A 47,627-nucleotide genomic window follows, 5' to 3' on the forward strand; every position below is an offset into this window, starting at 1 on the left:
CCGCGCGGCGCGCGGCGACCGACCGGTCCGAGCGCGGGGAGGCCGCCGGCGGGGTCGCCGAGGAGGGCAAGCGGGTCGACGTACCCGTGGCGGTCGCCGTCTCGGCGCGCGCCGAGACGCACGACGCCCGCGGCGGAGGCCGTGCCGAGGAGCGCGAGGCGGCGGACCCGGTCCCCCGCGCGCACGGCGGTCGTCCCGAGGCCGACGTGCGTCGCGATCCAGGGCCCGCGCCGGCAGCGGACCGTGACCGCTCGGTCCCCTCGTGGGACGACGCCGGCGAAGGCGACGTGACCCGCGCAGGCGGCGCGCACGGTCCCGCCGCGACGGGCGCGGAGGTCGACGCCCCGGCGCTGGCCGGCGGCGAACGGGACGGCGGGGTCGAAGCGGAAGGGCGCGAGGACGGGGCCCTCGACCGGCAGCCGCCAGTCGGCGGCCGGAGACGGCGACGGCGCGAGGAGGGCCAGGAGCGCGAACGTGGGGACGACGGTGCGGGTCACGACCACCACGAGGGCGCGCGGCACCGGGTTCTCCCCCCGCGGGCCGGGGGCGGCGCCGTCCCCGGCGGTCGCCCCGGTCAGTCCTTGCCGAGGTGGCGCTCGTAGAGCGCGTTGGCGCTCGTGCCGGTGAGGCGCGCGACGACGGCGGCCGCCGGGCGCGCCTTCGCACCGGCCTCGACGAGCTCCGCGACGGCGGCGGCGGCGGCCTCGACGTCGCCCTCGGCCTCGGGAGCGCCGCCGACGACGACGACGACCTCGCCGCGGACGGCCTCGTCCGCGTACCGCGCCGCGAGGTCCGCCGCGGTTCCGCGCACGACCTCCTCGTGGATCTTCGTCAGCTCGCGGCAGACCGCGACCGGCCGGCCGGGGTCGAGCTCGGCGAGGACCGCGAGCGAGGCGCCGACGCGCTTGGGCGACTCGAAGGCGACGAGCGTCTCGGGGAGGGAGAGGAGCCGCTCGAGCTCGCCGCGCTTGCGCGGGAGGAAGCCCGCGAAGCGCCACGTGTCCGACGGGAGGGCGCTCGCGACGAGCGCCGCGATCGCGGCGCTCGGCCCGGGGAGCACCTCGACGCCGAGGCCCGCCGCGACGCAGGACTCGACGAGCACGTACCCGGGGTCGGAGACGAGCGGCATCCCGGCGTCGCTCACCAGCGCCACGACGGCGCCCTCGCGCATCCGGTCGACGAGCGCGGCGGCGCGCTCGCGCTCGTTGTGCTCGTGGTAGCTCACGAGGTCGGCCGAGACGCCGTAGCGGTCGAGGAGCACCCTCGTGCGGCGGGTGTCCTCGCAGGCGACGACGTCCGCGTCGCGCAGGACCGAGAGGACGCGGAGGGTCACGTCCTCGAGGTTCCCGATCGGGGTCGGGCACACGACGAGGCGGCCGGCGGGCATCTGAGCGACCATATCCGACGCATGGCCGATCCCCCGGGCGACCGCCCGTCCTATCCCGTCTACCGCAGCCGCCCCCGCTTCCTCGACCGGCTCGACCGCGACGCCTCCGGCACGCGGCGACCTCGGGGCGACCTCGGCGGCGGCCCCCGCCGCCCGCGTCTGCGCCGCCGGGGCGGGCGCATCCCGAAGCTCCGCGTCGCGGCGTGGCTCGTCGCCGCGCTGCTCGGCTGGGTGCTTCTCTCGGGCGTCCTCTTCCTCGCGAGCGCGACCGTCAACGGCGGCGGGATCGACGCGGGCGCCAACCGGCTGCTCGGCGGGGGCGGCCTTCCGCCGTTCGCCGCGACGAACGTCCTCGTCCTCGGCTCGGACCGGCGCAGCGAGGAGACGCTCGAGCCGGGCGGCTCGACGTCCGGGCCCTCGCGCGCCGACTCGATCGTCCTCATGCGGTTCGGGGGAGGGAAGGCGTCGCGGCTCTCGATCCCGCGCGACACGATCGTCGACATCCCGGGCGTCGGGCGGTCGAAGATCAACGCGGCGTTCGCCGCCGGCGGCTCGGAGCTCATGATCGAGACGGTCGAGGCCTACCTCGGGATCGACGTCCACCACGTCGTCGAGGTGAGCTTCGAGAACTTCCCCGGGCTCATCGACGCGATGGGCGGCGTCGTCTACCGCGGCGGCTGCGTCGTGAGCCGGATCAACGGCGGCTTCAAGAACGGCGGCTACACGCTGCGGCTGCCGGGCGGCAAGCAGACGATCGACGGCCGCCAGGCCCTCGCCCTCGCGCGGACGCGGAAGAACGAGTGCAACCCGGACGAGAGCGACCTCACGCGCGCCTCGCGCCAGCAGAAGATCCTCGCGGCGATGAAGTCGCGCGTCCTCTCGCCGGCCGGCTTCGTCCGGCTGCCCTGGATCGCGTGGAAGGCGCCGAGCGCCCTCGTGACCGACATGAGCGGACCGACGCTCATGGGGTTCGCGTCGGCGATCGTGACGGCGGGATCGCCGCCGACGCGCGTCCTCAAGCCGTCGGGCGGCGAGACGCTGCCGGACGGCGGCGCGGGACTCGTCGTGAGCGAGGAGGCGCGTGCGCGCGCCGTCGAGCGCTTCCTCGCGGGCTGAGCGCGGAGGCCGGGCCGCAGACGCGTGACGGCGGCCCTCAGGCCGCCTTCTTCGCGTCCTTCTTCGCCGGCTTCTTGTCGCCGGAGCCGGACGTCGAGGAGCCCGACTCGGACTTCGACTTCTCCTCCCGCTTGGACTCCATCTTCGCGGAGTGCTCGTCGGCGCCCTTGTCGGCGCTCTTCTCGAGCTCGCGGTTGCGGCGGCGGGTCCCGTAGTCGGTGTTGTGGAAGCCCTTGCCCTTGAAGTGGATGGCCGGAGCGTGCAGGACGCGCTCGACCGGGACGCCGGTCTCCGGGTCCTCGGTCAGCGGGTCGTCGCTGAACTTCTGCAGGATCTCGAACGTCGATCCATCCGGCCTGCGGTACTCGTAGATCGGCATCTCGACGGAGATTATGGCAGGTCGCTCTGGCACTCTCCACCCGAGAGTGCCAAACAGAGGTCGACGGGCCGTCCTCTCGTGGGCGTCGCGCCGGGGTTGTAGAGTCGTTCAGAGATGAACCGACCTTCAGAGGCGGCCGACGCGCCGAGCCTGACGAGGGGCGAGCGTCGACGCGCCCGCACGCGGCGAGCGATCCTCGACGCGGCCGAGGCCGCGTTCAGCGAGCGCGGCTATCGCGAGACGCGCATGGAGGACGTCGCCGAGGCCGCCGACGTCGCGGTCGGCTCGATCTACGGGCACTTCGGCAACAAGGACGGGCTCTACCTCGCGCTCGTCGACCGCGCCCTCGACCTCTTCGCCGCCTATCTCGAGGCCGCCTACGCGACCTCGGACAGCCCGCTCGAGCAGGTGGTCGCCTGCGGCGACGCCTACCTCCGGTTCCACCTCGAGCACCCGGGCGCGTTCCGCTTCCTCGCCTTCGACGGCGTCGAGACCCGCATGCCGATCGTCGACCCCGAGCTCCACGAGGACGTCAACCGCCGCATCACGGCGGTCCTCGACGGGTTCCGCGCGACGATCGCCCGCGGCGTCGAGGTCGGCGAGATCGCGCCGCACGTCGACGCCTACCTCATGGGCCGCTTCCTCTGGGGCGCCTGGAACGGCGTCGTCGCGCTCGGCCTGCGCACCGACACGCTGCGGCTCTCCGAGGACGAGATCGAGGACACGCTCCAGCTCGGGCGCCGCATGGTGCGCGACGGCCTCTGCGCCGTCGACCACCGCGACGGCTCCGGCGACCCGCTCGCGCGGATGCTCACGATCGAGAGTCCCGCCGACGCAGAGGCGGCCTGAGCGAGCGGCACCGCGAGCCGCGGGGGCCCGTCGCTACGCTGCGCCGATGCCCGCCGAGGACGTCGTGACCATGGACAAGATCGTCGCGCTCTGCAAGCGCCGCGGCTTCATCTTCCCCTCGTCGGAGATCTACGGCGGCGTCGGCTCGACCTACGACTACGGCCACTACGGCGTCCTCCTCAAGACGAACGTGAAGAACGAGTGGTGGCGCTCGATGCTCCAGGAGCGCGAGGACATCGTCGCGCTCGACTCGGCGATCCTCCAGCACCCGAGGGTGTGGGAGGCGAGCGGGCATCTCGCCGGCTTCAGCGACCCGCTCATCGACTGCAAGGTCTGCAAGCAGCGCTTCCGCGCCGACCACGTCGACCGCGAGGAGATGTGCCCGGCGAAGGCGAGCCTGCCGAAGACGGAGGACCGCCGCCACGAGTTCACCGAGGAGCGCGACTTCAACCTCATGTTCGAGACGACGGTCGGCCCGGTGAAGGACTCCGGCTCCGTCGCCTACCTGCGCCCCGAGACCGCGCAGGGCATCTTCATCAACTTCAAGAACGTCCTGCAGTTCGCCCGCAAGAAGCCGCCGTTCGGCATCGCGCAGGTCGGCAAGTCGTTCCGCAACGAGATCACCCCGCGCAACTTCATCTTCCGCACGCGCGAGTTCGAGCAGATGGAGATGGAGTTCTTCGTGCCGCCGGCAGAGGCGCCGCGCTGGTACGACGAGTGGAAGCGCCTGCGCCACGACTGGTACACGGGGCTCGGCATCCGGCCCGACCACCTGCGCATGCGCGAGCACGACCCCGACGAGCTCTCCCACTACTCCTCGGGGACGGCGGACGTCGAGTACCTCTTCCCCATCGGCTGGTCCGAGCTCGAAGGCATCGCGAACCGCGGGGACTTCGACCTCGGCGCGCACGCGGAGCACTCGGGCGAGAAGCTCGAGTACTTCGACCCGCAGACGAAGGACCGCTACGTCCCCCACGTCATCGAGCCGGCGGCCGGCGCCGACCGCGCGACCCTCGCCTTCATGGTCGACGCCTACGACGAGGAGGAGGTCGAGGGCGAGAGCCGGACGGTCCTCAAGCTCCACCCCCGCCTCTCCCCGGTGAAGGTCGCCGTCTGCCCGCTCGTGAAGAAGGACGGCCAGCCGGAGCTCGCCCGCGAGATCTTCACGGCCCTGCGCGGCCGCATGCAGACCGAGTACGACGAGGGCGGCTCGATCGGCAAGCGCTACCGCCGGCAGGACGAGATCGGCACGCCCTGGTGCGTCACCGTCGACCACCAGTCGCTCGAGGACCGCACCGTCACCGTGCGCGACCGCGACTCGCTCGAGCAGGATCGCGTCGCGATCGACGAGCTGCCGCAGGTCCTCGCCGCGCGCCTCGCCGCCGACTGGACGACCCCGAAGCTCGCGGGCTGACGCGGGTGCCGCCGTTCTCGCTCGCCGTCGCGGCGAGCGCGTTCACGAGGCCGCCCCGGCACCGCTACGCCCCGCACCGCGACGGCGTCGCGGACCTCCACGTGCCGGAGAGCGGAGGTCCGCACCCCGTCGCGGTCGTCCTCCACGGCGGCTACTGGCGCACGACCTACGGCCGCCTCACCACCCGGCCGCTCGCCGCGGATCTCGCGCGGCGCGGCTGGGCGGCCTGGAACATCGAGTACGGGCGGATCGGGCGTCGTGGGCGCGGCGGCTGGCCGCAGACCTTCACCGACGTCGCGGACGCGGTCGACCACCTCGCGGCGCTCGACGACCCGCGTCTCGACCTCGACCGGGTGGTCGCCGTCGGCCACTCGGCGGGCGGCCAGCTCGCGCTGTGGGCGGGCGGGCGGGAGTCGCTCCCCGACGACGCGCCGGGTGCCGACCCGGTCGTCCGCATCGGCCACGTCCTCGCTCTCGCTCCGGTCACGGACATGGTCCGTGCCGGGACGACGGCGAAGCTCCTCCTCGGCGGGTCGGCCGAGGACGCGCCCGATCGGTTCGCGCAGGTCGACCCGATCCGCCGCGTCCCGCTCGGCGTCCCCGTGACGATCGTGCACCCGCGGGGCGACGAGACGATCCCGGTGCGCCGCAGCGAGGCCTACGCGCAGCGGGCGGCCGAGGCGGGCGCCGACGTCGAGCTGCTCATGCCCGACGAGGGCGGCCACGTCGACGTCATCGTCCCACGCCACTCGGCGTGGGAGGCGGCGGCGCAGCGTCTCGAGGCTCTTCCCGTCCGGTGAGTGTCGATCCGGCGTCGTCGAGCGTCGGCAGATCGACACTCACGCCTGGGGAGGGGGCCGCCTCCTCCATGGCGATGTGCGGGAGCAGGCGGTCGAGCGGGCCCGGCAGCCACCAGGCCCAGCGGCCCATCAGCTCCATCGCGGCCGGGACGACGATGAGTCGCACGAGCGTCGCGTCGACGGCGATCGCGACGGCGTTGCCGAGCCCCAGCTGCTTGATCGACGGCACGCCGGCCGAGACGAACACCGCGAAGACGGCGACCATGATGAGCGCCGCGCTCGTGATCGTCCTGGCGCTCGCCGCGATGCCCTCGGCGACGCCGCGCCGGATGTCGCCGGTCGCCTGGACCCGCTCGCGGATCCGGCTGAGCAGGAAGACCTCGTAGTCCATCGAGAGGCCGAAGACGACCGCGAGGACGAGCGGCGGCATGATCGGGTCGAGGTAGCCCGGGCTCTGGAAGCCGAGGAACCCGTCGAACCAGCCCCACTGGAAGACCGCGACGAGGACCCCGTAGGCCGCGCCGACGCTGAGGAGGTTCGCGAGGACCGCCTTCACCGGCAGGAGCACCGAGCGCAGGAGCACGAGCAGGACGAGGTAGCTCAGCCCGAGGACGAAGAGGACGATCTTCCACATCGACCCCGAGAGGAGGTCGCGGAAGTCGACCTGCGCCGCCGTCGTGCCCCCGACCGCGACGTCCGCGGCGTCGGCCGGCGCGAGCGCGGGCAGCTGCGCGCGCAGCCGCTCGACGAGATCCTTCGCCGCCGGCGACTCGCCGTCGGTGCGCGGCGTCGCGACGACGAGCGCGCTGCGGCCGTCGGCCGAGGTCCGGGCCGGGGCGACCTCGGCGACGAGCGGATCGGAGGCGAGCGCCGCTCGGAGATCCCGGACGAGCGCCGCGTTGGGGCCGGTGTCCGCACGACCGCCGGGGAACTGCGCGAGCACCTTCACCGGGGCCCCCGCTCCCGGGCCGGCGAGGCCGGCCGCGATCTCGAAGCCGACCCGCGTCTCGTGGCCGTCGGGGAACTGGCGCAGCGCGCCGTTCTGCGTCTCGAGCGAGAGCGCCGGGATCGCGAGCACGAGGAGGAGCCCGGTCGTCCCGGCGAGCGCGACGACGGGGCGGCGCGTCACGGCGGCGGTCCAGCGCTCCCAGAAGGACGGCGGGACCGGCGCCCCGGGCCGGGTCGACCCGCGTCGCCGTGGCGCCCAGGAGCGCCGCACGAGGTGGAGGAGGGAGAAGACGCGGCCGCGGGCGTGCGCCCGGCGGCCGAGGACGCCGATGAGCGCCGGGAGCAGCGTCGCGGCGGCGAGCATCGACATCGCGACGACGAGGATCGCGCCGAGCGCCATCGACCGCAGCGCGTTCGCCTCGATCATGAAGAGCCCGGCGAGCGAGACGATGACCGTCACGCCGCTGAAGAGGACGGCGACGCCGGAGGTCGCCAGCGCGACCGCGCGCGCCTCGTCGGGATGGCGGCCCCGCTCGACCTCCTCGCGGTAGCGGGCGAGGACGAAGAGCGAGTAGTCGACCGCGACGCCGATGCCGATCATCGACGCCATGTTCGTCACGAAGACGCTCATCTCCATCGCGAGGGAGAGCGCGTAGATGAGCGCGCCCGTGATGAGCACCGAGACGACCCCGAGCGCGAACGGCAGCGAGGCCGCCGCGAGCGAGCCGAAGACGAGCAGGAGGATGAGGAGCACGACCGGGAAGCCGGTCACCTCGGCCTTCTCGAGGCTCTCCTTCGAGAGGTCCTGCAGACCGGCCCACAGGGCGCCCTGGCCGACGAGGTGGACGCCGACCGGCCCGTCGGCGCCCTCGGCGAGCCCCAGCTCCTCCCGCAGGTCGCTCGCGACGTCGGCGGCCTCGAGGTCGTCGACGTCGGCGGCGAGCGGCACGACGAGCGGCCGGTCGGGGGCCGCGGCGATCCGCGCCAGCGCGGTGTCGCGCGCCGTCGCCGGCAGCTCGACGTCGGCGGTCGCCTCCGCGGCCTCGGCGGCGCGGGCGAGCACGTCACGGACGGCCTGCGCCGTCGCGTCCGGCCCCGGCACGAGGACGACGCCGAGCGCGGTGCGGCCCGCGTCGGGGAAGTCGCGCTCGATCGCCCGCTCGACCTGCTGCGAGTCCGACCCCGGGACGCCGAAGCCGCCACCCGTGAGGTGGTCGCCCTGCTTCGCCGCGAACGGCAGCGCGGCGAGGAGCACGAGGGCCCAGACGGCGATGACGAGACGGCGACGTCGGCGGATGCCGGCGTCGAGACGCAGCATGAAGCCCTGCATGGCGGTCCTCCAGGTGTGGGCGGGTACTTGGCTGGCCAGCCAGCCAGGCACGCGGAAGCTTCTCTCCCCGCCCCGCGACGCAGTGTGATTCGCCGCACACTGCGCGCCGCACTACGGTCACTCCATGGCCACCGCCGACCTCACGATCCTCGCCCTCGGCCGCTCCGACCCCAGCGCGAGCGCATACATCGCCGCGATCCAGCGCCACCTCGCCGGCCAGGACCGCGTCGCCTCCGTCATGCACGCGATGGGGACGTCGCTCGAGGGCGACACCGCCGACATCCTCGCCGTCGTCGGGGAGCTGCACGCGATCCCGTTCGAGATGGGGATCCCCCGCGTCTACACCGTCCTCAAGCTCGACGAGCGCCGGGACCGCGAGCAGACGCTCGCCGACAAGGTCGCCTCGGTGGAGCGCCGGCTCGCCGAGGAGGCGTGACGGCCGTCAGCTCTCGAGGGCGCCGGGGTCGCTCGGCACGTCGACCGCGAGCTCGCGGAGGGCGTCGAGCGGGACGATGTCGAGCGCCCTCTCGTGCGTCGAGGCGAGGACGACGTAGGCGGCGGCGCCGTCCTCGTAGGCGCGGCGCCAGTTGACGGCGGTGACGCACCAGCGGTCGCCCGGCACGAGGCCGGGGAAGCGGAACTCGGGGCGCGGCGTCGAGAGGTCGTTGCCGATCGCGCGCTGGTGGGCGAGGAACTCCTCGGTGACGACCGCGCAGATCGTGTGGCTGCCGACGTCCTCCGGGCCGGTGCGACAGCTGCCGTCCCGGTGGAAGCCGGTGAGCGGATCCGTGCCGCACGGCTCGAGCACGCCGCCGAGGACGTTGCGGGCGGGCGGGACGACGGGGCCCTCAGTCATCGGCCATCGGAGAGGAGGGACCGGATCGCGACGACGCCGGCGGAGAGGCTCGCGCCGAAGTCGCGCTCCGGCTCGCTGAGCATCCGCAGGGCGAGGCCGTCGCCGACGGCGAAGATGATGTCCGCGATCGCCTCGGGGGGCGCGTGGAGCGTGACGACGGCCTCCTCGCTCTTGCGATCGAGCACCTCGGTGACGTGCGCGCGCGTCCGGCGGAGGACCTCGCGGAACTCGGAGGCGATCTCCTCGTTGTGCCGCGAGATCGTGAACAGCTCGAAGATGACCGTGACGAAGTCGGGGTCCTCCTCGAACATCGAGGTGAGCGAGTCGCGGAGCAGGCCGACGAACGCGTCGGCGCTGTCGGCGCCCTCGAGCTGCGTCCGCAGGAGCGCCATGCGCAGCTCGCAGTCGCGGCGCACGACCTCGGCGAGCAGCCGCTCCTTCGTCCCGAAGTAGTAGTGCAGGAGCCCCCGGGAGACGCCCGCCTCGGAGGCGACGTGGTCGAACGTCGAGCCGGCGACGCCTCGGCGCGCCACGCTCGCGCGCATGGCGTCGACGATGCGGGTCGCCTTCTCGCCGTCGATCGGCCTCGGGGTCGCGGATACGGCCATCGCGCGTCCATCGTAGTCACCGGCCGCGATGGGACGGCGCCGAGACGACGGAGGGCGCCGATCGGCGCCCTCCGGAACGGTCTCGTCGTCGCGGGCGGCTACGCGGCCGAGGAGGACGGGGCGGGGGACGACGGCGCGGTCGACGAGGAGTAGTCGAACTCCTCCTCGGCGCCGAAGAGCGCGTCGAGGACCTTGTTGCGGAGGTCCTCGGAGACGGCGAGCGCGAGCCCGGCCGCGAGCACGAGGACGAAGAGCTTGCGCCCGAGCCCTCCGCCGCTCTTCTTGCGCTTCGCCGCGGCCTTCGACTTCTTCGCCTTGCCCTTCTGGACGGCGGGCGGCTCCTTGAGCGCCCCGCCGACGTCGCGCAGCGCCGTCGCGGCGTCCTGCAGCGACTGGTGGAACTGCTTGTCGTTGGTGATCGTCTTGGCGACCTTGCCCTTCTTCGCCTTGCTCACGCGCTCGTAGGCGTCGCGAGCCGACTCGAAGGCGACGCGCACGTTGTCGCGCAGCTCGTCGTCGGTCTGCACCCGCTGCACGTACGGGTTGTCCTTCACGGCCTCGACAGCATCCGCGACGCTCGACGGAGCGTCCTTCGCGGTCTTCGCCGCCTTCGTCGCCGCCAGTCCGCCGGCGGCCTTCTTCTTGACGCCCATGACTCCTCGACAGGTCCTCGTTTGCAGAGCTTGCGCGAGCATACCCCGCGCCCAGTCGCCTCACACGAGGAGTGTCAGCGCGACGGTGACGCGGCGACCCCCGACGCGCGCGGCGGCTTCGACGCGCGCCGCTTCGCGAGCGCGATCTCGAGCACCTCGTCGAGAGAGTCGACGAACCGGAGCTCGAGCTGCGCGCGCAGGTGCTCCGGGATCTCCTCCGCGTCGACGGCGTTGCGCGACGGCGCGATGACGGTCTTCACGCCGTGGCGCTGCGCGGCGAGCGCCTTCTCCTTGAGACCGCCGATCGGCAGCACCTGACCCGTGAGCGTGATCTCGCCGGTCATCGCGACGTCGTCGCGCACCGGTCGCCCCGTGAGCAGGGACGCCAGCGCGGTCGCCATCGTGATGCCCGCGCTCGGGCCGTCCTTCGGGATCGCTCCCGCCGGCACGTGGAGGTGGATGTCGTGATGCGCGAACCAGTCCTCGTCCGCCTCCGGCGCGAGCTCGGCGACCCGTCCCCGGACGTGGCTGAGCGCGGCCTGGGCGCTCTCCTGCATGACCTCGCCGAGCTGGCCGGTGATCGTGAGCTTCGGCCGCCCCGGCGTCGCCGTCGGCATCGCCGTCGCCTCGACGAAGAGGACGTCGCCGCCGACCGCCGTCCAGGCGAGCCCCGTCGCGACGCCGGGGACGCGGGTCCGCCGCTTCGCCTCGCGGAAGTAGCGCTGACGCCCGAGGAGCTCGCGCGCCTTCTTCTCGCCGACGCTCACCTTCTTCACGCGCCCGTTCGAGGACTCCGTCTCCGCGACGCCGCGGGCGACCTTGCGGCAGATCGAGCCGATCTCGCGCTCGAGGTTGCGGACGCCCGCCTCGCGGGTGTAGTCGCTGATGACCGCCTTGAGCGCGGCGTCGCTGATCGAGATCCACGACTTCTTGAGGCCGTGGCGCTCGATCTGCCGGGGGACGAGGTAGCGCCGCGCGATCTGGAGCTTCTCGTCTTCGGTGTAGCCGGCGAGCTGGATGACCTCCATGCGGTCGAGGAGCGGCGGCGGGATCGTCTCGAGCGTGTTCGCCGTCGTGATGAACATCACCGACGAGAGGTCGAACGGCACGTCGAGGTAGTGGTCGCGGAAGGTCGAGTTCTGCTCGGGATCGAGGACCTCGAGCATCGCGCTCGCCGGGTCGCCGCGGAAGTCGGACCCCATCTTGTCGATCTCGTCGATCATGAACAGGGGGTTGTTCGACTCGGCGTCGCGGAGCGCGCGGATGATCGTCCCCGGCATCGCACCGATGTAGGTACGACGATGGCCGCGGATCTCCGACTCGTCGCGGACGCCGCCGGCGCTGATGCGCTCGAACTTCCGGCCGAGGGCGCGGGCGATCGAGCGCCCGAGCGAGGTCTTGCCGACGCCCGGAGGGCCGACGAGGCAGAGGATCGAGCCCTTCGCCTCGGGATTGAGGCGGCGGACCGCGAGGAACTCGAGGATCCGCTCCTTCACCCGCTCGATGTCGTAGTGGTCCTCGTCGAGGACCCCGCGGGCATGCGCGAGGTCGAGGTCGTCCTCCGTCGCCTTGTCCCACGGCAGGGCGACGATCCACTCGAGGTAGGTGCGGATGACGCCGTGCTCGGCGGCCTGCGGCGGGAGGGACTCGAGGCGCTTCAGCTCCCGGTCGGCCTGCCGGCGGACCTCCTCGGGCAGCTCGATCGCGTCGAGCTGCTCCCGCAGCTCACCCGCCTCCGCGGCCGACTCGTCGAACTCCCCGAGCTCCTTGCGGATCGCCTCGAGCTGCTGCCGCAGGACGAACTCGCGCTGCCCCTTGTCGATCTCCGACTGGACCTGCGACTGGATCTGCGACCCGATCGAGATGACCTCGAGCTCGCGCGCGAGGATCTCGACGAGCATCCGCAGCCGCTTGCCGACGTGGATCTCCTCGAGGAGCTGCTGCTTCTCCTCCGGCTTGATCCGCAGGGAGCCCGCGATGAGGTGGGTGAGGGCGCCGGGATCGTCGGTGTTCGCGACCGCGATCTGCAGCTCCTCCGGGAGGTAGGGGACCTGCTCGACGATCATGTTGAACGTCTCCTGCACGTTGCGCATGAGCGCCGTGATCTCGGGCGTGTCCTCGACGACGTCCGGCAGCTCGCTGATCCGCGCGACGAGGTAGGGCGTCTCGCGCTGCCACTCCTCGATGCGGACGCGCTGCTGACCCTGGACGAGGATGCGCAGCGTCCCGTCGGGCACCTTGAGCATGCGGGCGATCGAGCCGACGACGCCGACGTCGTAGAGGACGTCGGGTCCCGGGACCTCGTTCTCCGCGTCCTTGCTCGTCACCATCACGAGCATCCGGTTGCCGGCGAGGACGTCGTTGACGAGCTGGACCGACCGCTCCTGGCCGATCGCGAGCGGCGTGAGGGTGTCGGGGAGCGGGACGGTCTCGCGGAGCGGGAGGACCGGCAGGGAGTCCGGCACGTCGCGGACCCCCACGTCCACCATCTGACTGTCCGCGCTGCCCTCGATCTCGATCACCGCAGCTCCTTCCGCTCGCGCACCGTCTCCTGCTCCGGCTCCGCGTCGATCCGCACCGTGCGCCGAGCTGGGCGCACGAGCGGCAGCTCGACGCGGAGGATCCCGTCCCGGTAGGTCGCCCGGGCCTCCTCGGCGACGACGTCGGCGCCGAGCGGGATCACCCGCCGGAACGGCCCGAAGTCGATCTCGAGCTGCTGGTAGACCCGGCCCTCGGCGTCGACGGGGCGGCGATGCCCGGTGAGCACGAGCTCGCGGCCCTGGATCTCGAGGCCGATCTCGTCGATGTCGATGCCGGCGAGCTCGGCCTGCACGACGGCGCGCGGCGGCTCGTCGCCGCTCTCGCCCTGGGGCGTCTCGTAGAAGACGTCCACGGCCGGCGAGAAGCCGCCCCGGCGGCGAGACGCGAGTCCCGCCGGGACGCCGCCGAGGACGTCGCCGAAGAGCTCGTCCATCTCGCGTCGCATCCGCTCGAAGTTCGCGAAGAGGTCCCGCTCTGGTCGCATGGACGCAATGTAACGCCGCGCCGCGCTCGCCTCCCGGGACGGCCGGGGCCGGCGTCGTTCAGAGCGTGTAGACCGCGTCCTCGCGCGCGACCTCGACCGGGCCGTGGAAGCACTTCGCCGCCTCTGCACGGGCCCACTCGGGGTCGAGCTCGTCGGAGATGTGCGTGAGCACGACCCGCCCGGCGCCCGCCCGGGCGCCGTGCTCGGCCGCCTCGCCGGGCGTGAGGTGCCCCCGCACGCCGCCGCGCTCCGGCCGCGGGAGCGTCGCCTCGATGATGAGGAGGTCCGTGCCGTCGGCGAAGTCGACGATCTCGTCGTTCGGCGCGCAGTCGGCGCCGTAGGTGAGCCGCCCGCCCCCGCCCTCGGGGACGGTCACCTCGATCGCGCACGTCGGAAGGAAGTGCGGCACGGGGTGGAACCGGATGCGCAGCGGCCCGATGTCGAGGACGTGGTCGGGCTCGTACTCGACGAGCTCGAACGCGTTCTCCACGAGGTCCTCGTTCCCCCATGCGCCGACGACCTGGCGGAAGACGTCGCGCGCTCCGTGCGGCGCGTAGAGGTGGGGACGGGCGGGTGCGTCCGTGCCCGGCCAGACGTGCACCGGGACCGGCTGCTGACGCGGCGCGTAGGTGAGCGCGTAGCTGTAGGGGACGAGGTCGAGGATGTGGTCGGCGTGGAGATGGCTCACGACGACGGCGTCGAGATCGACGTAGTCGACGTGCCGCCGCAGCTTCGAGAAGACGCCGTTGCCGCAGTCGAGCAGGACGGAGGTGTCGTCCTCCTGGACGAGGTATCCGCTGCACGCTCCGCCCGCGTCCTGCCAGGACGGCGACTTGCCGAGCACCGTGACTCTCACCGCACCACTCCTCCCGTCGTGACGGTCGCAACATATCGGGAGGCGGGTGGCGCGCGTGCGCCGTGGCGCGCGAGGTCAGGCGTGCAGGGTCGCCTGCTCCTGGGCGCTCGGGAAGGCCCAGGCGGCCTGCGTCCGCCGGTCCTGGCGGAAGTGGAAGCGCATCTGCCGCGGCGGGCGGAGCCCCTCGGGAGAGTCGGGGCGGAAGGTGACGCACGGCTCGTCGGTCTCGAGCGAGCAGAGGAGGTTGCAGCGGAAGTAGCAGTCCTCGCAGGACGGCTTCCTCTTCGTCGTGCGGCCCTTCGCCATGTGGTGAATCGCCCTCCGGGGGTGTCGCGCAGGTGGGCGGACGCCGCGACGCGGCGCCCGTCCTCGTCCATGTGAGCAGCCGCACCGGGGAGTGCGGGGGTGCTCGAGAGGGCAGCATCGAACCACAGCGACTCGACGGCGCGCAACGCCCCGCATCGGGTGTTTCCCGCACAGAGCAGGGTTCCCGTCCGCAGGACTCCGCAAATGCCGACCTTTTCCTCCGGGGTCCCCTCACGAGGCGCCCAGGAAGCACATTCCTCCCCTCTTCGTCACGCGATTTCCCGCACGCTGCGCGGAAAGCGGCGCACGCTGGACGAAGGTCCGGCGAGGTCGAGCGCGACGGATCAGTCCCAGCCGCGGAGCCGCACGTGATCGGCCCCGACCTCGTGCGGCCGGGCGGCGCCGACGAGCGCGAGCGCGCGCGCCGTGTCCTCGTGGAGCGCGTCGAGGACCTCACGGACGCCCTCCTCGCCCCCGTCGCCCGACGGCCCCCCGGCGGCGAGGCCCCACGCGTACGGGCGCCCCACGAGGACGGCGTCGGCGCCGAGCGCGAGCGCGCGGACGACGTCCGCCCCGCTGCGCACGCCGCCGTCGACGAGGACGGGGACGCGGCCGGCGACCGCCGAGGCGACCTCGCGGAGGGCGACGGCGGTCGGGACGGCTCCGTCGAGCTGCCGCCCCCCGTGGTTGGACACGACGATCGCGCTCGCTCCGCAGGCGATCGCGCGCTCGGCGTCGTGGGCCGAGAGGACGCCCTTCACGACGACGCCGAGCCCGCTCGTCCGCGCGACCCACTCGAGGTCCTCCCAGCGCAGCGAGGCGTCCCATCCGCCGGCCATCGGCTTCGCCGCGAGCTCCTGGGCCGCCGAGCCGCCGTCCCCGAGGTGGCTCGTGACGGCGACGCCCTGCGGCAGGGGCACGGGGCCGTGGGCCAGCTCGCGCTCCCGCCGCCCGGGGACGGCGACGTCGACGGTGACGACGACCTGACCGTAGCCGTGGTCGGGGAGGCGCCGCAGGACCCTCTCGGTGTGCGCGCGGTCGCGCTCGACGTAGAGCTGGAACCAGCGCGCGGCGCCGGGCGCGGCCGCGGCGACCTCGCCGAGATCGGCGGTCGCCCGCGTCGAGAGGCAGAAGGCCGATCCGGCCGCGGCCGCGGCGCGGGCGCTCGCGACCTCGCCGTCGCGGTGGAGGAGTCGCTGCGCGGCGACCGGCGCGAGGACGACCGGCGCGGCGAGCCGGGCGCCGAGCAGCTCGACGGACGGGTCGACGGCGCTCACGTCGACGAGCGCCCGCGGGACGAGCCACACGCGCTGCCACGCCTCGACGTTCTCCGCGAGCGTCCGCTCGTCGCCGGCGCCCCCGGCGTAGTAGTCGTACGTCGCCGCCGGGAGGCGGTCGCGGGCGGCGGCCTCGTGGCGGCGGAGGAGATCCATGGCCGGCGATCGTAGAGGCGGGGCGCGCCGTACCCTCCTGCGCACATGACCGTCCTCGTCACCGGCGCCTCCGGATACCTCGGCGACGTGCTCGTCCCCCGCATCCTCGACCGGGGTCTCGGCGTGCGCGCGTTCGCCCGGACGCCGTCGAAGGTGCGGCACGACGTGCCCGTCGTGCAGGGTGACGCCGAGACGGGCGCGGGCCTCGACGAGGCGCTCGACGGCGTCGACGTCGCCTACTACCTCATCCACTCGATGGAGGGCCCGTCCGGCGACTTCCACGTGCGTGAGCGCCGCTCCGCCGAGCGCTTCGCGGAGGCGGCGCGTCGTGCGGGGGTTCGCCGCGTCGTCTACCTCGGCGGGCTCGTGCCGCAGGACAAGCAGGCCTCGCGGCATCTCGCGAGCCGGGTCGCGGTCGAGGAGATCCTCCTCGACGCCGCGCCCGAGGCCGTCGCGTTCCGCGCGAGCCTCGTCGTCGGCCGCGGCAGCCGCTCGTTCCGCTTCCTCGTCCGGCTCGTCGAGCGCACGCCGCTGCTCCCGCTCCCCGGCTGGCACGGCAACCTCACGCAGCCGGTCGACGAGCGCGACATCGTCGCCTACCTCCTCGCGGCGGGGACGTCGCGCGCCGTCGACGGCTCGCTGTCCCTCGACGTCGCCGGCCCGGACGTCCTCAGCTACGGGGAGATGATCGAGCGGATCCGCGACCTCATGCTCGTGCAGCGCCCCGCGATCCGCTTCCCGCTCTCGGTGACGCCGATCGCGAGCAAGGTCGCGGCGAAGATCGCGGGCGAGGACGTCGGCCTCATCGAGCCGCTCATGGAGAGCCTCGAGAGCACGCTCCTGCCGCGCGACGACCATGCGCGCGAGGTCTTCCCCGAGGTGCGCCTCCACCGCTTCGACGCCGCCGTCGAGCACGCGCTGCGCGAGTGGGAGCGCGTCGAGGCGCTCGCCGCGCGGTAGCGCGGGAGCGGGATCGGGAAGGATCTCCCTCCATGAGCGAGGTGACGACGAGCATCGAGATCGACGCGCCGCCCGAAGAGGTGTGGCGCGTCGTCATGGATCCCGACCTGCTCCAGGAGTGGGTGACGATCCACAGGTGCCTCCACCGGCACGACGCCGTCCCGCCTCGGGAGGGCGCGACGATGGAGCAGACGCTCGCGATCCGCGGCGCGCCGTTCAAGGTGAAGTGGACGCTCGCGCGCTGCGACGAGAACCGCCGCGCCGAGTGGCACGGCAAGGGTCCGGCGCGCTCGCACGCGGAGACCGAGTACCGCTTCACGCCCCTCGACGGCGGCTCGCGGACCCGGTTCGACTACCGCAACGAGTTCAAGGCGCCGTTCGGCCCGCTCGGCGCCGTCGCGAGCAAGGCGCTCGTCGGCGGCGTGCCGGAGAAGGAGGCCGAGGCATCGCTGCGGGCGCTCGCCGCGCGCTTCCGCAACGGGGGCTGAGGCGGCGGCCCCGCCGGTGACGCGCGCCGGTTTGTGGTCCCTCCCGCGCGGTGCTACGTTCGTCGCGGGTCCGCGCACGACCGGCCACACGCCGGCAAGGAGCCGCCATGTCCATCCGCCGACTGCTCGCCCCGTGCATCGCGCTTCTCGTCGTGCCGGCGAGCGCCGCGGCCGTCCCGCCCGCGCCCGTCGGCCCGGAGCTGCGCATCTCGCAGCCGCTCACGACCGACGGCAACACCGCCGCGGACGCCGAGGTGCCGGCGGTCGCGACGAACACGCTCACGGGCGAGTCGCTCGTCGTCTGGCAGCACGACCCGCAGATCGGCGGGCAGGTCGACGGCGAGCGCGAGATCTTCGGTCAGCTCGTCGGGCCGGACGGCACGCTCGTCGGCCCCGCGCGCCGGCTCTCGACGATGAGCGGGCTGGGGTCCGCGGCGTACGGCGCGTTCGCGGCCGCGGTCACCTACAACAGCGTGGACGACGAGTATTTCGTCGTGTGGGTGGGCCGCGACTTCGGGACGGACGAGCGGGAGGTCTTCGGCCAGCGCGTGAGCGCCGCCGGCCTCGAGGTCGGCCCCGACGACTTCCGGATCTCGCAGGCGGGGAACGATGGCGACACCAGCGACACCGTCAACCTGCCGGACGTCGCGCACGACCCGGCGCAGAACGAGTACCTCGTCGTGTGGCACGGCGAGCCGGCGACCGGCGGGCTCGCGGACGGGGAGAACGAGATCTTCGCCCAGCGGGTCACGGCGGCCGGGGCCGAGATCGGGCCCGACGACCAGCGCATCTCGCAGATGGGCGGGGACGGGAGCTCCGCCTTCGACGCCTACAGCCCGGCCGTCGCCTACAACACCGTCGACGGCGAGTACCTCGTCGCGTGGCGCGGCGACACGAACGACGGCGGGCTCGGCGACGAGGACTTCGCCGTGTTCGTCCAGCGCGTGTCGTCGGCGGGGAACGAGACGGGAGCCGACGACGTCCGCGTCTCGGGGCCGGGCGTCGGCTCGGTGTTCGTCGGCCCCGAGATCGTCTTCCATCCGGCCAACGACGAATACCTCGTCGTCTGGGCCGACGCCCCGGAGACCGGCGGTCTCGCCGCCGGGGAGCGGGAGATCTTCGTCCAGCGGGTGACACGCGCGGCGGCCGAGGCCGGCGCCGACGACCGCCGGATCTCGGCCCTGGGCGGCATCGGGAACACCACGTTCGATGCCTTCGTCCCCGACGTCGCGGCGCACCCCGCGACCGGCGCCTACCTCGTCACGTGGCGTGGAGACGCGAACGTCGGCGGACTCGTCGACGAGGAGCTCGAGGTCTACGCGCAGCTCCTCGACCCCGCGGGCGCCGAGATCGGCGTCGACGACCAGCGCGTCTCGCAGATGGGCGGCACGGGCGACGCCGGTTACGACGCGAACGATCCCGCGGTCACCTACGTGCCCCAGGCCAACACGTTCCTCGCGGTGTGGTCCGGCGAGACGAACACCGGCGGGCTCGTCGACAACGAGCTCGAGATCTTCGGCCAGCGGCTCGAGGCGCCCGCGCTCCCGGCCCAGCCCGCGCCGGCTCCGCCACCGCCGGCGCCCGCGCCCGCGGTGGTGCCGGTGCCCGCGCCTTTCGCGGTGCCCGTCCCGGTGCCGGTGCCGGTCGTGCCGAAGTTCCCCGCGAAGCTCGAGGTGCTCCGCGCCGGGGTGGACGACGGCCGTCTCGATTCGCTGTGGGAGATCACCAAGCGCGCCTCGGGGGAGCTGAAGGCCACCTTCCGCGCCAACGGGCGCACCTACCGCTTCACCGAGAAGATCCCCGCCGACGGCCGCATCAAGGTCGACCGCCGGCTCCCGAAGGCGATGCGCAGCATGCGGACGGGCATCCTCGAGATCTCCTACGCCGGCAACGACCGCGTGCGGCCCGACGAGGTCCGGCTGCGTGCGGCGTCCAACAAGGCGAGGCTCGAGCGCGGCACGACCCGCATCGACAGCGCGGGGAACCTCGTCGTCGACGGCACGACCAGCAGCCGCGCGCGCGGCGTCGTGCGCATCCGACTCGGCTACACCCAGCCCGACGGCAGCGTCGCGTTCTTCCGCCATCACGCGAAGATCGACGACGGCGAGTGGGAGATGAAGGAGTCGCTCCCCGCCGCCGCCCGCCTCGGCGGACAGCTCTCCATCCAGTTCACCGGCTATCTCCCCCGCCGCATCCGCGGCGAGCAGATCGCCAAGCAGGTCCTCCCTTGACGCACGACGGGCCGGCGCCGCCGCTGCACCATCGCCGCCTCCGTCGCGCGAGAACTCAGACCGTGTCGGAGAGGGCCCCGATGTGAGTTCTCGACGGCAGGGGAGGCCCGCCCGGGCGGGCTCACCCGCCTGACGCACGACGAGCCGGTGCCGCCGCCACGGCCCGGCCCGCCGGTGCGACGACCGTCGTCTACTGGCCGAAGTTCGCCGAGTTCGACTCGCAGGTGCTCCAGCCGCGGTGCTGGCCCTCGTTGTGCGGGCCGGGACCGTTGTTCGCCTTCACGTGCTCGGCGAAGTCCGAGTTGCCGGGCTGGCCGAGGTCGGCGCAGTGGCCGGCGGCGGCGGGGCTTGCCATGGCGAGGGCGAGCCCTCCGGCCGCGGCGGTCGTCGAGATCGCGAGCGTGATGCGCTTGCGCATGGTCCGTCTCCTCCTGTCGGGGTAACGCTCGTTCTGCGGCGGGGCGTCTGCGGCGGATCAGAACCGATGAGCGCCGGCACGCCGGGAATCGCGACCGGGGTCGCGCCGCGCTGATCCGCGAGCCGCGTCATGTGACACAAATTCGTTCACTCACACGAAATGGCACGGAGTCGACTACACTCCATCACCGGTCAGCATTCACGTATTCACCACGGCTCCGCACCTGGGGACCAGAAGGGCTCACCGTATGGCCGATTTTCTCGATGAGAAGCGCTCCGAGATCGCGACGCGTCTCAAGGAGCTGCGACCGCTCGTCGACGAGTACCACCGCCTCGAGGCTGCGCTCCAGGCACTGGAGGGCGTCGGCGAGACGTCCTCCTCGACCTCACGGCGACCGGCCAAGCGCGCCGGCGGCGGCAAGGGCCGGGCCGCCGCTTCGTCGGGTGGCGGCGGCCGCCGCGGCCGGCCGAAGGGCTCGGGCAACCGCAGCAAGGAGGCGCTCACGCTCGTGAAGCAGCGTCCCGGCATCACCATCCCCGAGATCGCCGAGACGATGGGGATCAAGCAGAACTACCTCTACCGCGTCCTGCCGGGCCTGCAGAAGGACGGGCTCGTCCGCAAGGAAGGTCGCGGCTGGCACGCGGTCGACGCGGCCTGAGGCCATCCCCGCGCGGCGCCCGCGCTGCCACCGGGACGAGAGAGGGCCGGGATCGCTCCCGGCCCTCGTCACGTCAGCGCTGCGACGGTCGGCTCAGACGAGGCCGAGGCCCTTCACCGCGTCGCGCTCGCCCTTGAGCTCGTTCACGGTGACGTCGAGCTTCTCCTGCGCGAACTCGGGGAGGTCGAGACCCTCGACGACCGTGTACTCGCCGCCCGAGCACGTGACCGGGAACGACGAGATGAGGCCCTCGTCGACGCCGTAGGCGCCGGTGGACGGGATCGCCATCGAGACCCAGTCGCCGTCCGGGGTGCCGTTCACCCAGTCGTGGATGTGGTCGATGGCGGCGCTCGCCGCGCTCGCCGCCGAGGAGGCGCCGCGCGCGTCGATGATCGCCGCGCCGCGCTTGCCGACGGTCGGCTGGTAGGTGTCGCGGTACCAGTCGACGTCCTGGCCGACCGCCTCGAACGCGTTCTGCCCCTTCACCTTCGCGTTGTAGAGGTCGGGGAACATCGTCGGGGAGTGGTTGCCCCAGATCGTCATGTTCGTGATGTCCGAGACGGCGGCGCCCGTCTTCTGCGCGAGCTGGGCGATCGCGCGGTTGTGGTCGAGCCGCGTCATCGCGGTGAAGCGCCCGCCCGGGATGTCCGGGGCGTTGGCCTGGGCGATGAGGGCGTTCGTGTTCGCCGGGTTGCCGACGACGAGGACCTTGATGTCGCTCGCGGCGCCTGCGTTGAGCGCCTCGCCCTGCGGCTTGAAGATCGCGCCGTTCGCCTCCAGGAGGTCGGCGCGCTCCATGCCCGGCCCGCGCGGGCGGGCGCCGACGAGGAGCGCGATGTTCGCGCCGTCGAAGGCCGCCTTCGGGTCGTCGTGGATGTCGATGCCGGCGAGGAGCGGGAAGGCGCAGTCGTCGAGCTCCATCGCGGTGCCCTCCGCCGCCTTCACGGCCTGCGGGATCTCGAGGAGCTTGAGGCGCACCGGGGTGTCGGGGCCGAGCATCTGGCCGCTCGCGATGCGGAACAGGAGCGCGTAGCCGATCTGGCCGGCGGCGCCGGTGACGGCCACGTTGACGGGTGTGCTCACGATCGGGGTCTCCTTGGTGGGTCCGTGTCAGGGGAGTTGAGGACGCGCGCGATGCTATCGGCGCCCGGCGTACCATCGATGGATGGCCACGACCGCTCGTCCCGCCTCCCCCGGTCCCGAGACGCACGAGGTGACCAACCAGCCGCCCCCGCTCGCGCCTGTGAACCTCTTCACGACGCACCGTCCGCTCGTCGAGGCGCTCGAGCGCGAAGGCGGGGCGTGGGCGCGTGAGCGCTGCGCCGAGGTCGGCGCCGCATGGGGCGCAGAGCCCGTCGAATGGGGCTTCCTCGCCAACGACAACGAGCCCGAGCTGAAGACCCACGACCGGTTCGGACACCGCATCGACGAGGTGACCTACCACCCGTCGTGGCACGCGCTGATGTCGCTCGCGAGCGAGCACGGCCTTCACAGCCTCCCGTGGACGGAGGGCGGCGCGGACCGTCCCGGCCACGTGGCGCGCTGCGCGATGTACATCACCTCGACGCAGGCCGAGCAGGGCCATGCGTGCCCGATCACGATGACCTTCGCGGCGATCCCCGCTCTGCGGATGCAGGCCGAGATCGCCGCCGAGTGGGAGCCGCTCGTGACCGCGAACGCCTACGACCCGGAGCTGCGACCGGCGGCGGAGAAGGGCTCGGCGAAGGTCGGGATGGCGATGACCGAGAAGCAGGGCGGCTCCGACGTCCGCGCGAACTCGACGACCGCGGTCCCGCTCGACGGCGGCGGACCGGGGGCGGAGTACATCCTGCGCGGCCACAAGTGGTTCTGCAGCGCGCCGATGAGCGACCTCTTCCTCGTCCTCGCGCAGACCGAGGAGGGGATCGGCTGCTTCGCGGTCCCGCGCTTCCTCCCCGACGGCAGCCGCAACGCCTTCCGGCTGCAGCGCCTCAAGGAGAAGCTCGGCAACCGGTCGAACGCGAGCAGCGAGGTCGAGTTCGACGGGACGTGGGGTCGGCTCGTCGGCGAGCCCGGCCGGGGGGTGCGGACGATCCTCGAGATGGTCGTCCACACGCGGCTCGACTGCGTCCTCGGGTCGGCGGCGGGGATGCGCTGGTGCGTCGCGAACGCGCTCCACCACGCCGCGCACCGCAGCGCGTTCGGGAAGACCCTCGTCGACCAGCCGCTCATGGCGAACGTCCTCGCCGACCTCTGCGTCGAGTCGGAGGCCGCCACGACGCTGGCGATGCGACTCGGCCGCGCTTACGACGAGGCGCTCGCCGGCGACGAGGAGGCCCAGCGCTTCAAGCGGATCGCGACGGCGCTCGGGAAGTTCCACGTCTGCAAGCGCTACCCGTCGCTCGCGGCCGAGGCGCTCGAGTGCCTCGGCGGCAACGGCTACGTCGAGGAGTCCGGCCTCCCCCGCCTCTATCGCGAGGCGCCGCTCAACTCGGTGTGGGAGGGGTCGGGCAACGTCAACGCGCTCGACGTCCTGCGCGCGCTCGCGAAGGAGCCCGAGGTGCTCAGCGCGTACTTCGACGAGGTCGCCGAGGCGGGCGGCGCGGACCCGCGGCTCGACGCGGCGGTCGGCGCGCTGCGCGACGAGCTCGCCGACCTCGAGGCGATCGAGGCCCGCGCGCGCCGCGTCGTCGAGGGGATGGCGCTCGTGCTCGAGGGCTCGCTCCTCGTCCGCCACGCGCCCGCGCCGGTGGCCGACGCGTTCTGCGCGACGCGCCTCGGCGGCGACGGCGGCGGCGTCTTCGGCACCCTCCCTCCGTCGGTCGACCATCGCGCGATCGTCGACCGTCACATGCCGGTGGAGGCGTAGCGCGTTCGGGGTGTGCGGGGGCGCGGGGCGGGCGTGGGCGGGGCGCCGGGGGCGGGGCGAATCGAACGCGCGTTGAATTGACCCCCACATAGGGGGCGAATCCAACGCGCGTTGAATCGACCCCCACATAGGGGGCGAATCCAACGCGCGTTGAATCGACCCCCGCATAGGGGGCGAATCCAACGCGCGTTGAATCGAGCCCCGCACCGCCGGGAGCGAACTCAACGCGCGTTGAATTGACTACCGCATCCGCGGGGGGCGAACTCAACGCGCGTTGAATTGACCCCCACATAGGGGGCGAACTCAACGCGCGTTGATTTGACCCCGCGCCCCCGGCGCCTGGCCGCAGCCGCGCCGCCGACCCGGGCGAATCCAACGCGCGTTCGATTCGCACCGACCCACCGCCCCCGGCCGCGTTCAGGGTGGGGCGACGAGGACCGCGAGGACGACACGGAGCGCCGCGTCGACCGTCGCGTCGTCGCGTGCCTCGGTGCCGTCCACGACCGCGAGCGCGAGACCCGCGAGCCCGCTCACGAGGATCTCGGCGAGCGGCGCCACCTCGGCCGGCGGGAGCGGCGGGTCAGCGCGCTCCCGGAGAAAGCCGGCGAAGAGCGCGCGGGCGCGGGAGCGCACCTCGCGGCGCCGGGCCTCGATCGCGGGACCGCCACCCGCGTCGCGGTAGAGCATCACCCACGCGTGGCCGTTCTCCTCGACGTAGGCGAGCCAGTGCGCGAGGACGGCCCGCACGACGTCGCGCAGCGACGCGCCCTCGGCCGGCGGTGACATCCGCGCGAAGAACGCCGGGAGGTCCTCCTCGTGCCGGTCGAGGAGGGCGAGGTACAGCGCCTCCTTCGATCCGAAGTGGCGGTAGACGATCGGCTTCGTCACGCCGGCCGCGGCGGCGATGTCGTCGAGTCGCGCGCCCTCGTAGCCGCGGGCGCGGAAGGCGTCGGCCGCCGCGCGCAGGACGAGCGCACGGCGATCTTCGGCTGACAAGCGCGGCATCGCGCGCTATGTTACCTGCCAGTAACCTCACCGCGGAGGCTCCCATGACCGAGCGGCACCACGACCCCGTCCACCGCACGACCTACGCGTTCGCCCAGGACGGCGACGACCTCGTCGTCGACACCTGGATGGAGCCCGGCGGCGTCCTCCCGCCGCACCATCACCCGCGCCAGACCGAGGTGTGGTGGGTCGTCGAGGGCGAGGTGCGCTTCCAGCTCGGCCGCGAGAAGCGCGTCATCACCGCCGCCGACGGCGAGATGCTCGTGCGTCCCGGCGCCCGTCACGGCGTGAAGGCGTCGGGGACCACGACCGCGCACCTGCGCTGCCGCGTCACCCCGCCGCTCGGGCTCGAGGAGTTCCTCGTCGACTCGTCCGCCGCCGCTCGCGACGGCCTCTTCATGAAGGGCGGCATCCCGCGCAGCCTGCGGGGCGCTCGCTGGGCCGCGCGCTTCCTCGCCCGTCACGAGGAGGACGTCGTCATGGCCTTCCCGCCGGCGCCGGTGCGCCGGGCGATGGTCGCGCTGCTCGCGCGGGAGTGACCGGCCTCCCCCGGGCGGGACGACACCACGCCACGGGGGGCGAGATCAACGCGCGTTCGATTCACCCCCTATATGGGCGCGAAATCAACGCGCGTTCGATTCGACCCGCCCATACGGGCGCGAAATCAACGCGCGTTCGATTCGTACCCCCCCGCTCGCGCCCCCCGGGAGCGAGGAGGGTCTGAGAGGCTCCACGCCCGATGACCTCCCTCCCCACCGCCGGCGGGCTCGCGTACCGCGAGGCGCTCCCCGATGTCACGCCGCCCGCGGGGACGCCCGTCGTCCTCTGCGTCCACGGCTGGCCGGAGTCCTCCTACATGTGGCGCGAGCTGCTGCCGGAGATCGCTGCGGCGGGGATGCGGGCGGTCGCGCCGGACCTCCCCGGCTACGGCGACTCGCCGGAGCGCCGACCGGCGGACTGGGCGACGCACCGCGCCGCGCTCGAGGAGTTCCGGACGGCGCTCGGCCTCGACCGCGTCGTGCTCGTCGTCCACGACTGGGGCGGCCTCATCGGACTGCGGTGGGCGTGCGACCACCCGGACGCGATCGCCGCGCTCGTCATCAGCGACACCGGCTTCTTCGCGGACGGGAAGTGGCACGGGATGGCGGAGGCGATGCGCACGCCCGGCACGGGCGAGGACCTCATGGCCCAGCAGACCCGCGAGTCGTTCGGCGCGCTGCTGCGCAGCGTCTCGACGGGCATCGGCGACGAGGCGATCGACGAGTACTGGCGCGCCCTCTCCGACGACGAGGGCAAGGCGCGCCAGCTCGAGCTCTACCGCTCGGGCGAGTTCTCCGAGCTCACGGAGTACATGGGCCCGCCCACCCGCCTCTCCGCCCTCGGCGTGCCGACCCTCCTCCTCTGGGGCGGCGACGACGCGTTCGCCCCCGTCGCCGGGGCGCACCGCTTCGCCCGCGAGATCCCGAGCGCGGAGCTCGACGTCCTCGACGGCGTCGGCCACTTCGCGCCCGAGGACGCCCCGGAGGACTACGCCGCCGCGGTCGTGCGGTTCCTCGGGCGTGCGACGATGTCCTCGTGATGGGCGGATCGGTGCAGCTCGGAAGGCTCTTCGGCATCCGGATCGGAGCGAGTCCGAGCTGGTTCCTCTTCCTGTTCCTGATGATCTACTTCCTGTCGGGGTGGTTCGAGGACGTCCTCGACGGGTCCCAGACGCAGGCCTACGTCGTCGCGGTGATCGCGGCGCTCCTCTTCTTCGGCTCGATCGTCCTCCACGAGCTCGGACACGCGCTCGTCGCACGTCGCTCCGGCATCGGCATCAACGGGATCGACCTCTGGTTCTTCGGCGGCCTCGCGAAGCTCTCGCGCGACAGCCGCAGCCCCGGCGAGGAGTTCCGCGTCGCGGCGGCCGGGCCCGCCGTCACCCTGCTCGTCTGCCTCGCGTGCCTCGGCGCCGCCGTCGCCCTCTCGGAGACCGGCGAGTTCTTCGACAACGCGGAGTTCGCATCCGATGCGACCTCGCCCGCCCTCGCGCTCGCGAGCTGGCTCTTCGTCGTCAACGCGTTCCTCTTCGTCTTCAACCTCGTCCCGGCCTTCCCCCTGGACGGGGGACGCATCGCGCGCGCCGCGGCGTGGAGGATCACGAAGGACCGCAACCGCGGCACCCGCTTCTCGGCCCGCCTCGGCCAGGGCTTCTCCTACCTCCTCATCGGCGGCGGCCTCGTCCTCGCGTTCACGACCGACCCGCTGAACGGCATCTGGCTCGTCGTCCTCGGCTTCTTCCTCGGCCAGGCCGCGACCGGCGCCGTCGCGACGAGCGAGTTCGCGGAGCGCATCGAGGGCGTCACCGTCGCCGACCTCATGGACCAGGAGCCCGTCTCGCTCCCCGCGGAGGTGACGGTCCTGCGCGCCGAGGAGGACTGGTTCCTGCGCTACGGATGGTCCTGGTTCCCCGTCGTCGACGCCGAGGGCCGCTACCTCGGGATCCTCGAGCGCACGCGCATCGACGGCGCGATCGAGGCCGGCCAGCCCGCCCTGTCGGTCGGCGAGCTGCTCGATGCCGGCCCCGACGAGTTCGGCATCGAGCGGGACCAGCCGCTCGAGTCGCTCCTCGGCAGTCTGCCCCTGCGCAAGCTCGGCGCCCTCATGGTCATCGACCGCGACGGGCGGCTCTGCGGCGTCGTGACGATCGAGCAGGTCCGCCGCGCGCTCGGCGCGGCCGCCTCCCGCTGACCGCGGCCACCCAGAAAATCCGGCCGAAACGGTCGGCTTTGACGCACTCGCGCCGTCGCGCCCGGAGGCGTCGAGGGGGAGGCTGGTCCGCGCCGGTCGACGTATAGAGTGCGACCCCGGAACCGTCCGCCGCAGAGAGAGTTCATGCCTTCACACGACGTCCTCATCATCGGCGCCGGCCTCGCCGGCCAGCGCGCCGCCCTCGCCGCCGCAGAGGCCGGCGTCACCGTCGCGATCATGAGCAAGGTCCACCCCGTCCGGTCGCACTCCGTCGCGGCCGCGGGTGGCATCAACGCCGCCGTGAGCGTCGCCGACGACTGGCGCTCGCACGCCTACGACACCGTCAAGGGCTCCGACTTCCTCGGGGACCAGGACGCGATCGAGGTCATGTGCTCGGAGGCGCCGAAGGAGGTCATGCACCTCGAGCACATCGGCGTCACCTTCCACCGCAACGACGACGGCGAGCTCGACCTCCGCGCGTTCGGCGGGGCCTCGATGAAGCGCACCGCCTACGTGGCCGACATCACCGGCCAGGCGATCCTCCACGTCCTCTACGAGCAGCTCATGAAGCACTCGGACACGGTGGACCGCTACGAGGAGTGGTTCACGACGTCCCTCATCCTCGACGACGAGGGCACGTGCGTCGGCTGCGTCGCGCGCAACATCCGCACCGGCGCCATGGAGACGTTCAGCGCCAAGAACGTCATCCTCGCCTCGGGCGGCGCGGGCCAGTGCTTCAAGCCGACGACGAACGCGCTCATCTGCACGGCCGACGGCATCTCCCAGGCGTACCGCGTCGGCGCGCCGCTCATGGACATGGAGATGATCCAGTACCACCCGACGACGCTCGTCGAGAACGGCTTCCTCATCACCGAGGGCGCCCGCGGTGAGGGCGCGCACCTCCTCAACTCGGAGGGCGAGCGCTTCATGGAGAAGTACGCGCCCAACAAGATGGAGCTCGCCTCCCGCGACGTCGTCTCCCGCGCCGAGCAGACCGAGATCAACGAGGGCCGCGGCGTCGGCACGAACGGCGAGGGCATCTACCTCGACATCACCGTCGTCCCGAAGCGGCGCACGCTCGAGGCGCTCCGCGAGATCGTCAACATCGGCAAGGACTTCGCCGGCGTCGACATCACCAAGGAGCCGATCCTCATCCGCCCGGGCCAGCACTACATCATGGGCGGCGTGAAGACGGACGTCGACGGCGCGACGCCGATCTCCGGCCTCTACGCCGCCGGCGAGGTCGCCTGCGTCTCCGTCCACGGCGGCAACCGCCTCGGCGCGAACTCGCTCCTCGACACCCTCATCTTCGGCCGCCGCTCCGGCGAGCACGCCGCCGAGCGCGCGAAGGCGATGACGATGCCCGCGGCCGACGACGCGCAGCTGAAGCGCGACGAGGCCGAGATCGCCGAGATCGTCGGCCGCGACAAGTCCGGTCGCCGCGTCTCCGAGATCAAGGACGAGCTCGGCACCACGATGAACCAGTACGTCGCGGTCTTCCGCGACGAGGCCGGCCTCAACCAGGCCCACGAGGTCGTCCGCCGCCTCAAGGACGAGGCGAAGACCGCGTACATCGACGACCGGGGCACGGTCTTCAACCAGGACATCCTCGGAGCGATCGAGCTCGGCTACATGCTCGACGCCGCCGAGTGCACCGTCGTCGCCGCGCTCGAGCGCAAGGAGTCCCGCGGAGCCCAGTTCCGCACGGACTTCCCCGAGCGCAACGACGAGGAGTGGCAGAAGCACATCAACACGTCGAGGAACGGCGAGGACGTCCCGAAGGTGTCGTACTCGCCGGTGACGATCACCCAGTGGCAGCCCGAGGAGCGCAAGTACTAGATGGAAACTCGCAAGCCCCCACAGGACTTCACGCTGCGGCTCCGCCGCTACGACCCCGAGTCCGGCGAGGCGCCGTACTGGGAGGAGCACACGATCCAGCTCGAGCCGCACCGCTCGGTCCTCGAGGGGATCCTCCAGGCGAAGGCGCGCTTCGACGGCTCGATCGGCATCCGCTGCTCGTGCCGCGCCGCGATCTGCGGCTCGTGCGGAGTCCGCGTCAACGGCAACCCCGGCCTCGCGTGCCACACGCACCTCGATGACGCGGCGAAGAAGTCGCCGGACGGGACGATCACGGTCGAGCCGATGGGCAACATGCCCGTCATCAAGGACCTCATCGTCGACATGGACGCGGTCCACTGGAAGAAGATCCAGCGCGTCACGCCGTGGCTCATCAACAAGGAGCCGATCCCCGAGCGCGAGTACATCGTCGATCGCGAGGCGATGGTCGACGTCACGCAGTCGATGGCGTGCATCCAGTGCGGCGCCTGCGTCTCCGACTGCCTCTCGATGGAGGTCGACTCGAGCTTCATCGGCCCGGCCGCCCTCGCGAAGGCCTACCGGTTCGTCGGCGACCCCCGCGACGCGCAGCAGAAGGAGCGCCTCAAGGACCTCGCCGAGGACCCCGCGGGCATGTACGACTGCACGCACTGCTTCAAGTGCATCGAGGCGTGCCCGAAGGGCGTCGCCCCGATGAGCCAGATCATGCGCCTGCGCCGCCGCGCCGGGTCCGACCACCACATCGTGGACCGCAACAACGGGCACCGCCACGAGGCGGCGTTCGTCACGCTGGTCAAGGACTACGGCCTCCTCCACGAGGCCGAGCTCCTCCCGCGCTCCTACGGCGGCAACTCGTGGTTCGGGAAGTTCCACCCCGCCGCCGGCGCCGAGCTCGCCGACTCCCTGCCGGCGATCACGAAGGCCCTCCTGCGCGGGAAGGTCGGGATCAAGGCGGCCGTCTTCGGTCACAAGATCCCCAAGGACGACCTCAAGGCCGTCCAGAAGATCTACGACACCGTCGAGTCCCGCGACAAGCGCTACGAGCTCAACCTGTACGTCACGGGGACCGACGAGGACAACGCCCAGCCCGCCCCCGAGGCGGCCGAGAAGGACGGGAGCAGCATCGGATGAAGGTCGCGTACTGGCCCGGCTGCGTGAGCCGCGGCTTCACCCCCGAGCTCCACGGCTCGATGGCGAAGGTCGCGCCGCTCCTCGACATCGAGCTCGTCCAGCTCGATCGCGCCTGCTGCACGGGCGCCGGCGTCATCGCCGAGCACAACCAGGAGCTCGCCGACACGCTCAACGCCCGCACGTTCGCGCTCGCCCAGCAGGAGATGGGCAAGGGCGCGGACCTCATGATGAACATCTGCTCGACGTGCCAGGGCGCGCAGTCGGAGTGCCAGGAGCGCCTCGACGCGAACGCCGAGTACCGCGCGCACGTCAACGAGACGCTCGCCGGCGAGGGTCTCGAGTACCAGGCGGGGATCGCGAACAAGAACTTCCTCTGGGTCCTCGTCGAGGAGATCGGGCTCGAGAACCTCAAGGCGAAGGTGAAGCGCCCGCTCACCGACCTCAAGGTCGGGCCGTTCTACGGGTGCTACATCGTCCGGCCGATGGACCGGCTCGGCATCGACGACGAGAACCCGCGCGACACGTACCTCGCGCAGGTCATCGAGGCGCTCGGCGGCACGGTCATCGAGTACGCGGGCTCGCACAAGTGCTGCGGCTTCCCCATCATCACGATGAACAAGGACGCGTCGCTGCGGATGGCGGCGCGCAACCTCGGCGACGCGCAGGACCAGGGGGCGGACTGCCTCGTCACCCCGTGCCCGCTCTGCCACCTCAACCTCGACCTCCAGCAGCCGATCGCCGAGCGGCTCGTGCCGCGGGACCTCGAGATGCCGGTGCTCCACCTCCCGCAGCTCGTGGGCCTCGCCCTCGGGCTCTCGCCGAAGGAGCTCGGCATGAGCCGTCACGTCGTGAAGCCGACCTCGGTCATCGACTGGTCGACGAGCGTCGTCGCCGGCGTCGGCTCGGGCGGCGAGGGCTGGTAGCTCCCGCCGACATGCCGCCGGGTCCGCGACCCCGGCGCACGGTCCGTTGCACGGGCCGCGCGCCGGGGTCGCGCTCATGACGGGCCTCCCACCCGTCACGTAGGATCGGGCGCCCGATGAGGATCGGCGACCTCACCAACGCGCTCACGGGCCGCCGCCGGCGGCGCAAGGGCGCGCGCGCGGACGCCCCGCGGACGATCGTCCCGATCCCCGAGGAGTCGCTCTCCGAGCGTGCGGAGCGCCTCGGCCGCCGCGCGGGCGAGGAGGACGCCGGGCCGCTCGCGACCGACGATCTCGACGCCGCGCGGGCGCGGCTGCGGGCGCGGATCAGCCCGCCCGAGGACGACGTCGAGTAGAGCCCCGGGCGAGGAGCGGCTCTCGAGAGCGGCTCCTAGACGTCGCCGGCCCGCTCGGCGACGAGCTGCTCACCGAGCCGCTGGGCGGCGTTCGCCGCGATGACGTGGACGCGCCGCTGGGCGCGGTCGATCTCCTCGTCGGCGAGGCGCAGCTCGTCGGCCGCGAGCGCGAAGAGCTCGGCGGGCCCGAGCGCCGCGAGTCGCTCGCGGGTCGGGGCGGTGCGGCTCTCGAGGCGCCGGCGGACGGCGTCGAGGCGCGCGCCGAGCTCGTCGGGAGAGGCGGTGTCGGTCCAGCGATCGTCCATGGGAACACACGTACCCCTGAACACGTGTTCGGTGACGCCTCCGTGCGCGCCGTCACACGACGCGTCGAGGACGATGCCCCACAACAACGAGAAACGGGCCCGAAGGCCCGTTCCCGTTCCTGTGTGCGTACCCCATTCCGCCCCAGGGAAATCTGTCGTGAGGACCGCCCCATCCTTCTTCGGTCCTGGTGTGTCGCCGCTCCGTGCGACGAGGAGAATCATGCCCGGCCGCGGCGCCGCCGTCGTCCCCCGGCGCGGGTGAACGCGGGGGGAGCGGCGGGGTGAAGTACGGGTGAGAAGAGGCTCACCCTTTCGGCCCGTGCTGCCGATAGAGAGAGGGAGATGCCGTCCACCTCCTCCCACACGACCGTCCTGCTCTCGCGCTTCGAGGACCTCATCGCGCTCGGACTGCGCGCTCTGGTGGAGCGCGACGAGCACCTCGAGCTCGTCGCCGAGGACGTCCTGCACGGCGACCTCGACCGCGTCCTCGAGGAGCTCGCTCCGCGGGTCGCCGTCATCAACTTCGGCGCGCTCACCTCCGCGGCGGAGGTCCGCCGGCTCGTCAGCGACCACCCGGCGACGCGGCTCGTCGTCCTCGCGAACAACCCCTCCGCCGCCGACAGCGGCCAGATGCTCTCCTTCGGGGCGACGGCGTGCCTGGCGAAGAGCACGCAGGCCCGTGACGTCATCGGCGCGATCCACCTCGCGTCCCGCGGCCTCCACGTGCTGCCCGTCGGCGCGAGCGCGACCTCGCCGCCGCCCGACGCCGCGCTCGGCCTCGAGCCCGACCTCCTCACCCGCCGCGAGCTCGACGTCCTCGAGCACCTCCGCGAGGGACGATCGAACGCGGAGATCGCGCTCGCGCTCCACGTGAGCATCGAGACCGTGCGGACCCACCGGCGGCACATCTACCGGAAGCTCGGCGTCCGCACGCGCCGCGAGCTCGTGGAGCTCACGGCGGGCGCCGCACGCTGACGCCCACCGGGTGAGCGTCGATCGAGCGCCGCCGGCGGTGGGTGGATCGACACTCGCCGGGCTCCCGGGCGTCGCGCCTGCGACGATCCGCCGCCGTGCACGTCCGACACGCCGATCCCGACCGCGACGCCGCCGCCTGCGCGGAGGTCTACGCGCCGTTCGTCGCCGACGGCGTCGCGTCGTTCGAGGAGGTCGTCCCCGACCTCGCGGTGATGGAGCGCCGTATCGCGACGGTGAGCGCGCACCACGCCTGGCTCGTCGCCGAGCGCGACGGCGTCATCGCCGGGTTCGCGTACGCCGCGCCGCACCGCGAGCGCGCCGCCTACCGCTGGTCGGTCGACGTGAGCGTCTACATCGACGCCGCGCACCACCGCGCCGGCGTCGGGCGGACGCTCTACAGCGCCCTCTTCGGCCTCCTTCGCCGGCAGGGGCTCTATCGCGCGTACGCCGGCATCACCCTGCCGAACGAGGCGAGCGTCGGACTGCACGAGTCCCTCGGCTTCACGCTCGTCGGCGTCTATCGCGGCGTCGGCTTCAAGCACGGCGCCTGGCGCGACGTGGGCTGGTGGCAGCTCGATCTGCAGCCGCTCCCCCCGCCCGGCGCGCGCCCCGCCGAGCCGCGCGGCCCGCAGCGGCTCGACGCGACCTGAACGACGCGTCTCACCACCGCCCCGGCCACCTAAAGGTTCGTAAACCGAGCGCTCCGCGAGCCCCTCCTCGCGCCGATTTACCGGAGTGGCGAGCGAGAGAAGCGTCTCAGGGGGTTGTGAGCGGGTACCAGCGTCCGCGAACCTCACCCACGCCCGGGTCACGCACACCCCTCACGGCCGCCGCCGGGCGCGGCCAGCACAAGGACGACCAGGCTCCGCCGAGCGCGGAGACGGAGGGAGCGCGGGTCCCTCCTGGTCCACGGCGTCGTCGTCGCACTCTCACGACCCCCTTTGCACGAGGAGGCTGCCTTGCGGCTCGACATCATCTTCCCGGCCCACAACGAGGAGGCGCGGATCGGCGCGACGCTCGATGCGTACCGCGCGGCGTTCAGTGACGCCGCGACGCGCTTCGTCGTCGCGATGGATGCCTGCACCGACGGCACCGCGGACGTCGTCGAGGCGCACCGCGCACGCGATCCGCGGGTCGTCGCCCGCTGCTTCCCGAAGCTCGGGAAGGGCGGCGTCCTCTCCGAGGCGTTCCGCCGCAGCGACGCCGACGTCGTCGGCTTCGTCGACGCCGACGGGGCGACACCGCCGTCGGAGTTCGGCCGCCTCGTGCGCGTCGCGCGCCGCTACGGCGGCGCGATCGCCTCGCGGAGCCACCCCGCGTCCGTCCTCCCGGCCAGCCGCCCGGTGGCCCGGAAGGTGACGAGCGCGGGGTTCTCGCTCGCGACGCGACGCCTCCTCCGCCTCCCCTATCGCGATACCCAGTGCGGCGCGAAGGCGCTGCGCCGGGACGTCGCCGACGCGCTCATCCCGCGCCTCGAGGTCACCGACCTGCTGTGGGACGTCGATCTCCTGCTCGCGGCCCGCGAGACGGGTCAGCCGATCGCCGAGGTCCCGACCGTCTGGGTCGACCAGGACGGCTCTCGGGTCGACCCGGTCGCCGACGCGACGAGGATGGGCCGCTCGCTCGTGCGCCTGTGGCTCTTCGGGCGGCGCCGTCGGCCCGCCTCCGCGGACGCAGCGCCGCCGCTGACCGCGGAGGACCGGCGCGCCGCCGCACCGGACCGGCCCGCGGCCGGCGAGGACGTCCGGGAGGTCGCCCGTGTCGGCGCCTGACGTCACGCTCGTCGGGCCCTACCCGGCCCCCGGCCATCGCCACGACGGCTGGACCGGCGTCGCGTCCTACACCGCGAATCTCGCCGGCGCGCTCGCCGACGCCGGCGCCGACGTCCACGTCGTCGCCCTCCGCGAGCCCGGGCTGCCCGCCCGCCACTGGGACGGCATGGTCAGCGTCGAGCGGGCGTTCGGACGGGGCAGCGGTGCTCTTCCCGCCGCGGCGCGCGCGGCACGCGCGACCGGCGCCCCGGTCGTCCACGTGCAGCACGAGACGTTCCTCTACGGAGGACCCGACCACGTGCCCGGCCTCGTGGCGGGGCTCGCCCGCCTGCGCGGCCGCCGGCGTCGCACCGTCGTCACGATGCATCACGTCGTCGACCCGGCGACGATCGACCGCGCCTTCGTCGCGATGCACGGCGTGCGCGCGCCCGTCGGCGCCGTGAGGGCGGGACTCGGCGGAGTCTCGACCGCGATCCGCCGGCTCTCCGACGCGGTCATCGTCCACGAGCCGTCGTTCGCCGCGACGCTCCGTCGCGCCGAGGTCGTCGCGCATGGGATCGAGCCGGGCGAGCCGGTGACGCGTGATCCCGCGCGCCGCGCCGCCCGCGGCATCGACCAGAATCGCCTCGCGGTCCTCGCCTTCGGGTTCCTCGCGCCGTACAAGGGGCTCGAAGCGCTCCTCGAGGCGGGACGCCTCGCCCGTGACGAGGTGCAGGTCGTCGTCGCCGGCGGCCCGCACCCGCGCCTGGCGGCGGCCGGCGACGACTACGCCGACCGGCTGCGCGCCTCCCACGGGGACGACGCCGCCTTCCTCGGCTTCGTGCCCGACGACGAGCTGCCGGCCCTCTTCGCGGACGTCGACGTCGCGGCCTACCCCTACCCGCGCCCCGTCTCCTCCTCCGGCGCGCTCGCGCTCGCGCTCGCCCACGGCACTCCCGCGATCGTCTCGCCGGCGCTCGCCAGGACGATGGACGCGCCGGACGCGCTCGTCGCCCCGACCGGCGCCGAGAGCCTCGCGGCACGCCTCCGCGAGCTCGCGACCGACGACGGCGCCCTCGGCGAGCTCGCGAGCACGACGCGCGTGCTCGCCGCCGGCCGCTCCTGGGCCGAGGTCGCGCGGCGCCATCTCGAGATCTACGCCAAGGAGTCGACCCGATGAGCTCGATCCTCCTCGCAGGCGCCTTCGGGCAGCGCAACCCCGGCGACGACGCGCTCGCCGAGGCGTTCGCGCGGGCGCTCCCCGATCACGAGGTCGTGGCGACCGCGGGCCGCACCGACCTGCCGGTCGTCGCCAGGAGGATCCGCGATGCGGACGCGATCGTCGTCGGCGGCGGCACCGTCTTCAAGGAGCTGCCGAGCTCGACGGGGCGCCCGCCGCTCGACCTCCTCTCCCGTGCGCTCGGGCTCGCGGCCGCCGCGAAGGCGACGGGCCGCCCGTTCGCGATGGTGGGCGTCGGGGCGGGACGGCTCCGCTCCAAGCGCGCCCAGGCCCTCGTCCGTCGGCTCGTCCGCCAGGCCGACCTCCTCGTCCTGCGCGACGACGAGTCGGCGGAGGCCCTCTCCGCGATCGGCGCACCGACGCCGATCCGGGTCGGCGCCGACGCGGCCTGGCCGCTCCTCGACGGCGTGCCCGACGGCGGCTACCACCCCGCCGGTGCCGTGCGCGTGGCCCTCTCCCACGAGGCGGGCGACGAGGAGCTCGCGCGACGGATCGCGGCCGCGCTCGTCCCCGTCCTCGCCTCCGGGAGCCCGGTCGAGCTCCAGCCGTGGCAGGTGGGCGGGCCGGCGGAGACCGACGACCTCGACCTCGCCCGGGCGATCCGCGACGAGCTCGGCAGCTCGGCGCAGATCGTCCTCCCGCCCGAGAGCCTCTCCGACGCCGCCGACGGGATGCGCGGCTGCGCCGCGGTCCTCGCGATGCGCTTCCACGCGATCCCGGCGGCGTGCGTCGCGGGCGTCCCGGTCGTCGCCTACGACCACGAGGCGAAGCTGCGCGGCCTCGCCGGGCGGCTCGGCGCCCCCGCGCTCGGACCGGAGGCGGCGCCCACCGCGCTCGGGGACGCGCTCGTCGCCGCCGCGTGCTCGGGTCCGGTCGTCCGCGCCTCCGCCGTGCGCGGCGAGATCGCAGCGGCCGAAGAGGGCTTCCGGCTTCTGCGGCTCCTCCTCGACGGGGGCCGGACCTTCGCGGACGCCGCCGCCATCGGCGAGCTCCCGCTTCGACCCGAGGAGTGGACGCGATGAGCACGATCGCCGGCTCGCCCACGACGCACCGCCCGCGCGTCTCGACGCGGCTCCTGCTCCGCGAGCAGACCCTCGTCGCCGCCGGGCAGATCGGCGCCGGCGTCGGCAACCTGGCCTTCGCGCTCCTCGCCGCACGCGTCCTCGCGCCCGGCGCCTTCGCCGAGCTCGCCGTCTTCCTCGCGCTCTTCCTCGTCATCCACGTGCCTCTCAGCGCGCTGAGCGCGGGGAGCGCCGCGATGCCGGGATTCGCCGCACGGCACCGTCACCGGGCGCTTCTCGCCGGCCTCGGCGCCGGCGCGACCATCGGCGTCCTGTCGCTGCCGCTCGCGAGCGTCCTCGGCCTCCCCGCCGGGCTCATCCTCGTCCTCGCGGTCGGCGCCCCGTCCGCCGGCTGGCTCGCGCTCGAGCGCGGTCGCCTCATCGGCGAGCGGGCCCACGGCCGCGCGATCGCGAGTCTCGCGGCCGAGCCCGGGATCCGGCTCGCGCTCGGGCTCCCCCTCGCGGCGACCACGGGCGCCATCGGCGGCGCCGCCGGCGTCGTCGCGGGGGGCTGGATCGCCCTGCTCGTCACCCGGCCCGGCCTCCCGCAGCGCCTCAGCGGCACGGCGCGGCGAGCGGCTCCGACGACCGCGGGGCTCGCGACGGCGGCGTTCCTGCTCCTCGCGATCCTCCAGAACGCCGATCTCGTCCTCGCCAACGCGGCGCTCGGCGAGCTCGACGCGGGGCGCTTCGCGATCCTCTCCACGCTCGGCGGGGCGGCTGCCCTCGCGACGACGACGGTGCCGCTCGTCCTCCTCCCGCGCACGGGCCAGGACGGCCGCGCTCTCGCCGCCGCGCTCGGTCTCGCTGCCGGTCTCGGCGCGCTCGCGCTCGCCGTCGCCGCCGCGCTCCCGGAGTCCGCCCTCGGAGCCGCGTTCGGACGGGAGTACGAGCCGATCGCCGGCCTCGTCCCGCCGTACGTCGCCGGCATGGCCCTGCTCGGCGTCGGGCGCGTCCTCGTGGCCGAGCGGGTCGCGAGTGGACGCGGCCGCCCGCTCGTCGCGGCGCTCCTCCTCCTCGCGGCGGCGCACGCTGCGTCGATCGTCATCCTCGGCGACGACCCGCGGACGATCGCCGCGATCACGATCGGCGCCGCGGCGACGCTCGTCGTCGTCTCCGCCGCTGCGGGCCTGCTCCCGGCGACCGCGGCCCCGCCGAAGCCCGCGGAGCGACCCGCGCCTCCGAGGCCGGGACGGGACCCCGTTCCCGGCCCGGCAGCGGACGCGACGGTCCGCCCAGCACCGCCCTCCGACGCGAGCGCCGCCGGGGCCTCGGCGACCCGCGTGCCGTGGGCCGCGCTCGGGGCGCTCACCGCGGTCGCGCTCGCCGTGCGGCTCGTCATCACGCGCGGCATCTGGCTCGACGAGGCGACGTCCGCGCTGCAGGCCCAGATGCCGCTCGCGGACCTGCTCGAGAACCTCCGGACGACGGACGTCCATCCTCCGCTCCACCACCTCGTGCTCTGGCTCCTCGCCCAGGTCGCGGGGACCGGCGAGCTCGTCCTGCGCGCGCCCTCGATCGTCGCCGGGACGCTCCTCGTCCCCGCGCTCTACGCCCTCGGCCATCTCCTCTGGGACCGCCGGGCCGGGCTCCTCGCCGCCGGCCTGGCGACGGTCGCGCCGTTCCTCGTCTGGTACGCCCAGGAGGCGCGGATGTACGCGTTCTTCATGCTCTTCGCCGTCATCGCGCTCATCGGCCAGGTGTGGGCGATCGACGGCGGGGGCGTCCGTGCCTGGGTGCTCTACGCCGCGGCGACCGTCCTGCTCCTCTGGACGCAGTACTTCTCGATCGCCTTCGTCGCCGTGCAGCAGGTCGCCTTCCTCGTGGTCGTCGCCTCGCGCGCCCGCGCCGACCGGCAGGCCGCGCGCCGCTTCGCCGGCGCGTGGCTCGGGGCGACGGCCCTCGTCGCGCTCGCCGCCCTCCCGGTCGCCGACCTCGCGCTCGATCAGTTCAGGGCGAACGAGGCGGCCGGGCGCGGCTTCGACGAAGGCCCCTCACGCGCCGGTGACATCTCCGGGGAGGGCTCGCGCCCTGACGTCTACGTCGTCCTCACGAACCTCGTGTGGGGCGTCCTCGGCTACCACTCCGACGAGACGCTCGGGAGGCTCACCGCCCTGTGGCCGCTCGCGATCCTCGTGACGCTCTTCCTGCTCGGCCGCCGGCCGACGTGGCGGGCCCATCTCGTCGCCGCGTGCGCGTTCGTCCCCCTGCTCGTGCTCCTCGCGGCGGGCATGGCGAAGCCGTTCCTCTTCGAGGTCCGGTTCTTCGTCGCGACCGCGCCCCTCCTCATCCTCCTCGTCGCGCGGATCGCGACGGCGTGGACGCGGAGCCGCGTCGCGCTCGCGACGTCCGCGACCGCGCTCGTCACCCTCTTCGCGGTCGCGACCGCCGACCAGCTGTTCAATGGCACGAACCCTCGGCGCTACGACTTCGAGGGCGCGCTCGCCGCCGTCGAGCAGCAGATGCAGCCGGGCGACGTCCTCGTGTACGAGCCGTCGTACCTCGACGACATCGTCCGCTACTACGAGCCGGACCTCCGGTCGGCCCCGCTCGCCGAGGGCCTGCCGGAACGCCGCTGGGCGCCCCGCGTCTTCTTCATCTCCTCGTTCTCCGATCTGCCGGTCCACCGCCGCAACGCCGACCGGGCGCGGCGCGCGCTCGCCGACGAGCGCAGGGTGATCGGCCGCTTCTCGCGTCCCCAGGTGGAGGTGACCGTCTACCGATGAGCACGACGACCGACGATCCGCGGCTGCGCGCCCCCGACTGGGACGCGCGTGGGACGGCCGCCGACTCCCGGCGCGCGCGGATCCTCCTCCTCATCGCGCTGCCGCTCGCGCTGTTCTACCTCACGTGGCTGCTCGATCCCGGGCGCGTCGGGACGCCCGTGCTCTACGGGCTCCTCGTCGCGGCCGAGCTGTTCAACCTCGCGCAGGCGACGGGCTTCTGGCTCACGACCTCGCGACAGCGGCGCCGCCGACCGCGCGCGCCGTCGGGCGCCCACTGCGTCGACGTCTTCATCCCGACCTACGACGAGCCCGTCGAGGTCGTCGAGCCGACGGTCGCCGCGGCCGTCCGGCTGCGGGGCGCGGACGTCCGCGTCTGGCTGCTCGACGACGGCGACCGCGAGGAGATGGCGGCGCTCGCCCACCGCCACGGCGCCCGCTGGGTGACGCGCGAGGAGCACGTCCACGCGAAGGCGGGCAACATCAACCACGCCCTTCGGCTCACCGCCGCGCCGTTCGTCGCGATCCTCGACTGCGACCACGTCCCCGACGAGCGGTTCCTCGAGGCGACGCTCGGACACCTCGAGTGCCCGCACACCGCGTTCGTCCAGACGCCGCAGTACTACGCGAACTGGCGGCGCAACCCGATCTCGGCGGCGTCGTGGGCGCAGCAGGCCCTCTTCTTCGGTGCGATCGCGCGCGGGAAGGACGGGCGCGACGCGATGTTCTGCTGCGGGACGAACGTCGTCTTCCGGCGGGAGGCGCTCGAGGACGTCGGCGGCTTCCCGACGGGCTCGCTCACCGAGGACTTCGAGCTCTCCGTGGAGCTGCACCGGCGCGCCTGGCGCTCGGTCTACCTCCCGGAGGTGCTCGCCCGCGGGCTCGGTCCCGAGGACATGGCCTCCTACGTCTCCCAGCAGCAGCGCTGGGCCCGCGGCTGCCTCACGGGCATGCGCGCGATCCTCCGCGCCCGCGATCTGCCGGTGGGCCTCAGGGTCCAGCACGCCCTGTCGTCGCTCTACTTCCTCACCGGCTGGACGATCCTCGTCTACATGGCGATGCCCGTCGTGCGCATCCTCACCGGCGCGCAGCCGCTGTCCTCGGCGAGCGGCGACGCGTTCCTCCTGCACTTCGCGCCGTACTTCGGCTTCGCCCTGCTCAGCGTCGCGATCATGGGCTCCGGCACGTACACCTTCCGGGCCTACGCCCTGCAGGTCGCGTCCTTCTGGATCCACGTGCAGGCGACCGTCCTCACCGCGCTCGGCCGCCGCGGGACGTTCGTCGTCACGCCGAAGACCGGCGCACACGGACGGCAGATCAGACCCGTGTGGCCGCCGCTCGTCGCCCTCGCCACCCTCGCCGCGGCGGCGACGTACGGGCTCTCGCAAGGCGCCTCCCCCGGGACGCTCAACAACGTGGCCTTCGCGCTCCTCCACATCACCGTCCTCTCGACGGGCATCGGAGCCGCGCTCTTCCCTCCGCGCCCGCAGCCGGCCGCGAGCGCGGCGCCGGCCGTCGCCGGCGCGACCCCGGCGGCCTCATGACGGGGCGGGCACGCAGGGTCGCCGCCGCGGCGCTCGGCGCCGTCGCGCTCCTCGCCGCCCCCGCCTGCAGCGGCGGGGACAGCGGAGCGACGGGGGCCGGGGGCGCGACGGCGGTCCGCGGGGCGACGGCGACCGGCACGAGCGATCCGACCGAGCGGTTCCTCGACGAGTACGTGACCCGCGCCGGACGCGTCGTGCGCCGCGACCAGGGCGGCGACACGGTGAGCGAGGGGCAGGCCTACGCGATGCTCCTCGCGGTCGCCGCCCGCGACGAGCGGACCTTCGCTCGGGTCTGGCGGTGGACCCGGAGGAACCTCCAGCGCGGCGACGGCGCGCTCGCCTGGCACTGGCGGGACGGGCGGATCCTCGACGGCCAGCCGGCGACCGACGCCGACCTCGATGCGGCACGGGCGCTGCGGATCGCCGCCGGGCGCTTCGACGAGCCCGCCTACAGGCGCGCGTCGCGCCGACTCGTCCGCGTCATCCGTCGCGACATGGTGGACGACGGTCTCCTCCTCGCGGGACCGTGGGCGCGCGAGGAGCGGTGGTTCAACCCGTCCTACGTCTCACCGCGCGCGGCGCGGACGCTGCGCCTCCGGGCCGCGGGCGCCGGCCGGATCCCCGCCGTGCTCGACGGCCACGCGCTGCCGCCGGACTGGGCGCGCGGCACGCGCCCGTCGCCCTCGCCCGGCACGGGGTCGCCGCCGCACTACGGCTTCGACGCCGTGCGGCTGCCGGTCCGGCTCGCGGAGTCCTGCCGCCGGTCCGACCGGCGCATCGCGGGGAAGATGTGGCGGGTCCTGCGGACGGACGCCGGCCGTCTCCCGCGCGACCTCGACGGCGAGCCCGAGCCGGACGCCTTCCTCCATCCCGTGGCGCTCGTCGGGGCGGCGGGAGCCGCCCATGCGGCCGGCGACCGCAGGGACGCCCGCAGGCTCCTCGACCTCGCCGCGGCGCGCGACCGCGAGAACCCCACGTACTACGGCGCGGCCTGGGTCGCCCTCGGCCGCGAGATGCTCGTCCGCAAGCGCCTCGGCCGCTGCTGACCGCCCGTCCGGGCGAGCGGGACCGCCCGCCCGCCGGCCGTGAGTGTGGATCCATCTGGCCGAGAGCCAGGTGGATCCACACTCACGCGCTGCGGGGGCGTGTCAGTCCTTCGGGACGATGCCGCGCTCCACGAGGAGCTCGGCGATCTGGACGGTGTTGAGCGCCGCGCCCTTGAGGAGGTTGTCGCCGACGACGAAGAGGTTGAGGCTGTGCGCGTCGGCGAGGTCCTCGCGGATGCGGCCGACGCAGACCTCGTCGCGCCCGGCCCACTCCATCGGGGTCGGGACCTCGTCGAGGAGGACGCCCGGCATCTGCTCGAGGGCCTCGATCGCGCCTTCGCGGGTCGGCATCTCGCGGAACGTCGCCTTCAGCTCGATCGCGTGCCCGACCATCACGGGGACGCGCACGCAGGTCGGGGAGACGGCGAGGTCGCGGATCCCGAGGATCTTGCGCGACTCGTTGCGCATCTTCATCTCCTCGTCCGTGTAGCCCTGCTCCTGCTCGGAGCCGAGCCACGGGACGACGTTGAAGGCGAGCGGCTTCGCGTGGACCTTCGCCTCGACCGACGCGAACGCCTCGGCCCCGCGGTCGACGAGCGCCTCGCGCTGCGCGAGGAGGACCGGGGTCTGCTCGGCGAGCTCGTCCATGCCCTTCTGCCCGGCGCCGCCGGCGGCCTGGAAGCTCGTCGCGACGAGCGCGGTGAGGCCGTAGGCGTCGTGCAGCGCCTTCATCGGCGGCATGAACGCCATCGTCGTGCAGTTCGGGTTCGCGACGATGCCCTTGGGCAGCTCGTCGAGCGCCTCCGGGTTCACCTCGCTGACGACGAGCGGCACGCCGTCGTCCATGCGGAACGCCGACGAGTTGTCGACGACGATCGCGCCCTTCTCGGCGAAGCGCGGCGCCCACTCGCGGCTCGTCGCGCCCCCGGCGCTGAAGATCGCGATGTCGAAGCCGCCGATCGTGCCGTCCTCGATCGGCTGGCAGACGAGCCCGCCCTCGAGGGTCTTCCCGACCGAGCGCTCGCTCGCGAACGCGACGACCTCGCTCGCGGGGAACCCGCGGCCCCGCAGCAGGCGGAGCATCGTCGTGCCGACCGCGCCGGTCGCGCCGACGACCGCGACGCGCACGCCGCTCATGCGAACTCCCCGAAGGGCTGCTCGGGACGGATCGTGTCCGGCCCGGAGAGGTCGAAGGCGCCGTGCAGCGCCTTGACGGCCTCGGGGACCTGGTCGCCCGCGACGACGCACGAGATGCGGATCGGCGATGTCGAGATCATCTCGATGTTGATCCCCTGCTCGCCGAGGGTCGTGAACACCTTCGCCGCGATGCCGGGGTGCGACTTCATGCCGGCGCCGACGATGGAGACCTTCCCCATCGACTCGTCGGTCATGACCTCCATCCCGTGCTCGGCGACGAGCCCGGCGAGCGCCTCCCTGGCGGCCTCCACGTCCTCGCGGGGGACGGTGAAGGACATGTCGGCCTTCGCCCCCTCGGTGACGGGCTCGTTCTGGATGATCATGTCGATGTTGACGTTCGCGTCGGCGAGCGCGGTCGTCACCCGGCCCGCGATGCCCGGAGAGTCCGGGACGCCGAGGAGCGTGATGCGCGCCTCGCCGGTCGAGTGGGTGACGGCGGTGATGAGCGGGTTCTCCACGGGTGTGTCCTCCTCGGAGACGACGACCGTTCCGGGGGCGTCGTCGAAGCTCGAACGGCAGTGGATGCGCACGCCGTGATTGCGGGCGTACTCGACGGAGCGCAGCTGCAGGACCCCGGCACCGGAGGCGCTCATCTCGAGCATCTCGTCGAACGAGACGACCGGAAGCTTCTTCGCGTCGGGGACGATGCGGGGGTCGGCGCTGAAGACGCCGGCGACGTCGGTGTAGATCTCGCAGACGTCGGCGCCGACGGCGGCGGCGAGGGCGACGGCGGTCGTGTCGGAGCCGCCGCGGCCGAGCGTCGTGACGTCCTTCGCGGTCGAGACGCCCTGGAAGCCGGCGACGAGCACGATCGAGTCCTCGTCGAGGGCGCTCTTGATCCTGTCCGCCCGGACGTCGAGGATCCTCGCCTTCGTATGGGACGTGTCTGTCACGATGCCGGCTTGTGAGCCGGTCAGGGAGATCGCACGGTGGCCGAGATCGTTGATCGCCATCGCGCACAGCGCGCACGAGACCCGCTCACCCGTGGAGAGCAGCATGTCCATCTCTCGGGGGTCCGGGCTCGGCGAGACCTCGAACGCGTCGGCGATGAGCCGATCGGTCTCCTTGCCGCGCGCCGAGAGGACGGCGACGACGCGATGACCCGCCTCGCGCTTCGCGACGATGCGGGCGGCGGCGCGCTTGAGGCGCTCGGCGTCGGCGACGGACGTGCCGCCGAACTTCATGACGACGGTCGATGTGGCGTTCATCGGGACGCCGGAGTGTACGAGGCGGATGCCGCCGCCCGCCGCGCGCCCGCCTCGGGGGTCACGCGATGAGCGTCCACGTGCGCCGGCGGGTCGTCGCGCTCGTCGTCGTCCTCGCCGCCGCGGCGGCCGCGTTGCCGCTCCTCCTCGACTCGGGCGACGGCCCCTCGGCGCCGCAGAGCGCCGGCGGCCCGGCGTCCGGCGCCGGCGAGCCGGAGCGTCGCGGCGTCTCCCTCCTCACCGCCCTCGCACCGCTCCTCGAGGGGGCCGGCGACGCCGGTGACGAGGGCGCGGTCGCCGGGGAGACGGCGTCGGGTGGGACGTCCCGGCCGGCGGGCGGCGACCTCGGGCTCTCGCCGGCCCGCGCGGCGGCCCGCCTCTTCGTCGTCGGCTTCCGGGGGACGGACGCGACCGCGCCGTTCTTCGAGCGCCTCGCCACGCGCGGCTGGGGCGGCGTCGTCCTCGACGCCGGGAACGTCCTCTCGCGCCCGCAGGTCGCCGAGCTCACCGCCGCGCTCCGCTCGACCGCGCGGGAGGCGGGGAACGCGCAGCCGATCGTCGCGATCCGCCAGGCGGGCGGCGCCGACTCGGAGATCGGCGACGCGCCGCCGCGGCCTCAGTCCGACCAGTCGAGCGCCGACGCGGCCGCCGCCGAGGCCCGCGCGGCGGGCAGGCTCCTGCGCGAGCTCGGCATCGGGATGACGCTCGCCCCCGACGCGGACCTCGCCTCGGCGGGGGGACCGTGGCAGAACCGCTCGTTCAGCGAGGATCCGCGCGAGGTGACGGCGCGGGTGCGCGCGGCGGTCCGCGGCTACCGCGAGGCCGGCGTCGCCGCCGCCGTCGGCCACTTCCCGGGCGAGGGCGCGGCCTCGCAGGACCCGCGGCTCGGCACCGCCTCGGTCGGGCTTCCCCTCGAGGAGCTCATGAAGCGCGACCTGCGGCCGTTCGCCGCGGTCGTCGACGCAGCCCCCGTCATCGCGATGAGCGAGTCCCTCTACGCCGCGTTCGACGGCGTGACCCCCGCGACGCTCCTCCCCGAGGCCGTCGACCTCCTGCGCTCGTCGGGCTTCGACGGCGTCGTCCTCTCCGGCGATCTCGGCGCGGCGACGTTCGCGACCGGCGGCTCGCCGGCCGAGGCGGCGGTCGAGGCGCTCCTCGCGGGGTGCGACCTGCTGCTGCTGCGCGGCGACCAGCGCGACCAGGAGGCCGCCGTCCAGGCGGTCGCACGCGCGATCCGCCAGGGCACGATCCCCGCGGGCCGGGTCCAGGAGGCGCTGCGCCGGGGTCGCGAGCTGCGCGAGCGCTACGCGCGCGAGGCGCTCGTGCCGGGCGCGTAGGGCGCGGCCGGCGGCCCCTACAGCGCCCGGCGGCCCGCGAGCGCCTTCCCGAGCGTCACCTCGTCGGCGTACTCGAGGTCGGCGCCGACCGGGAGTCCGGAGGCGAGCCGGCTCACGACGACGTCGGGCGTGCGGTCGCGGAGGCCGGCGGCGATGTGGTGGGCGGTCGCCTCGCCGGTCGTCGTCGGGTTCGTGGCGACGACGACCTCGCGGATGCGCTCCTCGCCCTCCTGCGGCGTCGCGACCCGGCGGTAGAGCTCCTCGATGCGGAGATCCTCGGGGTCGACCCCGTCGATCGGGCTGAGCGCGCCGCCGAGGACGTGGTAGCGGCCCCGGTACTCGTGGGTGCGCTCGAGCGGGACGATGTCCTGCGGCTCCTCGACGACGCAGACGAGCGTCGGGTCCCGCCGCGCGTCGAGGCAGATCTCGCACCGCGGGCCCTCGGCGAGGTTGAAGCACACCTCGCACGTCCCGATCCGCTCCTTCACCTCGCGGATCGCGTCGGCGAGCGCGAGGGCCGTCTCGGTGTCCGACCGCAGGATGTGGAACGCGAGCCGCTGGGCGGTCCGCTGCCCGATGCCCGGCAGGCGACCGAGCTCGGTGACGAGCCGCTGGACGGACGGAGCCTGCACGGGCGTCTGGCCGGCGGGCGCCTAGGCGCCGAAGCCGGGCGGGAGGCCCATCCCGCCGAGGTCCATGCCGCCGGTGAGGCCGCCCATCGCCTCGGCCGCCTTCTCCTGGGCCGCGCGCAGAGCCTCGTTCGTCGCCGCGAGGACCATGTCCTGGAGGAGCTCGGGATCGTCGGGGTCGATCGCCTCGGGGTCGATCTTGATCTCCTTCACGACGAGGTCGCCGGACACGATCACTGAGACCATCCCGCCGCCGGCGCTCGCGGTCACCGTCTCGTCCTTCAGGCGCTCCTGCGCGGCCATCATGTCGGCCTGCATCTTCTGCACCTGCTTGAGCATCTTCTGCATGTTCGGCTGAGGCATCAGCTCTGCTCCTCGGCGGTCGGGGTCGGTGAGGCGGGCATCGCCGCGGGGTCGCCGTCACCGTCGCCGTCCGGCTCGGCGATGACCTCCTCGGCGTCGAACGTCGACTTGAGACGGGCGAGGAGCTCCTCCTCGCCGAGCGGCTTGTCCGCGTCGGCGCGCACGGGATCGACCTCGCTGAGGTCGCGCAGGTCGAAGACGACCTTCACCTTCATCCCGGTCATGGCGCGGATCGCCTCGACGAGCGCGTCGCGGTTGGGCCGGTCCTCGGCCTTGCGCCGCAGGAAGTCCTTCGACGGGTCGAACGCGACGACGACGTCGTCGCCGCGCAGCTCGACCGGGAGGGCCTCGGCGAGGACGGCGCCGAGCATCGGCGTCTGCTCGCGGATCGAGGTGAGGACCGCGGGCCAGAGCTCGGCGAGCATGCCGAGGTCGGCGGGCGCCGACGGGACTTCCTCCGCAGCGGCCGCCCCCACGGGGGCGGGCGCGGCCTCGGGGACCGGTTCCGGCGCCGCCTCGTGCGCCGCTTCGGGCGCGGGCGGCGGCACGACCTCGAGCACCGGCTCCACGGTCTGCGCCGGCGCGGACGCCGAGGGACCCGACGGCCCGGGCACCGCGGCCTCCGCGGGCGGCGGGGGCGAGGCGGGCGTCGCCGCGACCTCGGGACCGCCCCAGGCCGAGGCGGGCGCGGGCGCCGAGGCGGGACC

46 protein-coding genes and 1 pseudogene are annotated in these 47,627 nt (G+C 73.6%); 26 read left to right on the forward strand and 21 right to left on the reverse strand.

Going from position 1 to position 47,627, the window contains the following annotated elements; genetic code table 11:
• Positions 1-497 (reverse strand): peptidoglycan DD-metalloendopeptidase family protein (locus ACME2J_RS13110; protein ID WP_495545371.1); only part of this gene is annotated, 497 nt, incomplete at its 3' end.
• 77 nt (positions 498-574) lie between these two features.
• Complete coding sequence (gene rsmI, locus ACME2J_RS13115) at positions 575-1,387, reverse strand: 16S rRNA (cytidine(1402)-2'-O)-methyltransferase (protein WP_495545372.1); 813 nt, start codon at positions 1,385-1,387, stop codon at positions 575-577.
• 21 nt (positions 1,388-1,408) lie between these two features.
• Between rsmI and ACME2J_RS13120 the strand changes: the two genes are divergently transcribed.
• Positions 1,409-2,503: an LCP family protein gene (locus ACME2J_RS13120; protein WP_495545373.1), complete on the forward strand. Its 1,095-nt coding sequence runs from the start codon at positions 1,409-1,411 to the stop codon at positions 2,501-2,503.
• 37 nt (positions 2,504-2,540) lie between these two features.
• Here the strand turns inward: ACME2J_RS13120 and ACME2J_RS13125 are convergent, their stop codons facing one another.
• On the reverse strand, positions 2,541-2,882 hold the full coding sequence (locus ACME2J_RS13125) for an FmdB family zinc ribbon protein (protein ID WP_495545374.1): 342 nt from the start codon (positions 2,880-2,882) through the stop codon (positions 2,541-2,543).
• A gap of 114 nt (positions 2,883-2,996) precedes the next feature.
• On the opposite strand from ACME2J_RS13125, the gene ACME2J_RS13130 reads away from it, so the two are divergent.
• From ACME2J_RS13130 to ACME2J_RS13140, 3 genes are read left to right on the forward strand one after another with little or no spacing between them, the layout of a single operon-like run.
• Positions 2,997-3,731 carry a TetR/AcrR family transcriptional regulator gene (locus tag ACME2J_RS13130; RefSeq protein ID WP_495545375.1) on the forward strand — a complete coding sequence of 245 codons (735 nt, stop codon included), beginning with the start codon at positions 2,997-2,999 and terminating at the stop codon, positions 3,729-3,731.
• 46 nt (positions 3,732-3,777) lie between these two features.
• A complete protein-coding gene (locus ACME2J_RS13135; RefSeq protein WP_495545376.1) occupies positions 3,778-5,145 on the forward strand; it encodes a glycine--tRNA ligase in 1,368 nt (455 codons plus the stop codon).
• A 5-nt stretch (positions 5,146-5,150) separates the two neighbouring features.
• Positions 5,151-5,945, forward strand: a complete 795-nt coding sequence (locus ACME2J_RS13140) for an alpha/beta hydrolase family protein (protein ID WP_495545377.1) — start codon at positions 5,151-5,153, stop codon at positions 5,943-5,945.
• Here the strand turns inward: ACME2J_RS13140 and ACME2J_RS13145 are convergent.
• Positions 5,878-8,274, reverse strand: a complete 2,397-nt coding sequence (locus tag ACME2J_RS13145) for an MMPL family transporter (protein WP_495545378.1) — start codon at positions 8,272-8,274, stop codon at positions 5,878-5,880. The genes ACME2J_RS13140 and ACME2J_RS13145 overlap by 68 nt on opposite strands.
• A 73-nt stretch (positions 8,275-8,347) precedes the next feature.
• Between ACME2J_RS13145 and ACME2J_RS13150 the strand changes: the two genes are divergently transcribed.
• A complete protein-coding gene (locus tag ACME2J_RS13150; protein WP_495545379.1) occupies positions 8,348-8,659 on the forward strand; it encodes an MTH1187 family thiamine-binding protein in 312 nt (103 codons plus the stop codon).
• Between the two features lie 6 nt (positions 8,660-8,665).
• Here ACME2J_RS13150 and ACME2J_RS13155 read toward each other — a convergent pair whose 3' ends face one another.
• The 8 genes from ACME2J_RS13155 to ACME2J_RS13190 all read right to left on the reverse strand — a co-directional run bounded on the left by ACME2J_RS13155 (position 8,666) and on the right by ACME2J_RS13190 (position 15,960).
• The gene (locus ACME2J_RS13155; protein WP_495545380.1) at positions 8,666-9,079 is read right to left on the reverse strand and encodes a DUF2237 family protein; all 414 of its coding nucleotides are present in this window, start codon (positions 9,077-9,079) and stop codon (positions 8,666-8,668) included.
• Positions 9,076-9,687, reverse strand: a complete 612-nt coding sequence (locus ACME2J_RS13160; RefSeq protein ID WP_495545381.1) for a TetR/AcrR family transcriptional regulator — start codon at positions 9,685-9,687, stop codon at positions 9,076-9,078. The genes ACME2J_RS13155 and ACME2J_RS13160 overlap by 4 nt, the downstream gene beginning before the upstream one ends.
• Positions 9,688-9,785: 98 nt before the next feature.
• On the reverse strand, positions 9,786-10,340 hold the full coding sequence (locus tag ACME2J_RS13165) for a hypothetical protein (RefSeq protein ID WP_495545382.1): 555 nt from the start codon (positions 10,338-10,340) through the stop codon (positions 9,786-9,788).
• A 74-nt stretch (positions 10,341-10,414) separates the two neighbouring features.
• Positions 10,415-12,862 carry an endopeptidase La gene (gene lon, locus ACME2J_RS13170; RefSeq protein ID WP_495545383.1) on the reverse strand — a complete coding sequence of 816 codons (2,448 nt, stop codon included), beginning with the start codon at positions 12,860-12,862 and terminating at the stop codon, positions 10,415-10,417.
• Complete coding sequence (locus ACME2J_RS13175) at positions 12,859-13,365, reverse strand: Hsp20/alpha crystallin family protein (protein WP_495545384.1); 507 nt, start codon at positions 13,363-13,365, stop codon at positions 12,859-12,861. Before ACME2J_RS13175 ends, lon begins: the two co-directional genes overlap by 4 nt.
• 58 nt (positions 13,366-13,423) lie before the next feature.
• A complete protein-coding gene (locus ACME2J_RS13180) occupies positions 13,424-14,221 on the reverse strand; it encodes an MBL fold metallo-hydrolase (protein ID WP_495545385.1) in 798 nt (265 codons plus the stop codon).
• 75 nt (positions 14,222-14,296) lie between these two features.
• Positions 14,297-14,527 (reverse strand): hypothetical protein, encoded by a 231-nt coding sequence (locus ACME2J_RS13185; RefSeq protein WP_495545386.1) that lies wholly within the window; start codon positions 14,525-14,527, stop codon positions 14,297-14,299.
• A gap of 344 nt (positions 14,528-14,871) precedes the next feature.
• Positions 14,872-15,960 carry an alpha-hydroxy acid oxidase gene (locus tag ACME2J_RS13190; RefSeq protein ID WP_495545387.1) on the reverse strand — a complete coding sequence of 363 codons (1,089 nt, stop codon included), beginning with the start codon at positions 15,958-15,960 and terminating at the stop codon, positions 14,872-14,874.
• A 45-nt stretch (positions 15,961-16,005) separates the two neighbouring features.
• Here ACME2J_RS13190 and ACME2J_RS13195 point away from each other — a divergent pair, with 45 nt between their 5' ends.
• From ACME2J_RS13195 to ACME2J_RS13205, 3 genes are all read left to right on the forward strand, one after another.
• A complete protein-coding gene (locus ACME2J_RS13195; RefSeq protein ID WP_495545388.1) occupies positions 16,006-16,920 on the forward strand; it encodes an NAD(P)H-binding protein in 915 nt (304 codons plus the stop codon).
• A 32-nt stretch (positions 16,921-16,952) separates the two neighbouring features.
• Positions 16,953-17,408, forward strand: coding sequence for an SRPBCC family protein (locus ACME2J_RS13200; protein WP_495545389.1), 456 nt, complete (start codon positions 16,953-16,955; stop codon positions 17,406-17,408).
• Positions 17,409-17,515: 107 nt separating this feature from the next.
• Positions 17,516-19,639, forward strand: a complete 2,124-nt coding sequence (locus tag ACME2J_RS13205) for a hypothetical protein (protein WP_495545390.1) — start codon at positions 17,516-17,518, stop codon at positions 19,637-19,639.
• 190 nt (positions 19,640-19,829) lie between these two features.
• Here ACME2J_RS13205 and ACME2J_RS13210 read toward each other — a convergent pair whose 3' ends face one another.
• Complete coding sequence (locus ACME2J_RS13210) at positions 19,830-20,057, reverse strand: hypothetical protein (RefSeq protein ID WP_495545391.1); 228 nt, start codon at positions 20,055-20,057, stop codon at positions 19,830-19,832.
• 247 nt (positions 20,058-20,304) lie between these two features.
• Here ACME2J_RS13210 and ACME2J_RS13215 point away from each other — a divergent pair, with 247 nt between their 5' ends.
• Positions 20,305-20,715 carry a hypothetical protein gene (locus ACME2J_RS13215; protein WP_495545392.1) on the forward strand — a complete coding sequence of 137 codons (411 nt, stop codon included), beginning with the start codon at positions 20,305-20,307 and terminating at the stop codon, positions 20,713-20,715.
• A 93-nt stretch (positions 20,716-20,808) separates the two neighbouring features.
• Here the strand turns inward: ACME2J_RS13215 and ACME2J_RS13220 are convergent, their stop codons facing one another.
• Positions 20,809-21,801, reverse strand: coding sequence for a malate dehydrogenase (locus tag ACME2J_RS13220; RefSeq protein ID WP_495545416.1), 993 nt, complete (start codon positions 21,799-21,801; stop codon positions 20,809-20,811).
• Positions 21,802-21,880: 79 nt separating this feature from the next.
• Here ACME2J_RS13220 and ACME2J_RS13225 point away from each other — a divergent pair, with 79 nt between their 5' ends.
• Entirely contained in the window at positions 21,881-23,563 is a 1,683-nt protein-coding gene (locus ACME2J_RS13225) for an acyl-CoA dehydrogenase family protein (RefSeq protein ID WP_495545393.1), read from the forward strand.
• 417 nt (positions 23,564-23,980) lie between these two features.
• Here ACME2J_RS13225 and ACME2J_RS13230 read toward each other — a convergent pair whose 3' ends face one another.
• A complete protein-coding gene (locus ACME2J_RS13230) occupies positions 23,981-24,568 on the reverse strand; it encodes a TetR/AcrR family transcriptional regulator (RefSeq protein ID WP_495545394.1) in 588 nt (195 codons plus the stop codon).
• A gap of 44 nt (positions 24,569-24,612) precedes the next feature.
• On the opposite strand from ACME2J_RS13230, the gene ACME2J_RS13235 reads away from it, so the two are divergent.
• From ACME2J_RS13235 to ACME2J_RS13265, 7 genes are all read left to right on the forward strand, one after another.
• Positions 24,613-25,107 carry a cupin domain-containing protein gene (locus ACME2J_RS13235; protein WP_495545395.1) on the forward strand — a complete coding sequence of 165 codons (495 nt, stop codon included), beginning with the start codon at positions 24,613-24,615 and terminating at the stop codon, positions 25,105-25,107.
• A gap of 200 nt (positions 25,108-25,307) precedes the next feature.
• Positions 25,308-26,147: an alpha/beta fold hydrolase gene (locus ACME2J_RS13240; RefSeq protein WP_495545396.1), complete on the forward strand. Its 840-nt coding sequence runs from the start codon at positions 25,308-25,310 to the stop codon at positions 26,145-26,147.
• Positions 26,147-27,298, forward strand: coding sequence for a site-2 protease family protein (locus ACME2J_RS13245; RefSeq protein ID WP_495545397.1), 1,152 nt, complete (start codon positions 26,147-26,149; stop codon positions 27,296-27,298). Before ACME2J_RS13240 ends, ACME2J_RS13245 begins: the two co-directional genes overlap by 1 nt.
• 144 nt (positions 27,299-27,442) lie before the next feature.
• Entirely contained in the window at positions 27,443-29,137 is a 1,695-nt protein-coding gene (locus ACME2J_RS13250) for an FAD-binding protein (protein ID WP_495545398.1), read from the forward strand.
• Positions 29,138-30,265 (forward strand): succinate dehydrogenase/fumarate reductase iron-sulfur subunit, encoded by a 1,128-nt coding sequence (locus ACME2J_RS13255; RefSeq protein ID WP_495545399.1) that lies wholly within the window; start codon positions 29,138-29,140, stop codon positions 30,263-30,265.
• Positions 30,262-31,188, forward strand: a complete 927-nt coding sequence (locus ACME2J_RS13260) for a CoB--CoM heterodisulfide reductase iron-sulfur subunit B family protein (RefSeq protein ID WP_495545400.1) — start codon at positions 30,262-30,264, stop codon at positions 31,186-31,188. Before ACME2J_RS13255 ends, ACME2J_RS13260 begins: the two co-directional genes overlap by 4 nt.
• Before the next feature lie 116 nt (positions 31,189-31,304).
• Positions 31,305-31,544 (forward strand): hypothetical protein, encoded by a 240-nt coding sequence (locus tag ACME2J_RS13265; RefSeq protein WP_495545401.1) that lies wholly within the window; start codon positions 31,305-31,307, stop codon positions 31,542-31,544.
• Between the two features lie 35 nt (positions 31,545-31,579).
• On the opposite strand, the gene ACME2J_RS13270 is transcribed toward ACME2J_RS13265, so the two are convergent.
• The gene (locus ACME2J_RS13270; protein ID WP_495545402.1) at positions 31,580-31,849 is read right to left on the reverse strand and encodes a hypothetical protein; all 270 of its coding nucleotides are present in this window, start codon (positions 31,847-31,849) and stop codon (positions 31,580-31,582) included.
• A gap of 342 nt (positions 31,850-32,191) precedes the next feature.
• On the opposite strand from ACME2J_RS13270, the gene ACME2J_RS13275 reads away from it, so the two are divergent.
• The 8 genes from ACME2J_RS13275 (at position 32,192) to ACME2J_RS13310 (ending at position 42,189) form a co-directional block, all read left to right on the forward strand.
• The gene (locus tag ACME2J_RS13275) at positions 32,192-32,824 is read left to right on the forward strand and encodes a response regulator transcription factor (RefSeq protein WP_495545403.1); all 633 of its coding nucleotides are present in this window, start codon (positions 32,192-32,194) and stop codon (positions 32,822-32,824) included.
• 95 nt (positions 32,825-32,919) lie between these two features.
• Positions 32,920-33,474 carry an arsinothricin resistance N-acetyltransferase ArsN1 family B gene (locus ACME2J_RS13280; protein WP_495545404.1) on the forward strand — a complete coding sequence of 185 codons (555 nt, stop codon included), beginning with the start codon at positions 32,920-32,922 and terminating at the stop codon, positions 33,472-33,474.
• A 309-nt stretch (positions 33,475-33,783) separates the two neighbouring features.
• Positions 33,784-34,596 carry a glycosyltransferase gene (locus tag ACME2J_RS13285; RefSeq protein ID WP_495545405.1) on the forward strand — a complete coding sequence of 271 codons (813 nt, stop codon included), beginning with the start codon at positions 33,784-33,786 and terminating at the stop codon, positions 34,594-34,596.
• A complete protein-coding gene (locus ACME2J_RS13290; RefSeq protein ID WP_495545406.1) occupies positions 34,583-35,755 on the forward strand; it encodes a glycosyltransferase in 1,173 nt (390 codons plus the stop codon). The genes ACME2J_RS13285 and ACME2J_RS13290 overlap by 14 nt, the downstream gene beginning before the upstream one ends.
• Positions 35,752-36,837 carry a polysaccharide pyruvyl transferase family protein gene (locus ACME2J_RS13295; protein ID WP_495545407.1) on the forward strand — a complete coding sequence of 362 codons (1,086 nt, stop codon included), beginning with the start codon at positions 35,752-35,754 and terminating at the stop codon, positions 36,835-36,837. The genes ACME2J_RS13290 and ACME2J_RS13295 overlap by 4 nt, the downstream gene beginning before the upstream one ends.
• Positions 36,834-39,602 carry a glycosyltransferase family 39 protein gene (locus ACME2J_RS13300; RefSeq protein ID WP_495545408.1) on the forward strand — a complete coding sequence of 923 codons (2,769 nt, stop codon included), beginning with the start codon at positions 36,834-36,836 and terminating at the stop codon, positions 39,600-39,602. Before ACME2J_RS13295 ends, ACME2J_RS13300 begins: the two co-directional genes overlap by 4 nt.
• Positions 39,599-41,143, forward strand: a complete 1,545-nt coding sequence (locus ACME2J_RS13305) for a glycosyltransferase family 2 protein (protein ID WP_495545409.1) — start codon at positions 39,599-39,601, stop codon at positions 41,141-41,143. Before ACME2J_RS13300 ends, ACME2J_RS13305 begins: the two co-directional genes overlap by 4 nt.
• Positions 41,140-42,189 carry a glycosyl hydrolase family 8 gene (locus ACME2J_RS13310; protein WP_495545410.1) on the forward strand — a complete coding sequence of 350 codons (1,050 nt, stop codon included), beginning with the start codon at positions 41,140-41,142 and terminating at the stop codon, positions 42,187-42,189. Before ACME2J_RS13305 ends, ACME2J_RS13310 begins: the two co-directional genes overlap by 4 nt.
• A gap of 102 nt (positions 42,190-42,291) precedes the next feature.
• Here the strand turns inward: ACME2J_RS13310 and ACME2J_RS13315 are convergent, their stop codons facing one another.
• Together ACME2J_RS13315 and ACME2J_RS13320 are read right to left on the reverse strand one after the other, a co-directional pair.
• Positions 42,292-43,326: an aspartate-semialdehyde dehydrogenase gene (locus tag ACME2J_RS13315; RefSeq protein WP_495545411.1), complete on the reverse strand. Its 1,035-nt coding sequence runs from the start codon at positions 43,324-43,326 to the stop codon at positions 42,292-42,294.
• Entirely contained in the window at positions 43,323-44,594 is a 1,272-nt protein-coding gene (locus tag ACME2J_RS13320; protein WP_495545412.1) for an aspartate kinase, read from the reverse strand. Before ACME2J_RS13320 ends, ACME2J_RS13315 begins: the two co-directional genes overlap by 4 nt.
• 65 nt (positions 44,595-44,659) lie before the next feature.
• Here ACME2J_RS13320 and ACME2J_RS13325 point away from each other — a divergent pair, with 65 nt between their 5' ends.
• Positions 44,660-45,928, forward strand: a complete 1,269-nt coding sequence (locus ACME2J_RS13325) for a glycoside hydrolase family 3 N-terminal domain-containing protein (protein ID WP_495545413.1) — start codon at positions 44,660-44,662, stop codon at positions 45,926-45,928.
• Positions 45,929-45,945: 17 nt separating this feature from the next.
• Here ACME2J_RS13325 and recR read toward each other — a convergent pair whose 3' ends face one another.
• The 3 genes and pseudogenes from recR to ACME2J_RS13340 all read right to left on the reverse strand — a co-directional run.
• Positions 45,946-46,560, reverse strand: a complete 615-nt coding sequence (gene recR / locus ACME2J_RS13330; RefSeq protein ID WP_495545414.1) for a recombination mediator RecR — start codon at positions 46,558-46,560, stop codon at positions 45,946-45,948.
• A gap of 21 nt (positions 46,561-46,581) precedes the next feature.
• A complete protein-coding gene (locus ACME2J_RS13335) occupies positions 46,582-46,920 on the reverse strand; it encodes a YbaB/EbfC family nucleoid-associated protein (RefSeq protein WP_495545415.1) in 339 nt (112 codons plus the stop codon).
• Positions 46,920-47,627: pseudogene (locus tag ACME2J_RS13340) on the reverse strand (hypothetical protein); the annotation flags it as partial. The gene ACME2J_RS13335 and the pseudogene ACME2J_RS13340, both read right to left, overlap by 1 nt.

It is taken from the genome of Paraconexibacter sp. (genome assembly GCF_059438195.1).

What these genes read in the sequence shown, in the direction of transcription:
- ACME2J_RS13235 (WP_495545395.1), top strand. Translation starts at nt 24,613, where the DNA reads ATGACCGAGCGGCACCACGACCCCGTCCACCGCACGACCTACGCGTTC.
- ACME2J_RS13175 (WP_495545384.1), bottom strand. Translation starts at nt 13,365, where the DNA reads ATGCGACCAGAGCGGGACCTCTTCGCGAACTTCGAGCGGATGCGACGC.
- ACME2J_RS13120 (WP_495545373.1), top strand. Translation starts at nt 1,409, where the DNA reads ATGGCCGATCCCCCGGGCGACCGCCCGTCCTATCCCGTCTACCGCAGC.
- ACME2J_RS13130 (WP_495545375.1), top strand. Translation starts at nt 2,997, where the DNA reads ATGAACCGACCTTCAGAGGCGGCCGACGCGCCGAGCCTGACGAGGGGC.
- ACME2J_RS13325 (WP_495545413.1), top strand. Translation starts at nt 44,660, where the DNA reads ATGAGCGTCCACGTGCGCCGGCGGGTCGTCGCGCTCGTCGTCGTCCTC.
- ACME2J_RS13240 (WP_495545396.1), top strand. Translation starts at nt 25,308, where the DNA reads ATGACCTCCCTCCCCACCGCCGGCGGGCTCGCGTACCGCGAGGCGCTC.
- ACME2J_RS13165 (WP_495545382.1), bottom strand. Translation starts at nt 10,340, where the DNA reads ATGGGCGTCAAGAAGAAGGCCGCCGGCGGACTGGCGGCGACGAAGGCG.
- ACME2J_RS13210 (WP_495545391.1), bottom strand. Translation starts at nt 20,057, where the DNA reads ATGCGCAAGCGCATCACGCTCGCGATCTCGACGACCGCCGCGGCCGGA.
- ACME2J_RS13255 (WP_495545399.1), top strand. Translation starts at nt 29,138, where the DNA reads ATGGAAACTCGCAAGCCCCCACAGGACTTCACGCTGCGGCTCCGCCGC.
- ACME2J_RS13295 (WP_495545407.1), top strand. Translation starts at nt 35,752, where the DNA reads ATGAGCTCGATCCTCCTCGCAGGCGCCTTCGGGCAGCGCAACCCCGGC.
- ACME2J_RS13315 (WP_495545411.1), bottom strand. Translation starts at nt 43,326, where the DNA reads ATGAGCGGCGTGCGCGTCGCGGTCGTCGGCGCGACCGGCGCGGTCGGC.
- ACME2J_RS13250 (WP_495545398.1), top strand. Translation starts at nt 27,443, where the DNA reads ATGCCTTCACACGACGTCCTCATCATCGGCGCCGGCCTCGCCGGCCAG.
- ACME2J_RS13230 (WP_495545394.1), bottom strand. Translation starts at nt 24,568, where the DNA reads ATGCCGCGCTTGTCAGCCGAAGATCGCCGTGCGCTCGTCCTGCGCGCG.
- ACME2J_RS13225 (WP_495545393.1), top strand. Translation starts at nt 21,881, where the DNA reads ATGGCCACGACCGCTCGTCCCGCCTCCCCCGGTCCCGAGACGCACGAG.
- ACME2J_RS13335 (WP_495545415.1), bottom strand. Translation starts at nt 46,920, where the DNA reads ATGCCTCAGCCGAACATGCAGAAGATGCTCAAGCAGGTGCAGAAGATG.
- ACME2J_RS13260 (WP_495545400.1), top strand. Translation starts at nt 30,262, where the DNA reads ATGAAGGTCGCGTACTGGCCCGGCTGCGTGAGCCGCGGCTTCACCCCC.
- ACME2J_RS13270 (WP_495545402.1), bottom strand. Translation starts at nt 31,849, where the DNA reads ATGGACGATCGCTGGACCGACACCGCCTCTCCCGACGAGCTCGGCGCG.
- ACME2J_RS13185 (WP_495545386.1), bottom strand. Translation starts at nt 14,527, where the DNA reads ATGGCGAAGGGCCGCACGACGAAGAGGAAGCCGTCCTGCGAGGACTGC.
- ACME2J_RS13320 (WP_495545412.1), bottom strand. Translation starts at nt 44,594, where the DNA reads ATGAACGCCACATCGACCGTCGTCATGAAGTTCGGCGGCACGTCCGTC.
- ACME2J_RS13125 (WP_495545374.1), bottom strand. Translation starts at nt 2,882, where the DNA reads ATGCCGATCTACGAGTACCGCAGGCCGGATGGATCGACGTTCGAGATC.
- ACME2J_RS13215 (WP_495545392.1), top strand. Translation starts at nt 20,305, where the DNA reads ATGGCCGATTTTCTCGATGAGAAGCGCTCCGAGATCGCGACGCGTCTC.
- ACME2J_RS13150 (WP_495545379.1), top strand. Translation starts at nt 8,348, where the DNA reads ATGGCCACCGCCGACCTCACGATCCTCGCCCTCGGCCGCTCCGACCCC.
- ACME2J_RS13265 (WP_495545401.1), top strand. Translation starts at nt 31,305, where the DNA reads ATGAGGATCGGCGACCTCACCAACGCGCTCACGGGCCGCCGCCGGCGG.
- ACME2J_RS13245 (WP_495545397.1), top strand. Translation starts at nt 26,147, where the DNA reads ATGGGCGGATCGGTGCAGCTCGGAAGGCTCTTCGGCATCCGGATCGGA.
- ACME2J_RS13190 (WP_495545387.1), bottom strand. Translation starts at nt 15,960, where the DNA reads ATGGATCTCCTCCGCCGCCACGAGGCCGCCGCCCGCGACCGCCTCCCG.
- ACME2J_RS13310 (WP_495545410.1), top strand. Translation starts at nt 41,140, where the DNA reads ATGACGGGGCGGGCACGCAGGGTCGCCGCCGCGGCGCTCGGCGCCGTC.
- ACME2J_RS13155 (WP_495545380.1), bottom strand. Translation starts at nt 9,079, where the DNA reads ATGACTGAGGGCCCCGTCGTCCCGCCCGCCCGCAACGTCCTCGGCGGC.
- ACME2J_RS13275 (WP_495545403.1), top strand. Translation starts at nt 32,192, where the DNA reads ATGCCGTCCACCTCCTCCCACACGACCGTCCTGCTCTCGCGCTTCGAG.
- rsmI (WP_495545372.1), bottom strand. Translation starts at nt 1,387, where the DNA reads ATGCCCGCCGGCCGCCTCGTCGTGTGCCCGACCCCGATCGGGAACCTC.
- ACME2J_RS13160 (WP_495545381.1), bottom strand. Translation starts at nt 9,687, where the DNA reads ATGGCCGTATCCGCGACCCCGAGGCCGATCGACGGCGAGAAGGCGACC.
- ACME2J_RS13305 (WP_495545409.1), top strand. Translation starts at nt 39,599, where the DNA reads ATGAGCACGACGACCGACGATCCGCGGCTGCGCGCCCCCGACTGGGAC.
- ACME2J_RS13200 (WP_495545389.1), top strand. Translation starts at nt 16,953, where the DNA reads ATGAGCGAGGTGACGACGAGCATCGAGATCGACGCGCCGCCCGAAGAG.
- ACME2J_RS13205 (WP_495545390.1), top strand. Translation starts at nt 17,516, where the DNA reads ATGTCCATCCGCCGACTGCTCGCCCCGTGCATCGCGCTTCTCGTCGTG.
- ACME2J_RS13195 (WP_495545388.1), top strand. Translation starts at nt 16,006, where the DNA reads ATGACCGTCCTCGTCACCGGCGCCTCCGGATACCTCGGCGACGTGCTC.
- ACME2J_RS13300 (WP_495545408.1), top strand. Translation starts at nt 36,834, where the DNA reads ATGAGCACGATCGCCGGCTCGCCCACGACGCACCGCCCGCGCGTCTCG.
- ACME2J_RS13135 (WP_495545376.1), top strand. Translation starts at nt 3,778, where the DNA reads ATGCCCGCCGAGGACGTCGTGACCATGGACAAGATCGTCGCGCTCTGC.